The following is a 55,836-nucleotide window of genomic DNA, read 5'->3' on the forward strand; positions in this document are numbered from 1 at the left end:
TTCTCGGCGGTGTGCTCGCCATTCGGGGAACGATCAACGTCGGCGAGATCCAGTCGTTTATCCAGTATGTCAGAAGCTTCAACCAGCCCATCTCCCAGGGGGCGCAGGTGGTCAACATGCTGCAGTCTACAGCGGCGGCGGCCGAGCGCGTGTTCGAGTTTCTCGACGAGCCCGAGGAGGACCAGACCGTGCCGAATCCGGTGTCCATCGAGGGGCTCTCCGGGCGCGTGAGCTTTGAGCATGTTCGCTTCGGCTACAACCCCGACAAGATCATCGTCAAGGATTTCTCCTGCGAGGTTGAGCCCGGCCAGAAAGTGGCCATTGTCGGCCCGACCGGCGCCGGAAAGACCACCATGGTAAAACTGCTGATGCGCTTTTACGATGTGACCAGCGGCACCATCCGCGTGGACGGCCACGACATCCGCGACTTCAACCGCAGTGAGCTGCGCGAGCTGTTCGGCATGGTGCTGCAGGACACGTGGCTCTTCAACGGCACCATCATGGAGAACATCCGCTACGGCAGACTTGACGCTACTGACGAGCAGGTCATGGCAGCCGCCAAGGCCGCCCACGCCGACCGCTTCATCCGCACGCTGCCCGACGGCTATCAGATGGTGCTCAACGAGGAGGCGAGCAACGTCTCCCAGGGACAAAAGCAGCTTCTGACCATCGCGCGCGCCATTCTCGCCGACCCGAAGATTCTCATTCTCGACGAGGCGACAAGCTCGGTCGACACCAGAACCGAGCTGCGCATTCAGCGGGCCATGGACAATCTCATGCGCGGCAGAACGAGCTTTGTCATCGCCCACCGGCTCTCGACCATTCGCGACGCCGACCTGATTCTGGTCATGCGCGACGGCGACATCGTCGAACAGGGCCGACACGAGGAACTCCTCGAGAGAGGCGGCTTCTACGCCGAACTCTACAACTCGCAGTTTGACAGCTGAAAAGTTTGAATACAAGGCAGGGGCCCCACTGTTACGGGGCCCCTGCTTCTTTCTTGCCGGGTGATAGTTGAAACCGGCTCCTCATTGTTTTTTTCGCGTATTCCACCAATCTTCTGGTCACCGGCGAAGCATCTCTCAGTGAGGGAACCGCAATGCCAAGAGTGATATACTGAGGTGGAGAAAACGGTATTTCGGCCACATTTCCCACCCAATTTTCAGAGATTAACCTCTGATTAAAGCTGACGCCCAATCCGGCAGCAACCATATTATAAGTGGTAAAGGCGTCCTTTGTCGTAAAGCTGACAGTCGGGTTTAACTGCAGCGCGGCGAGAAGACGATCCTGATCCGTGTCACTGTCTGGCGATGTCTGAATGAAGGGCTCATGTTCCAGATCGCGCACCGGGAAAAAGTCGGCTGAAGCCAGCGGATGCTGCTGCGGCAGCCAGGCGACGATTTCATCCTGAAAGACAGGGATCCAGTCACAGTTGGCAGTGCCGGGCTTCGCGCAAAAACAGCAATCCACAGATTTTTCACACAACCATGCTGTCATTTCCCTGTTGCTGCCCTCTTTCATGTGAATCAGAATGCCGGGGTGGAGTGTGCGAAACTCTTTGAGAATGGGCGGCAGCAACATGGACGACACGCTGAAGTAGCTTCCAATTGTCAACACGCCGCAGACGGCGCCGCGTATGTCGGAACTCAACTGCGCCGCATGGTTATGGGCCCGAACAATGTCGCGAAATACGGGCAGCATGATTCTTCCGTTTTCGGTGAGAACAACCCCCTTTTTGCTGCGAATAAACAGGGAAAAGCCGATTTCTTCTTCCAATGAGTTGATGATGCGGGTAATACCTGACTGTGTGTACCCAAGATCTTCCGCTGCGGCAGTAAGGCTGCCATGGTCAACCGCTGATAAAAAGGCTCTGCACTTTACTTCTTCCATCTCTGCACCTTCATGATTAATATTCATGTTTGATATGAGAAATTGAATGTTGTCTCATGGATAAATGTATTTTACAATACAGGAAAAGGGCTGTCAAATAACGGCAAACAGAGGGGAGAGTCAGAGTTGGAAGCAAGAAAAGTACATTTTGACAACGATTATATGGAAGGGGCCCATCCCCTTATTTTAAAAAAAATTGTTGAAACCAATGAAATGAAAACAGAGGGCTATGGCATTGACCGGTTTTCGGAGCAGGCCAGAGAAAAAATACGCATAGCCTGCCAGGCCCCGCATGCGGAAGTACACTTTCTCTGCGGAGGAACACAGACAAACAGTATTGTAATTGGGGCGCTGCTGAGACCCTGTCAGGGTGTTATCGCTGCGCTCAGCGGACACATCAATGTTCACGAAGCAGGTGCCATTGAGGCTGGGGGGCACAAGATCCTGGCGATACCCCACCGTGACGGTAAAATAGACGCTGATCAGATTCAAAAGACAGTAAACAGCTATCAACACGATCTCAATCGAGAGCACATGGTAATGCCTGGGATGGTATACCTTTCTCAGCCCACCGAGTACGGAACGCTGTATTCGCTGAAAGAACTTCAGGAAATCAGCGCGGTATGCCGTGAAAATAACATTCCGCTTTATCTGGATGGAGCCAGACTTGCCTACGCATTGGCCTGCCCGGAAAACGATGTTTCCCTGTGCGATATTGCGCGGCTCTGTGACATTTTCTACATTGGTGCAACAAAGTGCGGCGCGCTGCTTGGTGAAGCCGTTGTCATTCCCCGGGAAGGATTGATTCCGCACTTTTTCTCCATTATCAAACAACGCGGGGCTCTATTGGCTAAGGGAAGACTATTGGGGATACAATTTCAAGAGCTGTTTACGGATGACCTCTATATGAAGATTGGGAAACCGGCTATACAGGCCGCAAAGCGGATCAGAGAAGCACTGAAACAACAGGGTTATACGCTCTTCACTGAATCACCAACCAACCAGGTCTTCTGTGTGATGAGTGACAGAGAGCAAAAAGAATTAAACCGAAAGGTTACATTTGGATACTGGGAAAAATTTGATGACACACATACGGTCATTCGATTTGCCACAAGTTGGGCCACACGGGAAGAGGACGTAGAGGAACTGATAAACATTCTAAAAGCTCTTTAAATAATCGCGATAAAATGTAAGCCGGCAGAACTCTGCCGGCTTACATTTATTTTTTCAGGAAGAGGTCGTTCGGTGTGCAGTGGAGCAGCTCGCACAGACGCTCGATGTTGTCGTATTTGATTGAGGCCGTCTCGTTGTTGAGCATTTTGCTCAGGTTCTGATAGGTCATATCCATGTTCTTGTAGAGCCAGTATTTTGTCTTCCCTTTTTTGTAGAGAAGTTCGAGGACATTGAGTGTAATCATATGGTCACCTAAATCATATTTTCTGGGTGAATTGCGCCGCAAACCGTGATATAATAGCCGCATACGCGGCTATTATATTTATTTCAGCCCGTTTTTCTCGCCCCTTGCGGGGCAACCGAAAAACATGGGCAGAATACCGTCTGTGCTGCGCACATACGGTATTGGCCGCATACGCGGCTATCATATTCATTTCAGCCCGTTTTTCTCGCCCCTTGCGGGGCAACCGAAAAACATGGGCAGAATACCGTCTGTGCTGCGCACATACGGTATTGGCCGCATACGCGGTTATCATTCATTCCGGCTCGTTTTTTCGCCCGGAACCAAAATGGATGGGTACCGTTTGTAGCGCGCAATCACTCGAATTACAGCTTTGTTACCGTCAGGAGGGGTTGGTAGTATGCTTACCGAAACAATGCGTGAAGAGCTGAAGTGCCTTGAGGCCCAGCTCGTCGATTTCCGCCGGGATCTTCACATGCACCCGGAGCTGCTCTATGAAGAGGACCGCACGAGAGAGAAGATCATCGCGTGGCTCAAGGATTGCGGCCTTGAGATTCAGACCGGCGTCGGTCAGCTCTTTCACAAGGGCGTGGTCGCGACGCTTCGCGGCGGGCGGCCCGGCAAGACGATTCTGCTGCGCGCCGACATCGATGCTCTCCCAATACAGGATATGAAGCAGGTGCCCTATCGGTCACAGGTGGCGGGCAAAATGCACGCCTGCGGCCATGATCTGCACACCACGGCGCTGCTTGGCGCGGCCCGCGTGCTCGCGGCCCACCGCGACGAGGTGCCCGGCACGGTGCGCTTCGTCTTTGAGCCATCCGAGGAAAACGGTCTGCCCGACGGCACGGGCGGCATCCGCAGCGGAGGGCTCGATCTCGTGCTCGACGGCGTCTGCGACGGGGTGGACCTCGCCTTTGCGCTGCACACCAATTCCGAGATTGACTCGGGCACCATTCTGCTCTTTGAAAAAGAGGCGCTCTCCGCCTCCTCGTCGTTCAAGGTGACTTTCCACGGCCGGGCCGGCCACAGCTCGGCCCCGCAGATCGCGCGCGACGCGGTGCTCATGGGCGCCGAGTACATCACGGCGAGCTACCTGATGATGAACCGCTGCTTTGACCCGCGTGAGAGCAATGTTCTGACCTATTGCACCATCGAGGGAGGCGACGCGATCAACGTCATCGCCGACCGCTGCCACATCACCGGCAAGTTCCGCTGCTTTGACCAGGAGCTCAGAAAAGTCATCTGGCAGAAGCTTCGGGATCTCGGGGAAAATGTGGCCCAGCGCTGGGAGGGCTCCTTTGTGATGGAGGAGCCGACCGACGGCACCCTCGCGACCATCAACACCCCCGAGGGGGTCGAGGCCGTGGCGCGAGCCGCGGCGCGCGTGCTCGGCGGGGAGAACGTCGTGCGCACCACAAAGCCTGCGATGTGCAGCGAGGATTTCTCCTACTACCTCGACCGGGTGGGCGGCGCCATGTTCATGCTGGGTACGGCCAACCGGGAAAAGGGAATCTTCCAGCCGCTGCACAGCGCCCTCTACGACGTGGATGAGGACGCCATCGTCCTCGGCTCACAGATCATGGCGGGAGTTGTCTTCGCGGCAAACGGCGACTGAGATACATCAGGGAGGGGAACCAGGATGGAAACCAACACCACTGCGGCAACGGCAAGGACTGAGGACCCGAAATACACCCAAAACCACAAATACTACTACCCCGTACTGCTGGCGCTTGTCTTCTTTCTCTACGCGCCCGACTGCATTGTCACGGCCTACTTTGTAAAGTTTCTCGAGGGTGTGCTCCACTTCTCCAAGCCCCAGATCAGCACCATTACCGCGTTTGGCCCCATCGTGGCGCTGGCGGCCCAGGCGTTCTGGACCCGGCGCGCAAACAGCGCGCGCTGCCAGAACGACGTGCTGCAGCTGACCACCGTCGGAACGATCGTGCTGACGCTGACCTATCTCTTTCACACCCGTGTGCCGCAGAGCGTGCTGTTTTTCTATGTGTTCGCCGTGACGGTGCTGATGAACTTCTTTCGCACGGCCACGACCTTTCTGTGCGACTCCATCACGCTGACCTGCCTCGACCGTGCGCAGCGCCCGTTCGGCCCGGTGCGCCTGATGGGCTCCATCGGCTGGGCCACGGCCTCGATCGTCTGCTCGCGGCTGCTCGACGGCCATTTCGGGCGCTTCCCGGTGATCGTCGCGGTGCTCTTCGGGCTTCTGCTGTGCGCCGAGGCGTTTCTGCCAAAGGTCCGCTCCGAGGCCGCGCCGAAGCAGAGGGGCAACACCTGGCGCTTCATCCGCCGCAAGTCGGTCTTCCCCTATGTGGTCTACATCATGACCTTCATGCTCGGTTGGACACTCAGCGGCACGTTTTTCTTTCTCTACTACGAGAGCCTCGGCGGCAGCGCCTCGAACTACGGCGTCTACCAGATGCTCATCACGCTTGTTGAGATCCCGGTGCTCTACAACGCCGACCGCATTTTGAACCGCTTCGGCCCGGCGAAAGTGCTCGCCTTTGCGGCGGTGGTCGTTGCGGCGCGCAACCTCTACCAGTCGCTGATCCCCTCGTGGGAGTGGGCGTTTGCGGCAGTGCTCATCAACGGCTTTACGGTGCTTCCTCTGTTTGTGCTGCCGAAGTACATGATGAGCGTGGCGGGACCGGGTGAGAAGACGACCGGCCAGATGGTCAACACCACCGCGCAGATTCTCTTCCGCTCGCTCGGCTCGCTGCTCAGCGGGTTCATCATCAAATACCTCTTTGGGGACGTCATCCGCCCGATCATGTGGGTCAGCGTCGTGTCGCTGCTCACGGGCGCGGTCTACATTCTCATCGCAGACAAAAAAGCGGCGCAGTCGCAGCAGGAGTTTTCCAAATGAATGAGACCATCCGAATTCTACTGATCGTCTGCCCGCTGATCTTTCTGTCGGGCCTGATCGACTCGGTCGCGGGCGGCGGGGGGCTGATCTCCCTGCCCGCCTATCTCGCGGCGGGGCTCCCGCCCCATCTCGCCGCCGGCACCAACAAGTGCTCGGCCACGTTTGGCACGCTTGTGAGCACGCTGCGCTTTATGAAAAACAGGCGTGTGCACTATCTCTCAGCCGTGGTCTCGGCCGCGGCGGCACTCGCGGGCTCGTCGCTCGGGGCCATGCTCAACATGGGCGCCGACGAGCGGGTGCTGCAGGTTCTGCTCGTGGCGGCGCTGCCGGTGATCGCGGTATTTCTGCTGATCAAACGGGACTTCGGCGCCGAGAGCCGCATCGAGCGCCTGTCAAAGAGGGCGCTCGTCGCGCTGTCGCTTGCCATCGGCTTTGTGCTCGGCCTCTACGACGGATTCTTCGGCCCGGGCACCGGCACCTTTCTGATTCTGGCCTACACCGGCATTGTAGGCTTCGACCTCGTCACGGCGTCCGGCAATGCCAAGATCGTCAATCTCGCCTCGAACGTGGCGGCCTTTGTCACCTATGCGCTGGGCGGAAAGATTCTCTTTCTGATCGGCATTCCGGCGGCGCTCTTCGGCATCGCGGGCAACTGGATCGGCTCGGGGCTCGCGCTGAAAAGGGGCGCGAAGATCATCCGGCCCATGTTCTTTGTGGCGCTGGGAATTCTGCTGTGCAAGGTGCTCTGGGATCTGTTTTTCTGAGTGTGAGACACCTCCCCGCCGGGCGGCGGGGAGATTTTTTTGCGGCATTGTGAAAAAAATGTTGTTTTTCGGCGGTTCTTATTGTATAATAGCCGAAAAGCGGTTTGGCTGCCGCTGCGGCAGACCGTCCGCCCGGCGTTTTGATGCGCGGGAAAAAGAGAATTTGCGGGAAAACTTGCAAATTTTTTTTGCCCATTTCCGGGTGACAGCCGTACAATACGCAAATTTTTTTTGCGCATTTATAAGAACCAACCGGGGCCCCTGGCCCCGGCGGCGCTCGGGCGCCCGCTCACCGCGGGACGCGCGAAGCCGGGGGAGGCGCTGCCTCTCCCTTGGGAAATCACCATGAATAAGGGGGAAATTTCATGCAAAACGAGGGCAACATCACCTCACTGTCCACCGGCAAAAAGGTCGTTCTTGGCGTACAGCACCTGTTTGCCATGTTCGGCGCCACCGTGCTCGTGCCGATCATCACGGGGCTGCACCCGTCGATGGCGCTCATCGGAGCGGGTCTCGGAACGCTGCTGTTCCACTTCATCACCGGCAACAAAGTGCCGGCTTTCCTCGGGTCGAGCTTCGCGTTTCTCGGCGTGCTCTCCATGATCATCGGGGGCGACACGGCCAACATTCCGCTCGCCCAGGGCGGTATCATCGCGGCGGGTCTCGTGTATGTGGTCATCGCGATCATCATCAAATTCATCGGCACCGACGCCATCATGAAGCTCTTCCCGCCGGTTGTCACCGGCCCGGTCATAGTGGTCATCGGCCTCGGCCTTGCGCCGAACGCGCTTCAGAACGCGGGTCTTCTCTCAAACGGCGCGGCTGACTTCAAGGTCGACTGGCTCTCGGTCGGCGTCGCCGCTTTCTCGCTGGCGGTCGTCATCGCGCTGACCATCTTTGCCAAGGGCTTTTTCAAACTCGTGCCGATTCTCTTCGGCTTCACGGCGGGCTATGTGCTCTGCCTGATTCTCGACGCGGTTGCCGGCACCCACTTTGTCGACTTCTCGGCCATCGCCGCCGCTCCGTGGATCAACATTCCCTATGTGACGGAGAATTTCTTCACGCTGCCGAAGTTTGATCTCAATGCCATTCTGACCATCGCTCCGGTGGCGCTCGTCACGTTCATGGAGCACATCGGCGACGTCACAGTCATCGGCTCGGTTGTCGGCAAGAATTTTCTCAAGGATCCGGGCCTGCACCGCACCATCCTCGGCGACGGCCTCGCGACCGCACTCGGCGGCCTGATCGGCGCCCCGCCGAACACCACCTACGGCGAGAACACCTCGGTGCTCGTCACGACCAAGGTGTACAGCACCTCGGTGCTCAAGATCGCGGCGGTCTTCGCCATTGCGCTCGGCTTCTTCGGCAAGTTCGGCGCGATTCTCATGACCATCCCGACCCCGGTGCTCGGCGGCATCTCGATCATGCTCTACGGCATGATCGCCTCCATCGGCATGCGCACCATGGTCGAGTCGAAGATCGACTTCTCGTTCAGCCGCAACCTGATCATCGTCGCGCTGATTCTGGTCGTGGGTCTCGGCATGTGGAACGGCATTGCCATCACCTCGACTTTCAGCCTGTCGGGTCTGTTCCTGGCCGTGGTCATCGGCGCTCTTGCAAACCAGATTCTCCCCCAAAATATCTGAGTTCGTCTCCGATTGTAAGCCGCCCCCTCTTGTGGGGGCGGCTTTTTTTCGATATAATGCAAGAGATCGGTTGTTATCAAAACATTGCCACGAGAGGGTGTGTCTTCCATGAGTAAATACCGCATTGAAACAAACTGCGTGCAGGCCGGCTACCAGCCGCAAAACGGCGAGCCGCGCGTTCTGCCCATCGCGCAGAGCACGACCTACCAGTACGATTCGATCGAGCACGTCGGCAAGCTCTTCGACCTGACGGCCGAGGGACATATGTACACGCGCATCTCAAACCCCACCGTCGCTGCGGTTGAGGCGAAGATCGCCGCACTCGAGGGAGGCGTCGGCGCGCTGTGCACCTCGTCCGGCCAGGCGGCGAATCTGATTGCGCTTCTCAACATCGTCAAGTGCGGCGACCATGTGGTCAGCGGCGCCGCCATCTACGGCGGCACGACCAATCTCTTCTCGGTGACCCTCAAGCGCTTCGGCATCGATGTGAGCTTTGTCGCCTCCGATGCGGATGAGGCCGAGATCGAGGCCGCCATGCGCCCGAACACAAAGGCCGTCTTCGGCGAGACTCTCGCAAACCCGGCGCTGCGCGTGTTCGACATTGAGCGCTTTGCCGCGGTCGCTCACCGCCACGGCGTGCCGCTGATTGTGGACAACACCTTTCCCACCCCGATTCTCTGCCGCCCGTTCGAGTTCGGGGCCGACATCGTCACCCACTCGACCACCAAGTACATGGATGGCCACGCGGTGCAGGTCGGCGGTGTGATCGTCGACAGCGGAAAATTCGACTTTACAAACGGAAACTTCCCCGAGTTTACCGAGCCGGACGAGAGCTACCACGGCGTGGTCTACACCCGCGACTTCGGCAGCGCGGCCTACATCACCAAGGCCCGCGTACAGCTCATGCGCGACCTCGGCAGCACCCCGTCGCCCCAGAATGCGTTCTATCTGAATCTGGGACTTGAGACGCTGCACCTGCGCATGGCGCGCCACAGTGAGAATGCCCTCGCCGTGGCGCAGTTTCTCGAGGCCGACGCGCGCGTCGCGTCGGTGAGCTACCCGGGGCTCGCCTCGTCGCCGGACCATGCGCTCGCAAAGAAGTACTTCCCCGCGGGTGCGAGCGGCGTCGTGTCGTTCTGCCTCAAGGGCGGGCGGGAGGCCGCCGTCAGGTTCATGGATCACCTCAAGCTCGCGAAGATTGTCGTACACGTCGCGGATGCGCGCACCTCAGTGCTCCACCCGGCGAGCACCACCCACCGCCAGCTCACGGATGAGCAGCTCGCGGCGGCCGGCGTCGACGCGGGTCTGATCCGCATGTCGGTCGGCATTGAGAACGTCGAGGATATTCTCGAGGACATCCGCTCGGCGCTCGCCGCGGTCTGAGAAAAACGACTATTGCCCGCAAAAAAGGCATATACTGGGTAAGAGACAAGAAGTTGAGAGGGCTGCCATTTGTTCTGTGAAATCGACCAAATCAAACTGCACTATGAGACCGAGGGCGAGGGGCCGGACGTTCTGATCCTGCACGGGTGGGGGACGAATATTCGCGTCATGGCGTCCGTCATTGCCATGCTCCGGGATCACTTCCGGGTGACGGCGATCGACTTTCCCGGCTTCGGCGAGAGCGCCGAGCCGCCCGTGGCCTGGGGCGTGCCCGAATACGCGGCGCTGACGAAGAAGTTCATCGAGGCCCAGGGGCTTGTGCGGCCCATTCTGCTCGGCCACTCGTTCGGCGGGCGTGTCATCCTCTACATGACCGGCGCGCTCGGCGTCGAGGCCGATAAGATCGTGCTCACCGACAGCGCCGGGGTCAAGCCGAAGCGCAAGCTCAAGGGGCGGCTCAAAGTGATGGCCTTTAAGACCATGAAGTGGGTGCTGCTCGCGCTGCCCTTTGCCCGGGAGAAAAACCGCGCGCGCGTCGAAGCGGCGCGAAAGAAATTCGGCTCGGCCGACTACAACAGCGCCTCCGGCGTGATGCGTGAGACGCTCATCCGCGTGGTCAACCAGGATCTGACCGAATACATGCCCGCGATCAAGGCGCCGACGCTTCTCATGTGGGGAGAGGACGACAGGGACACCCCGCTCGCCGACGCAAAGCTCATGGAGCGGCTCATCCCCGACGCGGGACTGGTAACGTTCAAGGGCGCGGGCCACTACTCCTTTCTCGACAAGCCCGGCGAGTTCCGGGTGGTTCTCAACACCTTTTTAAGGGGGCAGCGCTCATGACGCTTCTTTTGACTTTCAATCTCTCCATGGCGGTCTACATCGCCTATGTGTTCGCGCTCTCCCACCGGTACTACCACATGCTTCAGCTCAACTCCTACTACAACGACCGCTATTACAAATGGTTTCGCGACAGCTTCAAAAAAGAGGTCTCGGCGTTCTCCATGTTCCCCATCATGGCGCCCTGCTTCATTCTGCTGCACCGGCTGCCGCAGTACTTCATCTTCTGGGTGGTCGCCATTGCCGCGAGCCTCTACGTCAACCTCTCCAACACCCGCCGGGGGGCTGAGAAGAAGAAGTTTGTCTACACCGGGCGGGTCATCCGCATGTACATCACACAGGGTGTGCTGCTGCTGGCGTTCACGGGGCTCGGCAATCTGCTGGTGCTCTACACCCATGAGATCTTCCCCATTCTGCTGCTGACGGCGCTCGCCGCCATGGCGGAGTTCAAAATCTGCTGGCCGATCGTCACGAACACCTTAAACGCCCCCATTGAGCGTGCGGCGCGCAACCACTACATCCGCGACGCGCAGCGCATTCTCAGCGGGGCGGACGGGCTCAAGGTCATCGGCATCACCGGCAGCTACGGCAAGACGAGCTGCAAGTACATTTTGACAAAACTCCTCTCGGAGCAGTACAACGTGCTCATGACGCCTGAGAGCTACAATACCCCCATGGGCGTGGTGCGCACCGTGCGCGAGCAGTGGAAGCCCGGCACGCGCTACTTCGTCTGTGAGATGGGGGCCAAGCGCCCCGGCGACATCAGAGAGATCTGCGACATTGTGCGCCCGAACATCGGGTGGATCACCGCGGTCGGCGCCGCCCACCTCGAGAGCTTCGGCAGCATCGAGAACACCGCGCGAACCAAGTATGAGCTTGTCGACGCGCTGCCCTCCGACGGCCTTGCGGTGCTCAACTACGACAATGAGATCATCGCGGCGCGCGGAGCCGACCGGCCCCGCCTGCGCTACGGCATCGAGAATTCCTCGCTCGACTTCTGGGCGCAGGACCTCGCCTATGGCCGCGAGGGGGCGAGCTTCACGCTCTGTTCCAACAAGGGGCTGCGCCTGCCGCTTCGCACGAAGCTGCTCGGGCGCCACAACATACTCAACATCGTGGGCGCGGCGGCGCTGGCGCTGCACGAGGGCGTCGGCGAGCAGCAGATCGCCTATGCCCTTGAGCGCCTCAAGCCGGTGCCCCACCGGCTCGAGATCCACGACCGGGGCAGCGAGATTCTCGTCATCGACGATGCGTTCAACTCGAATCCCGAGGGCGCGGCCGAGGCGCTTCGTGTGCTCGGCAGCTTTGACAGCCCCATGAAAATTCTCATCTCGCCCGGCATGATTGAACTCGGCGACCGCGAGCAGGAGGAGAACCGCCTGTTCGGCGAGCGGGCCGCGGCCGTGTGCGACTATGTCATACCGGTCGGCACGCGCCGCTCAAAGCCCATTGTCGAGGGGCTGCGCGCCGCGGGCTTTGACGAGGAGCGCCTCTTTGTGGCGAAGAACCTCAAGCAGGCCCTCACACAGTTGACGAAGATCGCCGTTCCCGGCAGCGTGGTGCTGCTCGAGAACGATCTGCCCGACGATCTGGAAGAGTAAATACTATCTGAACAAAGGAGCCTTTTTCTATGAGTATCCATGTCGGCGTATTTTTCGGCGGCGCCACGGTCGAGCACGAGATCTCGGTCATCAGCGCCGTACAGGCCATGCACTCGTTTGCCGGTGACAAGTACCATCTGGTGCCGGTCTACATCGCCAAGGACGGCAACATGTACACAGGCGACGCCCTGTTTGAAATCGACAACTACCGGGATACCGCGAAGCTCACGGCCCAGTGCACCCACGTCTACCCGGTGAAAAAGGGCGGCGAGGTGGTGCTCACGCGCTGTGAGCCCAAGCTCTTCGGCAAGCCCGACGTCGAGCGCATCGACATCGCCTTTCCCATCATGCACGGCACCAACGGCGAGGACGGCACGGTCTCCGGCTTCTTTGAGCTGCTGGGACTGCCCTATGTGGGCTGCGATGTGCTCTCGGCCGCCATCGGCATGGATAAGGCGGTGCAGAAGGATGTGCTGCGCGCCGCGGGTGTGCCGGTACTGCCGGCGGTGAGCTTTTACGCGCGCGACTTTGCGGCCGGCCGCGAGGAGCACATCGAGCGCATCGAGGCCGCGCTCGAGTACCCTCTGATCGTCAAGCCCGCAAATCTCGGCTCGAGTGTGGGCATCAAAAAGGCAAAGGATCGCGCCGAGCTGCTCGCGGCGGTCGATCTCGCGTCGAGCTTCGCGGTGAAGATCGTCGTGGAGCACGCCATCGAGAATCTCAAGGAGATCAACTGCTCCTGCCTTGGCGACTACGCTTCGGCGCAGGCGTCGGCTCTCGAGGAGCCGGTCGCGGCCGACGAGATTTTAAGCTATGCCGACAAGTACATGGCGGGCGGCTCCAAGGGAATGAGCGCCGCCACGAGAAAGCTGCCGGCCGAGCTGTCCGGCGAGCTCACCGAGAGCATCCGGGAGATTGCCGTGCAAACTTTCCGCGCGCTCGGCTGCAACGGCGTGGTGCGCATCGACTTTCTGCTCGACCGGGACGACGGCGACCGCGTCTACGTCAACGAGGTCAACACCATTCCCGGGTCGCTCGCGTTCTACCTGTGGGAGGCCGCGGGCAAGCCGTACGCGCAGCTGCTCGACGAGATGATTGAGCTCGGCTTCAAGCGCAGCCGCGAGCGCGCGGCGCTGACCTTTACCTACGATGAGAACATCTTCGCCATGAAAGGCACGAGCGGCATTCTCGGCATCAAGAAATAAAAAAGCGCAGGCGCCCCGTTTGGGGCGCCTGCTGTACTGTGAGAGCGCGTGAGGCAATCCCCCCGCGCTCTTAGATACGCATTACGGCTGCGCTGCGTGAAAAGTCAGCGTGTAATCGGGCGTATTGATAAGAAATGTCGGGCTCTCGCTCCCGTCCGCATAGGTCGTCATGCCGGTCACGGCCGTATAGACTTCGCCGCCGACGGTGATCTCGTACAGGGCATCTCTCGGTGAGCTCTGTGTCAGGCGATAGACGCCGGTGCAGGTCTGGCTCTCCCCGGCGATGTGCAGAGAGCCATCCGCAGCCTCGCAGGTCAGGGAAAGGATTTCCGCGCCCTCGTGGATGTCGGCGGACTCGCCCGGGCAGAACACGACAGCCCCGCTGCTGTCCTGAATGGTTGTCATGGTCCAGAGATGCTCCTCGAGCTTCGGCGCCCCGCCGGTGGCCGCACACCCCGCGAACCAGAGCAGAGCCAGAACGGATGTCAGGAGAAGACACGGCCCGTGCCGTGCCGGATTGCGTCTCATTGTATCACCTCGCCTGGTATCATCATAAGACAGCGCTGCTGTGCTGTCAACCGGAGCGGCTCAAATCTGCGGGTGGCTCTTGTCAAAGCGTCTCAATTGCAGTACACTTGATACAAAAGAAACACAATTTCGCACGGAATTTGCAAGGAGGCACCCCCATGAAGCCAAGACAGGTCATCTTCATCATGACGGATTCCCAGCGGTGGGACATGGTCGGCTGCTACGGCCAAAACGGCCTCAAGACGCCGAATCTCGACGATCTCGCCCGCGAGGGCGTGCGCTATGAGCAGGCCTACACCACCCAGCCGGTGTGCGAGCCTGCCCGCGCGGGTATCTTTGTCGGAAACTACCCCCATGAGTGCGGCGCGTGGGCCAACTGCGCCGCGCTTGCCGACAACGCCAAGACCCTCGGCCAGCGCCTGCGCGACAACCACGCCTGCGAGACTGCCTACATTGGCAAGTGGCACCTCGACGGAGGCGACTACTTCGGCCTGGGCCGCGCGCCCGACGGCTGGGATCCTGAGTGGTGGTACGATATGAGAAACTACCTTGAGGAGCTCACGCCGGAGCAGCGTGTCAAATCGAGAAAGCCCGAGACGGCCCGCGAGGGCATCCCGGAGGACTTTACGTTCGGCCACCGCGTGACCGACCGCGCGGTCGACTACATTGAGAAAAAGCGCGGGGAGGACTATTTTCTCGTCGTGTCCTACGACGAGCCCCACCACCCGTTTCTCTGCCCCGAGCCCTATGCGTCGATGTACGACGACTACGATTTCCCCAAGAACCCGGCGCACTTCGACAACCTAGAGGGCAAGCCCGTCCACCAGCAGGTCTGGGCGGGCGACAAGCGCCTGCGCGACCCTGAGGCGCTGCGGGTGCACCGGCCCGACATCTTCGGCTGCAACACCTACATCGACTATGAGATCGGCCGGGTGCTCAAGGCCGCGCGGGAGAATGCGCCCGACGCGATGATCATCTATACCTCCGACCACGGTGACTTTCTCGAGGAGCACTGCCTGCTCAAAAAGGGCGCGGCGGCCTACGATTCCATCACCCATATTCCGCTGATCATCAAGCGCCCCGGCGGTCTGCAAAACGCCGTCTACCGCGAGCCGGTCTCCCACATCGACCTGTCCCCGACGATCATGGAGTACTTCGGCCTGCCCATTCCGAAGCTCTTCTCGGGCCGGAGCATGCTCAAAACGACCGAGGATCTCAGCCACCACCAGCGCGACTATGTCTTCATGGAATTTGGCCGCTTCGAGGTCGACCACGACACCCACGGCGGCTTTCAGCCCATGCGCTGCGTCTACGACGGGCACTATAAGCTGGTGGTCAATCTGCTGAGCACCGACGAGCTCTACGACATGAGAGAGGACCCGTATGAGACGAAAAACCTCATCGACTGCCCTGAGACCGCGGCCATCCGCGACCGGCTGCACGACGTGCTGCTCGACTGGATGAACGAGACCCGCGACCCCTTCCGCGGCTATGTGTGGGAGACGCGCCCCTGGCGGCGCGACGCGCGCAAGCCCACCTGGAAGTACACCGGCTGGACCCGCCAGCGCGAGAACGAGGAGTATGAGCCGCGCCAGCTCGACTACGTCAACGGCCTCGAGATGGTCGAAAAATCGAGGCCGAAATAGTGGGCCGGGCGCTCTCGCTGCTCATCAAGCCCGCGTCGTCGCTGTGCAACATGCGGTGCAGCTACTGCTTCTACCGGGACGAGAGCGAGCACCGCGAGACTGCGAGCCACGGCATCATGACGCGGGATACGGCCGCGCGCCTGATTGACCGCGCGGCGCAGTACGCCGGCGGCGAGAGCGTGCATTTTGCCTTTCAGGGCGGCGAACCGACGCTGGCGGGCCTCGACTTCTTTGCGGAATTTTGCGCCGAGGCGGTGCAAAAATGCGGCTCACAGACCCATTTTTCCATTCAGACCAACGGTCTGCTGCTCGATGAGAGCTGGTGCGCGCTGCTCAGGCAGTACCGGTTTCTCGTGGGGCTCTCGCTCGACGGCGCACCCGGGCAGCACGACCGCCACCGCCGCCTTTTGGATGGCGGCGCGAGCGCCGGGGCGGTGCTCGGGGCAAAGCGGCTGCTCGAGGAGCACCGCATCGACTACAACATTCTCACAGTCGTCACCGAGGCCCTCTCAGGGCAGGCGCGCGACTACTTTTCCTTTCTGCTCGAAAACCGGGTGAGCCATGTGCAGTGTATCCCGTGCCTCGCGCCCCTCGGCGGCGGGGGAGTGGACGCCCTCACGCCCCGCGGGTACGGCCGCTTTCTCAGAGAGCTGTTCGGCGAGTGGTTTGCGGCTCTGCGCGCGGGGAACTATGTCAGCGTGCGCCTGTTCGACAATGTGCTCATGATGCTGCGGGGCTTCGCACCCGAGCAGTGCGGGCTCTACGGCGCATGCCGAATCCAGTTTGTCGTGGAGGCGGACGGCAGCGTCTACCCCTGCGACTTCTACGCGCTCGACGAGTACCGCATGGGATCGCTCGACGAGCCGCTCGAGGCGCTCGAGCAGTCTGCGGCGGCTGCGCGCTTTCTCGGCGGCCGGGTGGAGAATCCGGCGATCTGCGCCGGGTGCAAGGCCTTTGGCATCTGCCGCGGCGGCTGCCGGCGCGAGCGGGAGCTGCTCCACGGTGAGCGGGGCTACTGCCCCTATCAGGAGTTTCTCTACAGCGCCTACCCCGCGCTTCGGCGAATTGCCGATTTTGCGCGGATGCCCGGCGAGCAGTCGGGAACAGAACGCGAAAGCCCGCGCGAAACAGAAACAAAATAAGACCGCCCGGCCATTCGGCCGGGCGGTCTTATTTTGCTTCATCGGTCAGGACAGCCCGAGCCAGAGCGCCATGGCGGCGCAGAGCACCGCGACGAGGGCAAACAGAGAGAGAAACAGCCGCCGGGTGGCGACATCCTCCTCGAGCTGGCGCGGGGTGCAGTTGGACTGTGGGTTTTGAGGATCGTAATACACGGTGACACTGTCGCCGCGGCCGTACATCGACTTGCGCTTCTGCGCAAAGTCGCCGGTGTATGTGCGGCCGTCGGCGGCCACAAAGGAGTAGACTGCGTGCGGGCTCTCGATGGTGTATGAGGGGGTATTCTCGTCGCCCCGCATGCGGTGCCGCCTGGTGTAGAGGTCCGTCACGGTGCCGCCGGCGGTGTGTCCCTCCCGCTCGAGCCGAAGATGCTCGCGGCGCTGCCGCTGAAAGAAGAAAAACGGAATGCCGATGATCGCGCAGACAATGGCGCCGCAGAGCAGCGGCGCCAGAACCGTCAGAATATCGACCAGATAGAGGTCGATGAAATTTTTGTAGCCGTCGATGAGAGACACCCCCTGCCCGAAGTATTACTTCTATCATATCACAGACCGCGCGCCCCGGCCACGGAAAAATGAATTGACACGTTGGTCTGCGAAAGGCTGCGCCCTGGAGCGAACGCCCGCCGATAAAAATTGTTTTTCGGCAGACGGTGTGATATCATTACCCTCGTAAACAAGTCCGGAATGGGAGATGAGGCGGGGTGCAGCAAAAGAAAAAGCGAGACAGCTCAGGTCATGGACCGGACTGGCCCGCTTTTTTATATTGGAAATGCTGAGGGACAAGCGGTGAGAGAAATAGGATTTTCAAAACCAGCTGGATTGCTCTGTCCAATCAAGGTTTGACCGTACCGCAGACGGCAGATAAAATACAGTTGACAAATTGGTTTAATGAGTGTAGACTAGCAGCAGGTCTACAATCATTAAACCAAATGAGGTGATGGAATGGAAACGTATCGGCTCGGCGCGATGGAGATGAGATTTGCACAGCTGATTTGGAACAGCGCGCCGGTCTCCTCGGGGGAACTGGTCAAGCTCTGCCAGCGGGAGCTCGGGTGGAAGAAGTCTACCACCTACACCATGCTGCGCCGGTTGTGTGAGCGCGGACTTTTTCAAAATATCGGCGGCGTGGTCTCGCCGCTTCTGACAAGGGAGGAATTTGCAGCACGTCAGAGCGAGGAGTTTATCGAGCAGACCTTTCACGGCTCGCTGCCGCAGTTCCTGGCGGCCTTTTCCACCAGAAAGAAGCTCTCTGAGCAGGAGATTGACGAGATCCGCCGCCTGATTGACGGGCAGAGGGGGTGAGCGTATGCTGTACAGGCTCTTTTTTGAAGTGCTGCGCATGAGTCTGACTGCGAGCTTTGTCATCGCCGCAGTGCTGGCGGCACGTCTGCTTCTGCGGCGCGCGCCGAGACTCTGCTGCTATGTGCTGTGGAGCGTGGTGCTCTTTCGGCTGCTCTGTCCGGTCTCCTTTACGAGCGGCCTGAGTGTTCTGCCGGCCGGGATGACAGCCCGGCTCGAGACCCTGTCGTCCCCGCCGCAGATACAGACTTCGCCGCAGGCACAGAACCTGCCGCAGGCGGAGGCTCCGCCGCAGACGGCTGAGACGGCGGACGCCGTGAGTGAGCCCGGAGACACCGATGGACACCGGGGCTGGAATGCGTTCGCGTTTGTCTGGGCCTTTGGGGCCGCCGCGGTGGTGCTGCGGGGAATGATTTCCCTGCTGCGGCTGCGGCGCAGGCTTGTCGGCGCGGTGCTTGCGCACGATCATGTCTATCTCGCGGATCACATCGATACCCCCTTTGTGCTGGGGGTCTTGCGCCCCAAAATCTATCTGCCGTCGCAGCTCACCGGGCGCGAGCGGGAGTATGTCACGCTCCATGAGCAAACCCACATTCGCCGCGGGGATCACATCGTCAAGCTCATGGCCTTTGCGGCCCTGGCTGTACACTGGTTCAATCCGCTGGTGTGGGCGGCGTCTGCCCTGCTGACGGCGGATATGGAGCGCTCCTGCGACGAGAGCGTGCTGCGGCGCATGGGGCCGCAGATCGCGCCGGAATATGCCGGTTCCCTGCTGCGCTTTGCCACAGGAAAACGCGTCGCTGCGGGTGCGCCGCTCGCCTTTGGCGAGGGTGACACCACCGGGCGTATCCGGGCCGTGCTGGGCTATCGAAAGCGGACGCTCTGGGTGACGGCAGCGCTTCTCGCCGCAGCGGCGGCTCTGTGCTTCTGCCTTGCGGCAAACCCCATGAAAAAGGCAGGCTCTCTGCCGCCGGGGAGCTATCTGTGCGCCGAGGGGGATCGGGCTTTCCCCGCATCGGTCACCCTGTTTGAGGGCAACCGGTTTCAATTCACCCACTCCGTCCTCTCCGGCCGCATCTACGGGGGGACATATCGGCTTGATGGACAGAAGCTCACGCTCAGCACGCAGGATGGCGGCGATTGCTTTGTCTTTACCGCTCTCGACGATCGCCTCGTCTTTGAGAAGGAGGAGTCCTCGGCGCTGCCCGTCTACCGGGGAGAGAGTGCCCTCGCCGATGGGGCCGTCTTTCTTCTGGAGCGGGTTGACAGGGGCGTCTCGAGCGAGCGGCGGGCAGAGCTGCTGCCGGGGCGCGTCTATCACGATCTGACGGCCGTCGGCGCGCTGGAGACCACGGCCGGGGAACTGTCCGGCTATCAGCTCTACACAAACAGTACGGATATTACCGTCCGCGTGCCGGCGGGATCACCGGTGGCTGAAGTCTACCTCTACGATGCGGGTGCCGCCGACTGGATTCAGTGCGGGACGATTGGCAAGGGGAAAACGGAAGTGATCTTTTCCGGTCTCACCGCCGCGCGAAATTACTACCTTGAGCTGTCCGCTGACGGGACGCAGCGTGTCACGGTTACTGACTAGGTTTTGCTTTCGGTGTGGTTGACCGACCAATGGTGGTTACCATGCAAATACGAAACATGCGATCTGATGACTATGGCGACGTATATGATCTTTGAATCAGTTGCCCCGGTATGGGGTTAAATAACCTGGACGACTCGCGAGAGGGCATTACAAAGTATCTTGCCCGAAATCTAAGGGAGCGAACGCCCGCCGGAAAAATTGTTTTTCGGCGGGCGGTGTGATATCATTACCCTCGTAAACAAATCCGGAGTGGGAGATGAGGCGGGGTGCAGCAGATATTTTTACACGGCTTGGGGCAAACGGGCAGAAGCTGGAGTGAGACGGTTGAGAAGCTGCAGGCTGCCGAAGATTGTCTGTGCCCTGATTTGGCCGAAATTCTTCGGGGCAACTGCGCGACGTATCAAAATCTCTATGAAGCCGTTTCAGAGATCTGCGATCAGAGTATGGAGTCAATAGATTTATGCGGTCTGTCCCTCGGTGGTGTTCTGGCGCTGCATTATGCCATTGAGCACCCCCGAAAGATACATTCATTGGTCCTGATTGCCCCACAGTACAAAATGCCGAAAACGTTATTGAGGATTCAAAATATGTTCTTTCAATTAATGCCCAAAGCGGTGTTTCAGCCGATGGGATTTGAAAAGAAAGAATTCATTCGGCTTTGCAAAACCATGATGAAATTGGATTTCAGCGATTCTCTCTCCAAGATAACCTGTCCCACCCTGGTGATCTGTGGGGAAAAGGATTTCGCCAACAGAAAGGCGGCTGGTAAGCTGGCGGACATTCTGACAAACGCAGAAATGCGGGAGATTGCCGGGGCTGGGCATGAGGTAAATGTGGATGCACCAGAAGCATTGTCTGAGGTTCTGTACAGCTTTTACCGCCGAACAGAATGACTTCGGACTTTATCGCTCTTCTCCACCGGCGCTTTCCGTGAAAGCGCCACGGGCTACACAGTATAAAAGGGCAGGGCGGACCGTTGCGGTCCGCCCTGCCCTTAATTTTTATAACGCCTTGCCTGTCGGCGCACACTCTTTACTGCTCTTCCACAATGACCGAGATGCCGTTTGGAATGACCGTCACTCCATCGTAGCGCTCCCCGAGGGAGTTCTTCGCCCAGGCGAAAGCGCTGTCGAGGTCCGCAAACCATTTCAGCCCCATGCTCTCGACCATCTCGCGGTTTTTCGGCTCGCAGATGAGCGCGACGCTCGCGCGGGTCATGACGCGCGCGAGAATCTGCGCCTGCCACTGGTCGGCGATGGTGTCGTCCGCGCCGATGCGCTCAATCTTGTCGAGCACGTCGCGGGGGCCGTTGGACTGGGAGAACCAGCGCACGAATTCCTCGCCGCCGCTGCCGTCCTCGCAGGCGGCCGCGCAGAGAATGACGCCGCCCTCGTTGACGCAGCTCTCGGCCGCCGTCATGGACTTGACGGTCTGGTAGACGTTCTGATCGAGCGGGTAGCCGCCGTTTGACGTGACCACCACGCTCGCGCACGCAGCCCGGCAGGAGTAGAGCTCCCGCGCCCGCCGGCAGCCCGCCTCGTGGGCTGCCGCGGCGTCGCCGGCAAAGGCGGCGACAATGTGTTTGTCGTCGTCGAGCAGGACGTTGACGACAAAGCGCAGCCCCGCGAGCCGCGCTGCGGCGCACATGTCCTCGTGAATGGGGTTGCCCTCGAGAATGCCGGTGCGCGCCCGCGCGGAGCCGATGAGCGCCGAGCAGTGGTTCGTCATCACACTTTTGGCGCTTGCAATGCCGGGCAGAATGCTCTTGCGTCCGCCGGAGAAACCCGCGAAGAAGTGGGGCTCAATAAACCCGTCCGCGACGATCAGATCGGCCCAGCCCACAAGGGGGTTTACCGACAGCTTGCAGCCCGAGGGCAGCGTGCCGAGCGGGAGCATCCCGGGGGCGGCCGCATCGTGCACGAGAAACTCCTCGCGGTCGACGAGCTCCTGCGTGAATTTTTCGGTGAGCTCCCGGCGCGTGGTGCCGCGGTGGACGCCGGTCGCCACGAGAATTTTGATCTCGGCGGCAGGGTTTCCGGCGCGGATCTCGTCGAGCATCGGCGGCAGCGTGATGTGGGAGGGAACCGGGCGTGTGTGGTCGCTTGTGATGACAAGGACTCTCTGCGCGCCGCGCGCGAGCTCGCGCAGCCGCTCGCAGCCGACGGGGTTTGCGAGAGCCTGCGCCACAAGGGAGCGCCCGTCGCCGTCCGCCTGCGGCGGGTCGCAGCGCACAACGCCGCGCAGCTCGCTCTCCTCACAGGAGAAAGGCAGGCTCGCCGCGGCATAGGGAATGGCAAACGTCTTCATGATAAAACTCCTTTCGAAGCGCGGTCTGTCGGTGTGAGACAATCGGTCAGAGTCATTGTACCACAGAAGCGCGGCGCTGAACAGAATGAGAGCGCCGCCCATATGGACGGCGCTCCCGCGCATCTGTTATTCCAGAATATACGCCCGGACCTTTCTCACGCCGAACGCCTTGCACTCGGCCGAGGTCTCCATAAACAGGTCGATCCGGTTGCCCTTGATGCCGCCGCCTGTGTCCTCCGCCACCGCGTACCCGTAGGCGACCTTGCCGTTCGGGTAGGTGATGTACATGCGGGTTCCATAGGGGATGACTTTCGGGTCTACGGCGACATAGCCGACCTGAACCGGTTTGCCGGTTGAGGTGATGTCGCCCCACTTGCCGCTCTCGCCATAGGTGTAGGCGGTTGCCTTGAGGTCAATGTAGTGCGAGTAGCGAAGCGCCTCGCCGCGGCTGGTACTGAACTCGCCGCCGACACCGTACTCGACGACGCCCTGGACGGGAGCCTTTGTGATCTCCTCAGAGACCACCTTGCTGCTGAGCAGCTGTCCATCCACAACCATGTTCTGAACGACCACGGTTGCAAGACCATTTTCACCTTTGACCTTTTCAACGGTTTTTCCTTTCGGGATTGTCTGGACGCCAAGCCTTTTTACGTCAAAGGGAATTTCGGTCTCTTCTGTTACGGTAACATAGTTTACCCGGTTGATGGTTACGTCAATTCCACTGTAGAGAAGATCGTTCGGGTTGTGGGTCATGATGTCGTACACGCCGAGCTCGATATCGGATTTGCTGAGCAGGTCGCGCACAGAGCCGCCGGTCATGTAGTAGACGGTTCTCGATCCGTCGCAGGTGAGGTAGACCGGGAAAGCCCGCTCTACCGACAGGTCGGCATAGAGCCCCTGATCGGCGTTTACCTTGACCGCATCGTAGGCAGAGAGCGTGAGGCCCGCCTCCTCGATGATGTCGTTCGGATCGTCCTTCATGGTTCTCACCACAATGGTGTTGTCCCCGTCGCGGATGGTGACGAACCGCGTCTGACTCACGGCGGCCGCTGTCACGGCGAGACTCACCGACAGCAGCAGGGTCAGCGCAACGGTCCGGCGGCACACAAACGCACCGAGGGTGCCTGCAGAGCGCCGAAAGAATTTCCGCGCCATGCGGAACAGGCGGCCAAAGGCCCCTCTGATCCGGCCTGCAAGCGTCTTGACAAATTGCATAGAATGCCTCCATTTCGTAAGACCGTGAAACGGGTCTGCCGTGTCTCACGGCCCTCGTTTTTGCGTATGAACCTAGTATTGCCAAAAAGACGGTTTCATACACTTTGGTGGAAGGCCAGCGTCATTTGCAAAATGAATTTGCCCCTCTATTATACTATAAAGTTTTGGAATAACAAACGTAAAATTGCACCAAATCAACTAAAAAATAGTGTGTAATTTGTACAAGAACACAAAATTTGGGCCAAATTCGAGCATTTTCTCCCACTTTTTCAAAAAATGTCCATGAAAACAATGTCTCTAAACAGAGGACAAATGAGAAAAAGATACCGCCTTCAGAGAACGGTGTCAAACGCGCTGACACGACCAAAATGGAAAGTCCTGTTTTACACTATGCCGGTTTTGAGAAAAAAGAGACCTCCAATTGTGCCCGTTGGGATACGGGGACTGTCGAACAGCGGGACTGAGGAAAGAAAAAGCGGATGCCTCTGGCGTCCGCTTTTTGTCGTATGAAATTTAGCGCTTGCTGAACTGCGGAGCGCGACGGGCTGCTTTGAGACCGTATTTCTTTCTCTCTTTCATTCTCGGGTCGCGGGTGAGGAAACCGGCCTTTTTGAGAATCGGGCGGTAGGCCTCTTCATCGACCTGGAGCAGAGCTCTCGACAGACCGTGGCGGATGGCGCCGGCCTGGCCGGAGACGCCGCCGCCGACCACTTTGGCGATCACGTCGAACTTGCCGGCGGTCTTGGTCGCCTCAAAGGGCTGGTTGACGATCAGCTTGAGCGTGTCGAGACCGAAGTAGTCGTCGATGTCTCTGCCGTTGATGGTGATGACGCCGGTGCCGGGGAGAATGCGCACTCTCGCAACCGAGCTCTTTCTTCTGCCGGTGCCGTAGAAATAGTTCTTGTCGTTATACATGTTCTCGCTCCTCCCTTATTTACCGATGTTCAGCGCTTCGGGCTTCTGGGCGTCATGGCCGTGAACGGCATCGTTGTAGACGCGCAGACGCTTGAGGCTGTGCCGGCCGATCGAATTTTTCGGGAGCATGCCTTTGACGGCGAGCTTGATCGCGAAGCCGGGGTTGTTCTGCATGATCTTGCTGTACTTGGTCTCTTTGAGACCGCCGACATAGCCGGAGTGGGTGTAGTAGATCTTCTGATCGAGCTTTTTGCCGGTCAGAACCACCTCGGCGGCGTTGATGACAATGACATTGTCACCGCAGTCGACGTGAGGGGTGTAGTCGGTCTTGTGTTTGCCGTTGAGAATGTGTGCGCACTCGGCGGCAAGGCGGCCCATGGACTTGCCCTTGGCGTCGATGATGTACCACTTGCGCTCAACAGTCTGGTTGTTTGCCATGAAAGTTGACATAGTAGTTCCCTCCTGAATCTATCTTGCAGTTTTATTAAAAACTCATAAAACAAGCCGATGGGCACATCGGCAAGTGCTATTATAACCAAGCTGCCCCAGGTTGTCAACACAAAAGTTCCAAATTTTTAATTTATGAGAGAAAAGGTCTCAAAATCTCTTAAATACGCCTGATATCGCCCGTTATCTCACACGTCATTTTTGTCATTTCGGTTGCGTGTCCCACACCGCCCTCTTATAATAAGGAGAGAATTTGGGGGTGGAACCGTGCAGAAGATGCTCAGCGTCATGCGAAAGGCCATTGACGACTACCAGATGATTGAAGACGGCGACCGCATCGCGGTCGGCGTCTCGGGCGGCAAGGACTCGCTTTGCGCCCTGAGCGTGCTCGCTGAGATGCGCCGCTTCTACCCGAGGCGCTATGAGCTGCGGGCGATCATGCTCGACATGGGCCTTGACAGAGAGGCCGACTTCAGCGCGATTGAGGCGTACTGCGCCGCCATCGATGTGCCGCTGACCATCGTGCGCACCGAGATCGGCCCTGTGATCTTCGATGTGCGAAAGGAGTCGAATCCCTGCGCGCTCTGCGCGAAGATGCGCCGCGGCGCGCTGCACGATGCGGCTCTGCGCGAGGGGTGCAAAAAAGTCGTGCTCGGCCACCACTTTGACGACGTGGTGGAGACTTTTGTGCTGAGTCTCTTCTTCGAGGGCAGGCTCTCCTGCTTTTCGCCGGTGACCTGGCTCGACCGCACCGGCATCACGCTTTTGCGCCCGATGATCTACATCCCCGAGCGCGAGATCAAGAGCTTTGTCCGGCGCATGGCGCTGCCGGTCTACCACAATCCCTGTCCCGCCAACGGCAACACCAAGCGCCAGTATGTCAAGGAGCTGCTGGCCACCCTGTCGGCCGACAACCGGGACCTGCGCGAGAAGATCTTCGGCGCGCTGTGCCGCTCGGGCATCGCCGGGTGGAAAGAACCGGTGGTGGGCCGCCGTACCCGGGCGGTTTTTCACAGAGAGAACGACGAAAAAGCGGAGCCGTAGGCTTCGCTTTTTTCATGCGCGTTGGCGCCGGCCGTGCCGGGATGAGACCGCTTGCCGGCGCCACGGCTTCAAATAATGTCGCCCGGGGAAAACGTCCCCCACACAGACGCAGACGGGCCCGCACCCCGCCTCTTTTGCAAAAAGACGCACCCGGGCGGCAAAGACTGCGTTCGGCCCCCTTTGTCGCGCCGCGCGCGCAGACATAAGATACCAGTGTGTCAGATAATCCTGACAAAAACACAACTGCTTTGCTTTCCGCGCTGCGGCGCGGTGGAAGGAGATTGAATATGGCTTGTATCAACAGCAACTGTGACTGCGGCACAAGCGCCTGCGACTGCTGCGGCTGCGCGGGAAACGCCTCGTCAAACTGCGGCTGCAACTGTGGCTGCAACAGAGGGCTCAACTGCAACACGAGCGCCTGTCGGCTTCTGGCCCAGCTGCTCGCCGCCGAAAACGACAACTCGTGCGGGTGCAACTGCGGCTGCAGCTGGGATTGCGGCTGCGGCTGTACAAACACCGCATCAACGGGCTGTGTCAGCACTGCCTCGACGGGTTGCGGCTGCACAAACTGCGGCTGCACCAGCGCCTTTTGACCCGCTGCGGGCGGCGGCCGCCCCGCCGCCCGCGCCCTGTTGAAGAATCCGCGGCGGTGTGTTAAACTTAAGACCGTTACCACTGCAATGAAACAGGGGGGAGACGGCCATGCCCGGTCTGGGTACGATAGTCAACACACTCGCCATACTCGCAGGCGCCCTTGTGGGCCTGCTCATTCGAAGAGGGCTGCCGGAGCATATCTCGGACAGCCTGACAAATGCCCTGGGCATCTCCACGCTGATGATCGGCATCTCGGGGACGCTCACGGGGCTCTTCCGGGTGAAGCCGGACGGTCTGCTCGACCGGGTGGACCTGCTGCTTCTGATCGTGTCGCTCGTGGTGGGTACGCTGATCGGCGAGCTATTGAACATCGACCGGGGCTTTGAGCGGGTCGGACAGTTCGCCGAGCGCCGGCTCGGGCGAAACGACGGACGCACGGGCCGCGCCTTTGTTGAGAGCTCGCTTTTGTTCTGCGTGGGCGCCATGGCCATTGTCGGCGCGATTGAGGATGGCCTCGCGGCCAATCCCACCACGCTCTACGCGAAATCGCTGCTCGACGGGGTCGCGTCCATCATCTATGCGTCGACGCTCGGCGCGGGCGTGCTGCTCTCGGCGGGTGCGGTGCTGCTCTACCAGGGAACCATCACCGTCGCCTCTTTCTTCATCAGCCAGTACATCAGCGATGCGCTCATGCTCCAGATCTCCATGATCGGCTCGGCCATCATCATCTGCATCGGGCTGAATCTGCTCGGGCTCAAGCGCATCAAAGTGGCCAATATGATCCCCGCCGTGCTCGTGCCGGTGGCATGGGCTCTCATCGGCGGCCTGTTTGGATAGAGCGGGCCCCCGCCGCAAGGCGGGGGCCTTTGTCTGCCTGTGACCGAACAGCCGGCTGCGGCATATACTGCGAGTGTAGGCCCAGGGCGGACCAACCGCCCATGAGAGGAGGCAAAACCATGTCCTACTGTTCCTGTCCCTGTATGGGGGAGCTGGAGCTGACGGTGCGAAACACCTGCGGCAGCCGCCCGTTTGACGGGGTGCCCTTTGAAGTGGTCAACTGTGACAACCCGAGTCTGCGCCGCGTACAGTGCACCGACGCCGGAGGCTGCGCGGTCTTTGAGGGACTTCCCTGCGGAAATTACTTTGTGCGTCCCGTCACGCGGGACAACTGCTTTAACAGCATCGCAAAAAAACAGTTTTTCCACATCGGAGAGTGCTGCCCGTCCGCCTGTGTGGTGTTCTATCTGGACAGCGTCATCCGCGAGGGTACGCTCGCGGTCAGTGTGGTCAGAGGAAAGAGCAACATCTACATAAGCGGTGTGACGGTCAATCTGCTCGACGAGTGCGGCCGCTGTCTTCGCAGCATGCAGACCGACTGCATGGGCAAGGCCGTGTTCTGCAATGTCCCCGTGGGAGACTATGTGGTCGAGAGCTGCAGCGTGCAGAGAAACGTCATGGTCTGCAGCAGCGACACCCGCCGGGTGCAGATCTCGGTGCCCGTCTGCGCGCCGCTGCGCGAGCACCGCTGCGACAAGTGCTGGGATAGCACACCGCCGCGTCCGCCGCAGTGCGACTGTCAGACGCCCTGTCTTCCGCCGCCCTGCTCCCCGCCGTGCACCTGGCCGCCGCGGGACACCGGCCGCTCGCCGGGCAGCTGCCCGCCGCCCGGCTACTGCGGGACCATGCGCTAGAGAAGACCGGAGAGAGCGGTTGCTCTCTCCGGTCTCTTGTTTTCGGCGGCGGATTATAGTATGATTTTCTACGGTATGTGGAAAATAACAGAGATTGAGCTGTGAGCGGAGGTGTGAGATGCAGATTCTGGTCGATGCGGACGCCTGCCCTGTCAAAGAGCAGATTGTGGCCGCCGCAAAGCGCTATGCCGTACCGGTGACGATGTTCGTCGACACCAGCCACATTCTCCGCGGCGACTTTCAGGTGGTCACGGTCGACCGCGCGCGTGACAGTGCCGACATCGCGCTTGCAAACGCCGTGCGCCCCGGGGACATCGTGGTCAGCCAGGACTATGGCGTGGCGGCGATGGCGCTGGCAAAGGGCGCCTGCGCGCTCAACCAGAACGGGCTTATCTACACCGATGAGAACATCGACTCTCTGCTTGCCGAGCGGCACTTTTCCGCCAGGGCCCGCGCAGCGGGACGGCGCGCCGGCGGACCGCCGAAGCGCACCGCCCGGCAGGACCGGCTCTTTGCCGAGGCGCTCGAGAGACTGCTGCAAAATAAAACAGATTGAGAGAAGACAGGATGAATTGTCCCAAGTGCAAAAGACCGATTGACGATTTTTACGGAATCTGCCAATACTGTGAGGCCGACAGGCCGGCAGGACCCGCCGATGAGCGGGACGAACACGCCGAGCGCCAGATGCGAAAGGCCAGAAGAAACGTCGCGATTGTCGCGGGAATCGTGCTTCTCTTCGCCGCGGCGGTCGTGGCCGCGGCTGTGTTTCTGTTCGGCGGCCGGGGCGCGGGCGACGGCGTATCAAAGGACATGCGCGCGCTCGGCCGCGAAATTCTCGCGGCCTGCGCAGACGCCGGTCTGCGCGAGCAGCTGGGGCTTGCCATGAGCGCCGACAGTCTCGATGGGGATGAGGACTACCTCTCCCTCAAGCAGAGCGCCGCCCGGCTGCGTGAGATGATGGGCACGCCCGACGAGGAGCTCTATGCCTACACGGTGGGCCGACTCGTGGTGGCGCTGCCCGCAGTGGGGCTCGCCGAGGTCTACCTCGGTGAGAACGGCGGCGCGGACGAGGAGTTCGACCAACTTCTCCTCACGACGGTCGAGCAGTTTGACGCGGCGCGGCGCGCGGTGGAAAAGGCCGCAGACAGCGAAGCGCTCGCCGATGCGGCGGCGCTGGTTGAAAAACTGGGGTGACAGAATGAGGAAGAGGGGTAAGAATATGTGGGTATTCTATGCGCTGCTCTCGGCGGTGTTCGCGAGCATCACAGCCATTCTCGCCAAGATCGGCATTGCGGGCGTCAGCTCCAATCTCGCGACCGCCGTGCGCACGGTGGTCATACTCATCATGGCGTGGGGCATTGTATTTCTGACCGGCGAGTACCGGGGCGTTGCGGAGATCACGCAGAAGAGCCTGATTTTTCTGGTGCTCTCGGGCGCCGCGACCGGCCTGTCGTGGCTGTTCTACTTCAAGGCCATCCAGCTCGGCGAGGTGTCGAAAGTGGTGCCCATTGACAAGTTCAGCGTGGTCATCACCATGGTGCTCGCCTTTGTGGTGCTCGGGGAAAAGCCCGATCTCAAGACCATCCTCGGCGGTCTGCTGATTGCGGGCGGAACCTTTGTGATGATCCTTTAGGGCAGAAGAAAGCGCGCAGCCTGTTGGCTGCGCGCTTTTTTATCCGGGGAATTTCTGTGCCTCCACGCGCGAGGCGATGAAGTCGGGCACCTGCTCCTCGGGGATGCCGAGCACTGCCGAGAGCTCGCCGAAGAGCAGCTCCTGCGCACGCTTCATATAGCGCTCATCTACTGCGCCGAACTTGCGCTTGCGCTCGATCATGCCCTGCTTTTTTGCATACAGGGACATGGTCATGGCGATGAGTTCCCCGCAGTCATGCTTGCCGAGCGCCGCCTCGTAGTGCTCGGTGAGCTGGCGCAGAACCGGATTGTGATAGGCCTCGGCGTCCATGGTGGGAATCAGGTCAATCAGATCCAGGGCCTCCTGCCTCGAGATGACGGGCCGCATGAAGATTGTGCCGTCGACAGGCGCGTAGATCATGCAGTCCTGCTGCAGGGGCTCAAGGGTGTAGTAGAGCTGTTTGTCGTCGAAGCCGGGACGGGTCCGGTGAGAAATCTCCCGAATTCTGCACACGCCGGTGTTTCCGTAGACGACAAGGTCGCCAACCTGATACATGCATTCACCTCCCGTCGGCAGCCGCCCACGGCCGCCCGCCGCGCCGCAGTAAGATGGACCCCGGCCGAGCGCCAGGGCAGAGCGAAGAAACCCCAAAGCAGCGCGTGAGCGCCATGAAAACCACCTCGTCTTATGAAAAGTAAGAGCGTGTCGTCCCGGCAACTGGAATTACGTTTTGCCAGAACAACACGCTGCACGATTATTTTATCACTTTTTCAGGGCGAATGGTAGCGAAATTTGCGGCCGGCAGCGCATTACGGCACAGGACCCGGCTCAAAGCCCTCAAAGATCACGAAGTCAAATTCCTGCGCGGCTTTTGCAAACTCCTGCGGGGTGCGGATGGTCCACGCGGCCGTTGCCGCATGATAGAGCCGCCGGCAGGTTTGAAGACTGCGGTTGGAGCGGTCGGAGAAGCGGTAGGAGAGAAACTGAGGCCCCGCGAACCAGTTTAAGAGCAGATTGCTCAGCGCACCCTTGAAGACGCGGTTCATGCGCTGGTCCGACTTGCGGTAGTCCATGGAGAGCAGCCCGCGGTAGACCTCGGGCGCGCGGCGGCGGTACCAGTGGAGCACCAGCGGGTTGAAAGACTCGATGCAGTACTCGCCCCGGTAGCGCTGCAAACGGGCGTTGACCAGCTCGCACAGGCCAAAGGCGTTGGCGGTGGCCTTGAGCTCGATGACGAGCGGCACTTTTCCCCCCACGAGCTCGAGCACCTCGTCAAAGAGGGGGATTTTTTCCCCCGAGCCGAGCAGCTCATACCGGCGGAGCGCATCAGCCGTGAGATTTTCCACCCGCAGATCAATGCCGCACATGCGCGAGAGCAGAAAGTCGTGAAAGACCACGAGCTTCGCGTCGGCCGTGAGATGGACGTCGAGCTCGATGCCATAGCCCGCGTCGACCGCGCGGCGGAAAGCGGCGAGGGAGTTCTCGGGCACGCGGCCGTCGCCGGTGTGAAGTCCCCGGTGGGCGTAGTGAAAGCCGCGAAAGACCGCGGTACGGCCCCTGTCGTGACAGGGGCGGATGAGAAGAAGCCAGATCGCAGCGAGGGCGAGCGCCGCGCCCGGAAGAAGCAAAAGCCAAAGCATGTCTAGTTCCGCCTTTGTGTTCATAGTCTTATACAGTATACACCAAATCGGCGGGAATCACCACAGGGGGGACTGACATGGACATCGCCTTTCTCAATCTGGAGGACACGGCGCAGGCAGACGCCTATCGTGCGCTCACGCGCGAGGTGTTTGGCCTCGACTTGTCGGCGTGGCTCACCGGCGGCTTCTGGCGCGGCGGCCCGCGCATCCTGGGCCTTATGGAGGGCGGCAGGCTCGCGGCATCGCTGACCATTGCGGATATGACGCTTGTGCTGCGCGGCAGAGCGCGGCCGGCGGCCCAAATCGGCACCGTTCAGGTCGCGCCCGCGTTTCGCGGGCGCGGACTTGGCACCAAACTTCTCGCCCGGGCGATGGATCTCTGCCCGCCCGATGTGTTCCTCTTTGCCCGGGCGCCGCTCGCCGCGTTCTACGGCCGTCTCGGCTTTCAGGGCGCGGTGCAGAGCGTGATGAGAGCGCCGCTGCCGCCGCCGGCGGGCAAGCCTGTGCCGATCACTGCACCGCAGCTCTACGGAAAGCTCGACCCGGCGCGCTGCGTCGAGTCGGGTGTTTTAGACGTGCGCCGCGAGGGCTCTTTCTATGGGGCGAATCTCGTGCTCGGCCGGCGGCATGACCTGTACTGGCTGCCCGCCGGGTGCGCGGCGGTGGCGCGCGAAGAGGGCGGTGAGCTGCACGTCTTCGACCTCCTCGCGCAGAGCCCCGTGCCATGGGAGACGGTGGGGGCCCAGCTCGCCGCGCTCGGCGGGCGAGAGGCGGTGTTCCACTTCACGCCGGACCGGTGGCTCTCGGAGTATGCGGTGGCCGATCTCTGGCGCGGGGAGAGACTCTTCACCCGCGGCGGCTTTCTGCGCGGGCTTCCCGAATTCTGCTATCCCGCGCTCGGCCGCGTGTGAAGCGCCCGGGCGGCAAAAAGAGGGGGTCTCCCCCCTCTGAATCATCCCGCGAGCAGCTTTGAGAAAAACTTCTCGGTGCTGTACTTATTGGGCCGGTTGAACCGGTGCAGCAGATAGAGTCCCTCCGGGTCGTCGGTGATGTAGTTGAGCTTTTCGTAGACGCCGAACGAGACCTTGTACCCCATCTCCCGCAGAACGGTGATCGACTCCTTGGAGAAGTCGCCGAACGGGTAGGTGTAGGCTGTCGGCTTGTGGCCGAGCATCTGCTCGCTGCGGCTCTCAAAGAGCTCAGCGTCCGCGCGGAAAGCCTCGATGTACTGCGCCACCGACTCGCCTTGACAGCGCAGAGTGCCCGTGCGGCCCTTGTCGTGCGAGTGCATGTTGTAGGAGTGGCTCTGAATTTCCATCACGCCGCTGCGCTCCATCTCGGCGAGCTGGTCCCAGGTGCAGTGGGCGTAGTTGACGTTGTGATCGGGTTCATCGGTGTATTTGTCGGCGTAGAGGCCGATGACCGACAGCACGCCTTTCATGCCGTACTCCTTGAGCAGAGGGTAGGCGTAGACATAGTTGCTCTCGTAGCCGTCGTCAAACGTGAGCATGATCGGCTTCTCGGGCAGGGGAACACCGTCGTAGACATAGGCGATCAGATCCGCCACGGTAACGGTGGTAAAGCCGTTGTCGCGGATGTATTTGAGATCACTCTCGAATTTGTCCACTGAGAGCACATAATCGCCAAGCCTGCTCTTGTTTTCGCTGAAGTGATGATACATAATAATAGGGAGTTCAATGCCGTCCGCGTGAACCTGGGCGCCGGTCGACAGCGCCGGGGGCGAAAAGATCTCCTCGCGGATCATCTGCCAGACGCTCGAGACGAGGCAGCAGCACAGAATCAAGACAAGCCCGATCACAAGCGGCCGTCGACTGTTTCGCATTCTCATTGCAGCATACTCCTTACAAGCTTTTGGCTCCATGCCGTTACCATACCAGAGTATGAGTGAGCGCGGAAAAATAGTAGTCGCGCGTGGAAAATACTCAGAGTTATCAACAAAAACAGAGAAAATATGATATACTAATTGTATTGCAAAGCATTTAAAATACAAATAGAAATAAAAAATGATGATAAGTTTGTTGAAATTGTTTAAAGATACCGAATTTATTTGTGAAAAGAGGAAAACTTTCTCTGACGCAAGAGGAAATGTATGGAAATAAAAACTTGACAAAATCAGAGAAAACAGAACCTGTGAGGCGCTGATTACTCCGCGTAACGGGACCTTCACAGTTTTACAGGAGGAGAGTTATGAAGACAGAAATCATCCGCGCCCGCACCGCCGTGGACATGGCCGCCGTGCGCCAGATTCGCTCGCAGGTGTTCATTTTGGAGCAGCAGGTGCCCCCTGAGCTCGAGTGGGACGAGCTCGAAGAGCGCGCCGTGCATGTGCTCTGCCGCCGCGACGGTGCGCCGGCGGCGGCAGGACGGCTCGTTGTCACCGACGGCCGCGCCAAGATCGGGCGTGTCGCAGTGCTCAAGCGCTACCGCGGCCAGGGGCTCGGCGCCGCCGTCTGCCGGAAGCTGATTGAAATCGCACATGACGAGGGTGCGCGGGAGATCTATCTCAACGCGCAGCTCCACGCCCGGGGCTTCTACGAGAAGCTCGGGTTCACCGCCCGGGGCGAGATCTTTGAAGAGGCGGGGATCGACCACGTGCGCATGGTCTATGATGAGCCCTGCGGCTGATGCCGTGAGAGCGCATCCGCCGGGCACTTTGCATATTGCCCGGCGGGCCAAACGCTGATATAATAAAATCCTCGGAAAATACGGCGCGTACAGCCGATGAGGAGGACGGATATGTACATCAGACAGAGAAAAGTCAGCCCTGCGGAGGTGGGCAAGCTCACCCGCAGAATCCGCGTGGCACAGAAGCTCGAGCAGGCGGATCTGCTCATCAAAAACGCGAGGGTGGTCAATGTGTTCACCCGCGAGGTACTCGAGCGCGAGGTGGCCGTGGCCGACGGCATCATCTGCGGGCTGTATGCGCCGGGTCAGGGCCCTGACGCGGCGTCGATTGTCGACGCGGACGGGCGCTATCTGCTGCCCGGCCTCATCGACGCGCACACCCACGTCGAGATGGCCTATGTGACGGCCACGCGCTTCGCCGAGGCGATTCTGCCCTGGGGCACCACGACCGTCATGATCGACCCCCACGACACGAGCAACGTCATGGGCAATGAGGGCATCGGCATCATGGCCCATGAGATGGCGGGTCTGCCGATCAAGACATTCTACAACACGCCGCCCTGCGTGCCCTCGGCTCCGACGCTCGAGGACGCGGGCTTCTCGGTGACGCTCGACTCCCTGTCGGAGTCGGCCGATCTGCCGCTCGTCGCGGGCGTGGCGGAGACGATGGACTTCGGGCGCGTGCTCTCCTGCGAGGATGAGATGATGCGCATGCTCACCTTTGCCCGCCAGAACGAGCTGCTCATTGACGGGCACGCGCCGGGCGTGCTCGGCGACGCGGCGAACGCCTACTTCGGCGCGGGCCCCATCCGCACCGACCACGAGTCGGTGACGGTGGAGGAGATGCTCGAGAAATACGAGCTCGGCGTCCACGTCATCATCCGCCGCGGGTCCCTGTCGGAGCCGGCGTCGGCGGGCGAGTTCGTCTCAAAGCTCAGAGACACCTCCCGCGTGCTGCTGGCGACCGACGGGTGCATCAGCCCGAGCGACATCGTGGCGCGCGGCCATATGAACTTTGCCATGGCGCAGGTCGTTGCCGAGGGCGTCGACCCCATGGTCGCCGTCCAGATGGGCACGATCAACGTGGCGCGCGCCTACCGCATCGACCACCGCGTGGGCGCGGTGGCGCCGGGTTACGAGGCCGACATGGTGCTCGTGGATGACCTGAAGGACTTCCGCGCTCACACTGTCTTTGTAAACGGCAAAAAGATCAGCCGCGGGCTGTCGCTCGCCTCGTACCAGTACCCGGCGAATGCGCTCAAGACCATCCGGCTTGAGCCGATCACACCGGAAGATCTCGCGATTCCGGCTGAAGACGGGGCCCACACGGTCAACGTCATCGGTATGATCGACGGCACGGTCGCGACCACCCTTGAGACCGAGACCATGCAGGCGGCAGGCGGCGCCATTGCGGCTGACGCCTCGCGCGATCTGCTCAAGACTGCCGTGTTCGAGCGCTACGGCCGCGGCAAGGGCCACAGCGTCGGCATTGTACGCGGCTTTGGCATGAAGCGAGGCGCGATTGCCGGCTCCATCGGGCAGGACACCCAGAACATGGCCGCCGTCGGCGCGTCGGATGCGGATATGGCCGCGGCCGTCAACGCCGTCATCGAGATGCAGGGCGGCGTCGCCCTCGTGGCGGACGGCGAGCTGCTCGCCCGGGTCAGCATGCCGGTCTTCGGCATCATGAGCGACAAGCCCATCCCTGAGGTGGCGCGTGAGCTCGAGGAATTTCAGAGGGCCTATGAGTCGCTCGGCGGCACTCTGTCGGACGCGGTGTTCACACTGAGCCTGCAGCTGACTCTCGCCGTCATTCCGGACGGCGGCATCAGCAACCGCGGCCTCGTGCGCGTGGCGGACTCGCAGTTTATTCCGGTTGTTGCGGATTGATCCGCCCTCGGGCGTGTCATAGATGAAACAAAACAGGGGGTAACACAATGATAGTATTTCAGGACATCGTCGCGGCGGTAGGCGTCGTTTTCGATGCGGTCACCCAGGCGATCATGGCCATGTCTTTCGGCTTTGCCATGGTTCCCACGGCGATCGCCTACGCCATCGGCATCGTCGGCTGCCTCGCCTACGGCTCGGTGCTTCCCATCTCCATGCAGGCCGAGACCATCGCCCTCGCGGGCACCATGGGCAAGGACATCCGCGAGCGCCTGTCCATGGTCATGTACGCGGGTTTCAGCATGGCGATTCTCGGCGGCTTCGGCATTCTGCAGAAGATCACGGACTTCGCCGGCAACAGCGTTGTCAGCGGCATGATGGCGGGCGTCGGCATCATTCTGACCAAGGTCTCCATCGACATGGTCAAAGAGAGCAAGCTCACCGGCGTTGTAAGCATGGTCGTGGGCATTCTCATCTATGTCTTCACACAGGATCTCGTCTACACGATCGTCGGCTGCGTCGTGGTGGCGAGCGCCGTCTCCTACTTCAAAAACGGCAAGGTTGAGGTTCCGGCCTCGGCCTCAGAGCGCAAACTGCGCATCCACAAGCCCATTGTCAACTTCAATGTGGTGCGCGGCACGCTCGCGCTGATCTGCCTGACGGTGGGCGCGAATATCGCCTTTGGCGGCATCACCGCCGAGATGGCGGGCGCCACCGCAAATGTGGACGGGCTGTCGGTCTACTCGGGTCTTGCCGATGCGTTCTCGTCGCTGTTCGGCGGCGCGCCGGTTGAGGCGATCATCTCGCCCACGGCGGCTGCGCCCAATCCCATGTGGTCGGGCATCATCCTCATGGGGCTGATGGTCATCATCCTCGCAACGGGGCTGCTGCCGAAGGTCGCAAAGTTCATCCCCGCCCAGTCGATCGCGGGCTTTCTGTTTGTGCTCGGCGCGGTTGTGACCGTACCCGGAAACGCCTTTTCGGCTTTCAACGGGGCTGACACGACAGGCGTGCTCTCGGGCGGCGTGGCCATGGCGGTCACAGCGGTGTCCGATCCGTTTCTCGGCATGCTCGCGGGCATCATCGTCAAACTCATCACCGTGCCGCTGGGGCTTGCGTTCTAAAGACAGAGACAAAAAACCCTCCGATGTCAATCGGAGGGTTTTTCTCTGATCGGGTCGGCGTAGGCCCGAAAGGCCGAGGGGAGCGCATAGCGGTCGGTGAGCTCCTGCGGGGTGACGAAGACAAGCGTGGGGTCGTCGGGTCTCGCGGCGAGCTCCGCGCGGATGCCGGCCATATGCCACTCCACATGGGAGAAGACATGCTTTGCCTGCGGCAGGGACGAGAGTACGGCGCCCGCAAGCAGGGGCAGTCGCTCGGCGGCCTGCTGCGGCGTGAGCCGGCCCGGCAGGGAGGGCAGCTCCCAGAGGCCGGCGAGAAGTCCCCGGTCAGGCCGCCGGCGGATGGCCACACGCCCACGGTGGAACAGCACGAGGATGGTTCTCTCCTCCACCCGGCGGGCGGCCTTTTTGATCTTTTGGGGGAAGTCCTCCTCGCGTCCGAGCGCGTGGGCGCGGCAGAGCGCCGAAAGCGGGCATTCGCCGCACTTCGGCGCGCCGTTTGGCAGGCAGACCAGCGCCCCGAGCTCCATGAGTGCCTGGTTGAAAGAGCCGCTGTCAGGCGGCATGACGGCGCAGAGCTCGGCCGTCACCCTGCGCCGCGTCGCGGGCAGCAGGATGTCCTCCGGGTCGGCGCGCAGGCGCGACAGCACGCGAAGCACATTGCCGTCCACCGCGGCGACTGGCAGAGAGAACGCGATGGAGCCGATTGCCCCGGCCGTGTAGGGGCCGATTCCGGGGAGCTTTAAGAGTTCGTCATAGTCGGCGGGCAGCTCGCCGCCGAAGCGCTCCACAACGATTTTGGCGCACTTTTGCAGGTTTCGGGCGCGGCTGTAGTAGCCGAGTCCCTCCCAGAGCTTGAAGAGGGTCTGTTCATCCGCCGCCGCGAGATCGGCAATGGTGGGCAGAACTTCGAGAAAACGCCGGTAGTAGGGCAGCGCCGCCTCGACGCGGGTCTGCTGGAGCATGATCTCGGACAGCCACACGTGGTAGGGCGTGGGATCGCTGCGAAAAGGCAGCGTGCGCGAGCGCACGGCATACCAGTCGAGAAGCGGGCGCACAATTTCGCCCAGACCGACCTTTTGGTCCATGGGAGCGCCTCCTTTGCATGTCCGCGCATGGCGCGGCATAGAATGTCAAAAACGGACTTGAGGGGGTGTTTCGGTGAGACGGGTTTTCCGCGGGCGGCTGCCGGGGCTTCTGCTGGCTCTGTGTATGACGGCGGCGCTTGCCTTTACGGTCTATGTCTGTGTCGAGAGCCTCGCCGCGGTGGACGCGGGGCTTGTCATCGACCGTGAGGGCACGGCCAAAAATGAACTGCTGTGCGCGCTCTTTCTCGGCCGTGCGCGTGAGGCCTGCGCCGCGTACTACGCGAATTCGCTCACGACCACCCCCACGCTCACCGCGGATGACATGGCTCTGACGCATGCCGCCTGCCTCGACGACGGCGGCCATGAGGCGGCCTTTGCCCTCTCGGCGCATGTGGGAGAGCTCGCCCTCGGGGAGGACGAGGCCGTGTTCACCGTCACAGCCGACGGCGACGTTGTTCTGGAGAGTTACCGGACAGTCCGACGTGAGACGATCGCCCCGGGAAATGAGGCGCTTTTCAAAGCGCCTCTGCCCGCCGCCGAATAGCAGACGGATTCCATGATACCATAGCCGGCAAGCTTCACGGTGCCGTGCGGGCATGCTTCAGCTGTCCCGCAAGGGGCAGGAGCAGAGCTGGAGTTTCCTTATTATAACATGAAAAGAGCGCCCCGCAAAGTGGGGCGCTCTGCGCACTTTTGCGCCGGTTGGTTAAAAAAGGAGTTTGCTCTTTCGCTCAAACAGAGCTTCGAGGCGGCTTTTCGGCCGTCCGGCAGCCATGGCTTAGCTGCAGAAGACGTGTCTGCCGATGACCTTGATGATGGGCCGCGAGCGAATCCACTCGTTGGTGGCGGTTACGGGGTTGTAGTAGTAGATGGCGCCGCCGGTGGGATCCCAGCCGTTGACGGCGTCCTGCGCGGCGCGGTAGGCGCTGTCAGCCACGGGCTCGTTGAACTGGCCGTCCACAATGGCAGTAAAAGCACCGGGCTGATAGATGACCCCCGCGAGCGTGTTCGGGAAAGAGGAGTGCTCCACGCGGTTCAGAATGACTGCGCCCACGGCGACCTGCCCCTGATAGGGCTCTCCACGCGCCTCGGCGGAGATGATGCGCGCGAGCAGGCGCATCTCGGAGGAGAGCCCTGCCCCTGCATCGGAGCTGCCGGAGCTGCCCGTAATGCCGAGTGCCGAGAGCGTGGCGGGACCTGCGATGCCGTCAACCGAAAGGCCGCGCTGCTGCTGAAACTTGCGCACCGCGGCCTCGGTGCCGCTGCCGTAGATGCCGTCGATGGAGCCGGCGTAGAGCCCGAGAGCCTGCAGTTTCTGCTGCACGGCAGTGACTTCGCTGCCGGTCGAGCCGTAGCGTGAGAGCGCGGCGACGCTGCGCTCATCCATGACGTTTCGGACCACGCCGATGACAAGCAGATTCACCAGAATCAAAATGAGCAGCTGCAGGAGAAAGCGATAGCGTTTTGCTGATAACATAAAAAAATCCCCCAACGTTCCTTTTTGCTAGTTTGAACGTCGGGGGACCTGTTTATGCGGCGCTTAGAGCGCTTTTGTGCGAATCTCTTCGGCGGTTTTTGCGAGAAATGCGTCGGCCGTCATGGTGCCGAGGTCGCCGTCGCTGCGGCTGCGCACTGAGACAACGCCCTTTTCCAGCTCCTTGTCGCCGATGACCAGCATGTAGGGAATTTTCTGGAGCTGGGCCTCGCGGATCTTGAAGCCCATCTTTTCGCTGCGCTCGTCGACTTCCACGCGCAGCCCCGCCGCGGCGAGATCACCCGCGATCTTCTGGGAGGCCTCGAGCTGGCGGTCGGTCAGCGGAATCACCTTGACCTGCACCGGGGCGAGCCACAGAGGGTAGGCGCCGGCGAAGTGTTCGGTGAGAATGGCGATGAAGCGCTCGATGGAGCCGAAGACCACGCGGTGAATCATGACCGGGCGGTGCTTCTCGCCGTCGGCGCCGACGTAGGTCAGATCAAAGCGCTCGGGCATCTGGAAGTCAAGCTGAATCGTACCGCACTGCCAGGTGCGGCCGATGGAATCCTCGAGGTGGAAGTCGATCTTCGGCCCGTAGAACGCGCCGTCGCCCTCGTTGACGACAAAGTCCATACCCTTGTCCTCCATGGCGCGGCGCAGGGCGTTCGTGGCGATCTCCCACTGCTCGTCAGAGCCCATGGAGTCCTCCGGCCGGGTGGAGAGCTCGACGTGATACTTGAAGCCGAAGACCTTGTAGAAGCCGTCGATCAGGTCGATGACACCCACGATCTCCTGCTCAATCTGCTCGGGGGTCATGAAGATGTGCGCATCGTCCTGCGTAAAGCAGCGCACACGCATGAGGCCGTGCAGCGCGCCGGAGAGCTCGTGCCGGTGAACGAGGCCGAGCTCGGCCATGCGCTGGGGCAGATCGCGGTAGGAGTGGAGCCGGCGCTTGTAGACGAGCATGCCGCCCGGGCAGTTCATGGGCTTGATGGCGAAGTCGGCGTCGTCAATTTTGGTGAAGTACATGTTCTCCTTGTAGTGGTCCCAGTGGCCCGAGCGGTGCCAGAGCTCCTCGCTGAGGATCATCGGCGTGCGGATCTCCTGGTAGCCGTGCTTGCGGTGCTCCTCGCGCCAGAAGTCCTCGAGAAGATTTCGCAGTACCATGCCCTTGGGCAGGAAGAACGGGAAGCCCGGGCCCTCCTCGTAGATGTCGAACAGATCGAGCTCACGGCCGAGCTTGCGGTGGTCGCGGCGCTTGGCCTCCTCGAGGCGTGCGAGGTACTCGTCGAGCTCTTTCGCCTTTGGGAAAGCGATGCCGTAGACGCGCTGGAGCATCTTATTTTTGGCGTCGCCGCGCCAGTAGGCGCCGGTGGACTGGATGAGCTTAAAGGCCTTGATTTTGCCCGTGTCGGGCAGATGGGGGCCAGCGCAGAGATCGGTGAATTCGCCCTGCTCGTAGAAAGAGATGTGCTCCTCGGGCGGCAGCTCCTCGATGAGGGTCACCTTGTAGGGCTCATCTTTCTCTTTCATCAGTGCGATTGCCTCGTCGCGCGGCAGCTCAAAGCGGCGCACCGGCAGCTTTGCGTCGACAATCTTTTTCATCTCTTTTTCAAGCTTTTCGAGATCCTCGGGTGTGAACGGGGTCTCGGTGTCAAAGTCGTAGTAGAAGCCGTTGTCAATGGCCGGGCCGATGGTCAGCTTGACCGCCGGATACAGGCGCTTGACCGCCTGCGCGAGGACGTGTGAGGCGGTGTGCCAGAACGTCTTTTTGCCGCCCTCGTCGTCAAACGTGAGCAGCGCGAGCTTCGCGTCGTGGTCGATGGGGGTCAGCAGATCGCAGACCTTGCCGTCGAGTTCGGCGGCGAGCACATTGCGCGCAAGCCCCGCGCTGAGTGACTCGGCAATGGCAAGCGGCGTCACGCCGCTCTCAAAGGCTTTGACCGAGCCGTCTTTTAATGTGATGTTGATCATGGCTATCGTTCCTTTCTTTGTCCCGCCTGTGGCGGGGATGAGCCGCTGGCTCTATTGTTTGCGCCGGGGCGCAAAAAAACCGCACCCCTCCGAAAGGGGTGCGGGCAATCCGCACGGTTCCACCCTTGTTGCGGCCAGAGGCCGCCACTCGTTATGATGATAACGGAATCACCGGTCGGACTTACTGTCGGTTCAGCCCGACGCTCCGGGGTGGTACTCTGCCCTTGTGAGACGCTTTCAGCCGGCGGCGTCTCTCTCTGGGGCGGGCTTCGCGTGTCCCCGTCATCGCTGTAGATTCAATATAACACGCACCCTGCCAAAAGTCAAGAAGCGGGGCGCGTCTGCAAAGACGCGCCCCGGGGGTACGTTTATTCAAGATTTTGGCTGATCTGCGCCGCCGTGGTAAAGATGTTCTCCACATCCTTGCGCAGCACATACTCCCGCCCGACGCCGTTGACGCTCACAAAGAGCCGCCGTTCGTCGAGCTCATAGTACTCGATGGTGTCGACCGAGCCCGAAGCGCGGTTTTGAAAGCGGATGGACGCATAGAGCGCGGCGCCCTCAGGCAGCTCGACATAGTCTTTCTTCGTGGTGTCCATAAAGGCGCCGTAGAGGGTCTGAAAGTCGGCCATTTCGACCGCTTTTCCGCCGATTGTGACATCGAGTGCGTCGTCGGCGCGCTTGACGTCAAAGCGGTAGTTCTCACTGCCGCGTGTAAGCTCCATCCAGTTAAAGGAGTCAACCGCCCGCAGATAGACAAGCTCGGTCTCAATGTCGCTCATCGTGGTGTCGAGAAGCGTCACCATCGTGGGAGAGATGCGGTAGACAATATTGCGCCCCTCTCGCATGCAGGTGATGTAGTAGTCATCATCGGAGTGATCGCCGAACAGGATGGTATACTTGCGGTTGTGATACTCAAAGTAAAGTGTGTAGGAGGGGTTGTCAAGCCCGTAATCCGCATAGTCCTCCGGTGTCACATCAATGGCAATCGCCGAATTCGCCTGCAGATTATCGAGTTCACCGACAATGGTATCCACAAAGTAATCCATGTCAATTTCTGCTTCGTAGGGAACCGTGACCTTGTGATAGGAGTATCCGGCGGTAGCTTCCACTTCGGCGTCCGTCTTGGGTGCAAGGTTGAGCTCAAAACCGGTGGTGTGATTTTTGATGTTGATGGTGCCGAGATTCGGATAACTGTCAGCGCTGAATGACTCGGCCAGATCGGTGTAAATGAGCCCGAGCAGATCGACATGCAGAAACTCCTCAGCGGGATAGCTGCCCAGATAGACCGCATCGCTTCCCTCAACCATGAGATAGACGCTGTTCTGCTGTTCAGAATAGTCGCCGAGGTAGAAAATCTGACTGCTGCCGTCAATCAGTGTCACCGTGACGGTGCAGGCCGGATCATCGAGGCCGTACAGCGACAGATCCACCGCCTCGTCAGTCACCCGGCGGCGCCCCCACACCTGGGAACCCCAGCCGATGAGGCTGCTCGACTTTCCGGCGGAGAGGGGGAGATCCGTCCGCTCGGCAAGCTGATAGCTGCCATTGGATTGATTCAAGGTGAAAGTACCATTCTGGTTTTCGACTGCAACCTGTGCGACCTGCGACTCTTCCACGTTGAACAGCAGTTCCCGGTCGCCCCAGTCGCGTGTGTCGGGGGGCTCCATCTTCGCGAGCATCGCAACGGTCACGCAGAGCGCGACCAGCACCAGCGCGCAGACTGCGATGATGATCCATTTCTTCTTCGTCATTACAGATGTCTCCTCCTGTGATAGACCACAAAGGCAATCAGCATAAACACCGCGGGAATGGCGATGACAAAGGCAATAAAGTAGGTCTGAACCTGCGACTGGTTGAGCGAGAGCAGGGTGTCCTCATAGTACTTCGGCGCGACATAGATCAGGTCGGCCTGCCCCTTGAGGGAGTTGAGCATGATGGCGAGCGCGTCGATGTTTGCAAGGTTGCTCGCGTCGATCATATCCGCCCCGCAGAAGCCCGAGGAACCGATGACATAGATGGCGCTGTTGATGGACTGGCCCTGATCGTTTGTCAGATATTTGATCGAGCGCACGCCGAGGTTGAACGGTCCCGTCGGATCGCCTGCGACCTTGCCGGGGTTGGTGGTCACATCGCCCTCGGCGGATTTGGAGTAGGAGTCGCGCGACGAGCTGAGAATGGTCTCGGTGCGGTGGGTGTCGTTCTTCTCAAAGAGGCGCTCAATCGAACGGGACGACGGCACCATGACGGTGCTGTTTGCAAGCGAGTCGAAGAGCTTGGAGTCGCCGAAAGAGGCCACGACGTTGGTCTGGCTCATGATAAACTGCCGCGGCTCGAGCACGACGTCGTCATTGACGGCGATGCCCCACTCGCGCAGATAGGCCTCAAGATTCGGCAGATCGGGCACCGCCGGGCTCAAAAAGACCATCGCGCCGCTCTCGCCCTTGTCAAAGTAGCGGTCGAGCTTATCGAGTTCGGCGGGCGTAAAGTCCTTTTTGGGGTTGACGATGACGACCATTGTGTAGTCGTCGGTGAGCTCGTCCTTGGTCAGGTCGACCTGCTCGACGATGAAGCTGTTGTACTCGGCGAGCGACTCGAGGCGCGCCGCCTCGTCCTCCTGGTGGCCGGAGATGACCGCCAGCTTCGGAATGGTGTCGCTCGCGACGTACATGATCGACGAGGTGAGCTTCTGCTCGGCTTTCAGGGCGTTTTTGCCGCTGGTATTCGTCTCGTCGGTGATGTACAAAAACAGATCGTACTCATTGAGAATTTTGCTGCGCTTGTCGCTTTCAATGATGATGGAATTCGAGTAGATGGTCTCATCCTTGAACTTCTCAGCAAACTGCGGGTTGAGCGCGATGTCGAGCGAGCGGAACGTCACATGGTCCGAGAGACTGTCGTACTTTTTCATGATCTCGACAAGGGTGTCGTTGAATTTGTTCTCCGGCGTCACGATGGTGATGGTGACGTCGGTGTCGAGCGTCTTGAGATACTCTTTGGTCTCGTCGGAGATCTCATAGAGCTTGTTGCTGGTCATGTCGTAGGTCATGGGCCATACAGTGTCGAGAAACACCAGAACGACGTTGAGCACAATCACAATCACCACGATGATGGCCGTGAGCACGATAGCAGGGGTTCCGTATTTGAGCTTGTTGCTCTTTAAGAGCTTCTTGAGTTTATTCACAGCTGTTTCCCTCCCATCAGGCCCATCTCTTCTGTTCGAGAACCCGCGTGGTCAGGAACAGAAAGATGCCGGTGATCGAGATGTAGTAGACAATCGAGACGACCGAGAACAGCCCGCCCGAGAAAGGCGTGTATCTCGCATAGAAAGAGAGCCAGTTGATGACGACCGAGAGGGTCACGTTGTCAGTCGTGGCGGCGAGATTGTTGAGCAGAATCAGCGCAATGACCACGCCGAAGCTCGCAAAGGCCGCAATGACCTGGTTCTCCGTCAGCGACGAGATGAGCATGCCGATGGAGATGAAAGCGCAGGCGACGAGAACCGTCGCGATGTAGTGGCCGATGATGATGCCGGGCACCACGTTGCCGTTTCCGGCGCAGATTACCACATAGGGCAGTGTGAAGACCATTGCAAAACCGAAGAAGGTCACACAGGAGAGAAACTTGCCCATGACGATGGCCGACAGACTGACAGGCGACGTCAGCAGCAGCTGCTCGGTCTTGAGCTTTTTCTCCTCGCTGAACGTCTTCATGGTCAGCGACGGAATGAAGACCAGCAGCACCCACTGGATGATGAACAGAAACAGCCCCGTCAGATCGCTCTCGAGCGCCTGCAGATTGAGCTGGTTGAACGCAAGGCCGGTCATGATGCAGAAGATGGCGAGCAGGATGTAGCCGATCGGCGATGTGAAGTAGCTTCTCAGCTCGCGTTTGTAGATGGCTGTCATACCGCTTTTTCCTCCTCATGTGCGTTGTCCGAGCGCAGCTCGTTCGAGTCGGAGACGAGCTGCATGAAGATGTCCTCGAGCGAGAGCTCCATGGGCTTGAGACCGAGCAGATAGTAGCCGTGACCGGCGAGCGCCTCAAAGAGCGGCCGGCGCACGTCGCTGCCGAGCTCCGACTCGATGACGAAGTCGGCGGCGTCCGCCTCTTTCTGGCCGAGCAGATCGGCAAATTTGACATGGGGAATCGCGCGCAGCACGGGCAGCGCGCTCTTGAAGTCGCCGCCGATGCGCGCGAGAAACTTGTTGGAGCCAGACAGGTTGTGCGAGAGGTTGTCGGGCGTGTCGTTGGCGACGATGTTGCCCTTGGAGATGACGATGATCTTCTCGCAGACCGCCTGCACCTCGGGCAGGATGTGCGACGAGAGAATCAGGGTGTGGCTCTTGCCGAGCGTCTGAATGAGATTGCGAATCTCAATGATCTGCCGCGGGTCGAGACCGACGGTGGGCTCGTCGAGGATGAGAACTTTCGGATTCCCCACGAGCGCCTGGGCGACGCCCACTCTCTGGCGGTAGCCCTTTGAGAGGTTTTTGATCAGCCGCCCGTAGTGGTCCTGAATTTTGACCAGCTCGCAGATCTCGGCGAGATGTTCGCGCCGGGGCAGCTTGCAGCCCTTGAGGTCGTAGACGAAGTTGAGATACTCCTTGACCGTCATGTCGAGATACAGCGGCGGCAGCTCGGGCAGATAGCCGATGAGCTTTTTCGCCTCTTTGGGGTTCTCCATGATGTCGATGCCGTCGATCTTGATGGTGCCGCTCGTCAGCGAGAGATAGCCCGTGATCATGTTCATGGTCGTCGACTTGCCCGCGCCGTTCGGCCCGAGAAAGCCGAGCACTTCGCCGTCTTTGACATCAAACGAGATGTCGTTGACCGCGCGCTTGTGACCGTACATCTTGGTCAGATTGCGGATTTCAATCATGTTCTGCGTTTCCTCCCCTTGCCCGCCGAACGCCCGGTCGGGCAGGATTTTAGCTTTTTCAGGATACCATATGGAATCCCTGACAGGTGTAAATAAAATGTAAACTTTCTCAGACCCGCAAATGCAGTCTGCGCGCCGCAAAGCGGCGTTTGCAGACTGCATGAAATGCGAACAGTTACGGCTCGCCGCCCTCCGGCACGACGCCGGGGCGCAGCATGATGCCAAGTTCCTCGAGCTGCTGCTCGCTCACGTCGGAGGGACAGCTGGTCATCAGTTCCGCCGCATTTTGCACCTTCGGGAACGGGATGACGTCGCGGATGCTGTCCTTACCGGTGAGAAGCATCATCAGCCGGTCAAAGCCGTAGGCCATGCCGCCGTGGGGCGGCGTGCCGTACTGAAAGGCGTTTAAGAGATGCCCGAACTGGTGGTAGGCCTGCTCCCTTGTGAAGCCAAGGGCCTTGAACATGCGCTCCTGCAAGTCGGTCTGGAAGATGCGGATGGAGCCGCCGCCGAGCTCGGTGCCGTTCAAGACAATGTCATAGGCCTTGGCGCGCACTTTCTCGGGCGCGCTCTCGAGCATGTCGATGTCCTCCTCCATGGGGGAGGTAAAGGGGTGGTGCATGGCGACAAAGCGGTCTTCCTCCTCGCTGTACTCAAACAGCGGGAACTCCGTGACCCACAGGAATTTGAAGTCGTCCTTTTTGAGCAGATCGAGCCGCCGCGCACACTCGCAGCGCAGCGCGCCGAGCGCGTCGAAGACCACGCGGTCACGGTCGGCGACGACGAAGATCACGTCGCCCTGCTCGGCCTCCATGGCCCTGAGAATGGCCGCGGTCTCCTCCTCGGTGAGAAATTTCGTGAAGCTCGAGGTCATCTCGTCGCCCCACTTGATCCAGGCGAGACCCTTTGCCCGGTAGGTCTTGACGTACTCGCCGAGCGAATCGATCTCCTTGCGCGAGAACTTTGCAGCCGCGCCCTTGACGTTGATCGCGCGCACGCTGCCGCCCGCCTCGACGGCGCCCGAGAAGACCTTGAAGCCCGAGTTTTTCACAATGTCGGAGAGATTGCGAAGCTCGAAGCCGAAGCGCAGGTCGGGCTTGTCCGACCCGAAGCGGTCCATGGCCTCGCGGTAGGGAAGCCGCAGGAAAGGCGTCTCGAGCTCAATGCCGAGAAGCTCGCGCCATACGGTCTTGAGAAAGCCCTCGTTGACCGAGATGACGTCGTCGATGTCCACAAAGGACATCTCGAGGTCGATCTGGGTGAATTCCGGCTGGCGGTCGGCGCGCAGGTCCTCATCGCGGAAGCACCGCACGAGCTGCATGTAGCGGTCAAAGCCCGCGAGCATGAGAAGCTGCTTGTACTGCTGGGGCGACTGGGGCAGCGCATAGAACGAGCCCTTGTGCACGCGGGAGGGCACGAGGTAGTCGCGCGCGCCCTCGGGCGTGCTCTTGGTGAGCATGGGAGTCTCGATCTCGAGAAAGCCCTGGCTGTAGAAGTAGTCGCGCGTGAGTTTCGCGGCCAGGCTGCGCAGGACGATGCCCTGCTGCATGACCGGGCGGCGCAGATCGAGGTAGCGGTACTTCAGACGCAGCTCCTCGTTGGTGTTGCAGTGGTCCACAATCTCAAAGGGCGTGGTCTTCGCCTCGGAGAGAATGCGTACGTCCGACGCGATGATCTCGATTTCGCCGGTCTTCATTTTGGGGTTGACGGCCTCCGCCGAGCGGCGGCAGACCTCGCCCGTCACCGCGAGCACATACTCGCCGTGCACGCCGCTGCACTTCTCGTAGAGCGCGGGGTGCTGCGACTGCTCGACGGTGCACTGCACGACGCCCGTTCGATCGCGCAGGCTGATGAAGAGAAGCCCGCCGAGATTTCTCAAATTGTCCACAAAGCCGCAGGCCGTGACGGTCTGGCCGAGGTTGTCCACGCCGAATTCGGCGCAGTATCTGGTGCGGTGCAAGCCGTGAAAGGATTCCGCCATCTTTGTCATCTCCTGTTTGTCATCTCGGTTACGATCTGGTCGAGATCGATCTCGACACTCTCGCCGGTCGCCATGTCCTTGAGTTTGGCGCGCCGCGATTCCAGCTCGCTGTCGCCGAGGATGAGGGTGTATTTTGCGCCGATTTTGTCGGCGTATTTCATCTGGGCCTTGAGCGAGCGCCCGACGATGTCCTTCTCGGCCGCGATGCCCGCCTGGCGAAGCTGTGTGACAAGCTCCAGCGCGCAGACGCCCGCCGGCTCGCCGATATTGCCGATGTAGACCGCGGGCCCCTCGGGAGAGGGAAATGCGTAACCTGCCGCCTCAAGCGTGAGCAGAAGCCGCTCGAGCCCCATGCCGAAGCCGATGCCGGGCAGAGGGTCGCCGCCGAGAATGGGAATCAGCCCGTCGTAGCGCCCGCCGCCGCAGACCGTGCCCTGGGCGCCGATCTCGTTTGAGACGAACTCAAACACGGTCTTCGAGTAGTAGTCGAGCCCGCGCACGATGGTGGGGTCGACCCGGTAGGGGATGCCGAGCGCGTCGAGGTTTCTCTTGACTGCGTCAAAGTGCTCGCGGCACTCGTCACACAGGTAGTCGAGAATGACCGGCGCGCCCTTTGCGATCTCATGGCAGACCGGCGACTTGCAGTCGAGAATGCGCATGGGATTTCTCTCGAGCCGGTCGCGGCAGGTCTCGCAGAGCTCCTCCACATGGCCTGCAAAATAGGCCTTGAGCGCCGCGTGGTACTCCTTTCGGCAGGTGGGGCAGCCGATGGAGTTGAGCGTGAGAGTCAGATTGCGGATGCCGAAGCGCTTGAAGACCGCGTCCGCCACCAGAATGACCTCGGTGTCGGCGTCGGCCGTGGCCGTGCCGAACATCTCAATGCCGAACTGGTGGAATTCCCGAAGCCGACCGGCCTGGGGCTTCTCATAGCGAAAGCAGCTGAGAAAGTAGGCCGTGCGCAGAGGCAGCGCCCCCTTGTCGAGGCCGTTTTCGAGCACGGCGCGCACCACGGGGGAAGTGCCCTCGGGGCGCAGCGTAATGGAGCGCCCGCCCTTGTCCTCAAAGGTGTACATCTCCTTTTGTACGACGTCGGTGGTGTCGCCGACGCCGCGCTCAAAGAGCTCGGTGTGCTCAAAGGTGGGCAGACGGATCTCGCGGTAGCCGAATGTCGAGAAGACCTCCGAGATGACCTGCTCGACATGCTGCCATTTGTGGATCTCGCCGGGCAGGATGTCGTGGGTGCCCCGGGGGGCCTTGGTGATGAGTGCCATATGGGTTCCTCCATTCACATGGGCGGGCACACGGCCCGCCCATGACAGATATACAAAGTATTGCCGGTCTCAGCGGATTTTGGGATTGACGATGTCGCGCCAGGCGAAGTCGCCGCGCGCAAGGCCCTGAATGAGAACCTCCGCCGTTGCGACGTTGGTGCCGATCGGGATGTTGTGCACGTCGCACAGCCGCATCAGCGCCTGCACATCGGGCTCGTGGGGCTGCGCGGTGAGCGGGTCGCGGAAGAAGAGAACAAGGTCGATTTCGTTGTAGGCAATGCGCGCGCCGATCTGCTGGTCACCGCCCTGGGGGCCGCTGAGAAAGCGGGTGACCTCAAGGCCGGTCGCCTCGGCGACGAGCCGCCCGGTTGTACCGGTCGCGCAAAGGGAGTGCTTGCTCAACACGCCGCAATAGGCGATGCAGAACTGGACCATCAGTTCCTTTTTCTTGTCGTGGGCGATGAGTGCGATGTTCATTCTATTCTTCCTCCCGTAAAATAAATATATCAGCCTACCAGAATTTTTTCAGAGCTACCTGCTCCCCCTCGAGCCGCCGGACAAGATCTTCTATCTGGGGGGCGACGGGAGAGCCGGTGCCGAGAATGCGGCGCACATTGTTCTGCAGCAGCGGCACATTCATATCGAGCGGCAGCAGCGCGATCAGCGGCAGACCGACCGTATCCATGATGGTGTCGATGTCGGGGGCGAGCCCCTGCTCGATGGCGCGCGGCTCCACCTTGTTGACAATGAGGTAGCCGTCGGCAAGCGGATTGTACTGGGTGAAAAAGCGGGCGATCTTTTCACAGTCGCGAATCGCCAGCAGATCGGGCGCCGTGAGAAGCAGCGCCGTATCACAGACCGTGAGCGCCACCCGTGTCAGCGCGGACGCACCCGCGGCGCAGTCGACGAGCACGGTGTCGTAGTCGCGCGCGAGCGCGGCGAGCGCGATTTTGAAGTTGTTTTCGCTCAGCGTCGGCGCGCCGAAGTCGGACCCCGATACGGCCAGATAGCTCAGTTCCCCGCCGGGGGTGCAGGCGACCGGCACGTCCTCGAAAGCGCACGTGCCGCTGACCGCGTCATAGAGGTTGTAGACCACGCGGTCCTGCACGCCGAGCAGCATGTCCAGATTCCGCAGAGCCGAGTCGGTGTCGACTGCGATCACGCGGCGGCCGCCGCGGCTCAGCGCCGTCGCGAGCTCGGCGGCGAGGGTGGTCTTTCCCATGCCGCCCTTGCCGGAGGCGATGGTGACGATCTTGCCCATGGGACCCCCTCTCCGGCCGCGGAGCAACTTTACCGGGCCTTGTATTTCACGCAAAATTAGACACAATGGTACAGTTTCTATATTAACACAGCGCCCCTTGTGAAGTCAAAAGAAAAGTGGCCGAAAAAGGGCGGGGGGACGGCCTTTTTGCCGTCCCCCCCTCGGGTCACTTTTTGTTTTCGATGGAAAAGTCGCGCAGCTCCTCGACGTTGTAGAGCGCCGGAATGGGCGCCCGGCTGTCGGCGTGGCGTTTGTTCGCCTGCGTCATGGGCCCTGTCAGATAGGCGCGCAGCGTGGGCTCCTCGCGCAGAGGCCTCTCGCTCTTTTTGCGTCCGGCCAAAGTTACCCCTCCTTTTTCGGATGAAAAAATCACCCGCTTTTAGTCTTCCCGAAAAAAGCGGATGATTGTAAAAAAACAAATATTGTCATTTTTGAAGTTTCAGCGGATGAAGCCGCCGCCGACGACGGTGTCGCCGTCGTAGAGCACGCAGCTCTGGCCGGGCGCCGGGGCGCGCTGGGGCTCGTCGAAGTCAACGCGCACCGCGCCGCCGCCGAGGGGCGTTGCGAGCGCGGCGGCCTCGCGGGCCGCAAAGCGGATTTTCGCCGTGACCCGCATCGGCGCGTCAAGGCGCTCAAACGGGTGGAAGACGCAGTCGGTCAGCGTGACGCCGCCGTGAAACAGCTCGCGCTCGTCGGCGGTCAGCGTGACGGTGTTCGCCCCGGCGTCAATGGCCGAGACAAAGGCCTGGTAGCCGAGCGACACGCCGAGCCCCTTGCGCTGGCCGACCGTGTAGCGGATGACGCCCCGGTGGCGGCCGAGAACACAGCCCTGCCCGTCGACAAAATCGCCCGCGGGCGACGCGCCCGTGTGCCGCTCGAGAAAGGCCGCGTGGTCGCCGTCCGGCACAAAGCAGATCTCCTGGCTGTCGGGCTTGTCCGCCGTGACGAGGCCCTGCTCGCCGGCGAGAGCGCGCACCGCCTGCTTGTCGAGTTCGGCGAGCGGCAGCAGCAGCCGGGCGAGCACATCCTGCCCGAGGCGGTAGAGCATGTAGCTCTGGTCCTTTTGACGGTTTGCGGCGCGCAGAAGAAGATGCCGCCCACCGGTCTGTGCGCGGGCGACGCGGGCGTAGTGGCCGGTGGCCACATACTCCGCGCCCAGGTCGTCCGCGATGGACAGCAGCGTGTGAAACTTGACGGACGGATTGCAGACCACGCAGGGATTCGGCGTGCGCCCGGCGCGGTATTCGGCGGCAAAGGGGGCGATGACATACTTCTCAAAGCGCTCGGCGACATCCGCCGTAATCAGCGGGATGTCGAGCGCCGCCGCCACGCGCCGCGCGTCGTCGACGGGGCTTGCCGCGTGGGGAATCTGGAGCATGACGCCCACGACGTCAAAGCCGGCCTGCTGCAGCAGGCCGGCGGCGACGGAGCTGTCCACCCCGCCGGAGAGGCCGAGTACCACGGTCTGATTCATGGCGGTGTCTCCTTATGTCACTCGTGGGCGCAGCAGGCACAGTTGCCGTCGCAGCCGACGATGGGTGTCGGATCGACGCCCTTTCTCTTATAGTAGTCGATGATGGCCGACTTGATGGCCTCCTCGGCGAGCACCGAGCAGTGCATCTTGACGGGCGGCAGACCGTCGAGCGCCTCGGCGACCGCCTTGTTGGTGAGTTTGAGCGCCTCGGCGACGGTTTTGCCCTTGACCATCTCGGTGGCCATGGAGCTCGTCGCCACGGCGGCGCCGCAGCCGAACGTCTTGAATTTGATGTCGGTGATGACCTCGCTGTCGTCGATCTTCATGTAGATTTTCATGATGTCGCCGCACTTGGCGTTGCCGACCTCGCTGACGGCGTTCGCGTCGGGGATCTCGCCGACGTTTCGGGGATTGCTGAAATGATCCATTACCTTTGCGCTGTACATGGGGCGTTGTCTCTCCTTTCTATTTTGCGGCCTTTTCGTAGAGCGGCGACATGGCGCGCAGCTTTTCGATGACGGGGGGAATGACCTCGAGCAGATAGTCGATGTCCTCCTCGGTGTTGTCCTCACTCAGCGACAGGCGCAGCGAGCCGTGCGCGAGCTCGTGGGGCAGACCGATGGACAGCAGCACATGCGACGGGTCGAGCGAGCCCGAGGCACAGGCAGAGCCTGTCGAGGCGCAGATGCCGTTCATGTCGAGCATCAGAAGAATCGACTCGCCCTCGACATAGGGGAAGCCGATGTTGACGTTGCCGGGCAGGCGGCGATCACGGTCACCGTTCAAAAAGGCCTCCGGCACCTTGAGAAGCCCGTCGATGAGCCGCTCGCGCATGGCGAGCACCCGGCGGTTGTTCTCGGCCATGTTGCCGACGGCGAGCGTGAGGGCCTTTGCGAGCCCCACGATGCCGGCGACGTTCTCCGTGCCGGCGCGCCGGCCGCGCTCCTGTCCGCCGCCCGCGATCAGATTGTCAATCAGGATGCCGTTTTTGATGGTCAGCACGCCCACGCCTTTCGGCCCGTGGAACTTGTGCGCCGAGAGCGAGAGCATGTCAATGCCCATTTTCGCGATGTCGATCGGCACATGGCCGACCGCCTGCACCGCGTCGGTGTGAAAGAGGATCCCGTGCGCATGGGCTGCGGCCGCGAGCTCTTCGATGGGCTGAATGGTGCCGATTTCATTGTTGGCGAACATGATGCTCACGAGGGTGGTGTCGGGCCGGATGGCCGCCTTGAGATCTTCGACGCGCACGATGCCGTCGCTGTGGACGTCGAGATAGGTGACCTCAAAGCCCTCTTTCTCGAGCTGGGCCATGGTGTGAAGCACGGCGTGGTGTTCAAATTTGGTGGTGATGAGGTGCCGGCCCTTCTGGGCGAAGCGGTGCGCGGCGCCCTTGAGCGCCCAGTTGTCCGCCTCGCTGCCGCAGGCGGTGAAGTAGACCTCGCTCGGCTTGCAGCCGAGCGCCTGCGCAACATCGGCGCGGGCTGCGTCAACGGCGGCCTTGGCCTGCGCGCCGATGGAGTAGAGGCTCGACGGATTGCCGAATTCGTTTTGGTAGTAGGTGCTCATGGCCTCAAAGACCTCGGGATGTACTTTTGTGGTCGCCGCATTGTCGGCGTATACAAAGCGTTTCATGGCAGTTCACTCCTTTGCCGGATGGCATCGAGCCATCCGCATATCACAGGTGGTTTATTGGGGCAGGCTGTTCTCCTGCTCAAAGGCTTCGTCCACAGCCGTCGGGGCACGGCTCGCCGCCACCGCCAGCTCGTCGCAGCGGTTGTTGCCCGCGTTCGACTCGTGGCCCTTGACCCAGACAAAGCGCACTTTGTGGCGCTCGAGAAGCGCCAGAAGCCGCTGCCAGAGATCGCGGTTGAGAGCGGGCTTGTTGTCCGCCTTGCGCCAGCCGCGCCTCTGCCACGAGTCAACCCAGCCCTTTTCAATGGCGTCGACAAGGTACTTCGAGTCGCTGTAGAGAGTGACGGCGCAGGGCTCCTGGAGCAGTTCGAGCGCCCGGATGGCGCCGAGCAGCTCCATGCGGTTGTTTGTGGTGCGGCGGTAGCCCTCGCTGAGCTCGCGCCGGTGCGGGCCGTACTGCAGGATGGCGCCGTAGCCGCCAGGGCCGGGGTTCCCGCTGCAGGCGCCGTCGGTGTAGATGGTCACTTCTTTCATGATGGAAGTCCCTTCGTCCTAAAGTATACTACTTTGGTAGATAATTCGCAAGAGGGTTTACCATCTCATTTTATCCGCTGCGGCAGCGCCGGTCAAGAGCGGCGGTGGTCCCGGATGAAATCGCGGTACCAGAGCGCGCTGTCCTTGGGCGTGCGCTCGCCCGTGTCAAAGTTCACATGGGTGATGCCGAAGCGCCGGGTGTAGCCGTGGGCCCATTCGAAATTGTCAAGCAGACTCCACACATAGTAGCCGCGCACATCGACCCAGTCGAGCAGCAGCTGTTCGACCGCCTCGATGTGACGGCGCAGATAGTCGGTGCGCTTCTCGTCGTGGACGGCGCCGCCGGTGAGCTCGTCGTCAAAGGCGGCGCCGTTTTCGGTGATGTAGAGCGGCTTTCTCAGAGTGCGGTAGACCCGTTTGCAGACGTCGCGCAGGCCGTCCGGATCGATAGTCCAGCCCATGTCGGTGGCCTCGTCGCCGGGGTCGTCGGCGAGCACACAGTTCATCTGACTGGGGCAGTGCGCGGCGCGCACGCGGGCGCGCGTGTAGTAGTTGACGCCCACAAAGTCCACGGGCTGCGCGATGATCTCCATATCGCCATGGTGCACATCAGGGTGGCATTTGGCGCGCCGCAGAAAGCCCGCGGGAAGCGGCGGATAGCGCCCCTCGCCGAGCGCGCTTAAAAACCACTCGTTGTAGAAGAGGTCGAGCTTGAAGCGCGCGAAGCGGTCGCGCGGCCTGGGGGAATCCGGGACATATTTGACCAGGTTGAGTACGATGCCGATCTTGGAGCGCAGCCCCGCCTCACGAAAGCGCTGCACCGCGAGTCCGTGGGCGAGCAGAAGATGGTGGGCCGCGGCCATGGCCTTTGCCATGTCGCGCTCGCCCGGTGCGTGCTCGCCGGTGATGTAGCCGAGGCTTGCGATGACCGACGGCTCGTTGATGGTGACCCAGTAGTCGACGTCGTCGCCGAACAGCGAGAAGAGCCGTGTGGCAAAGTCGGCGAAGACCTGCGCCGTCTCACGGCTGGCAAAGCCGCCGCGCCGCGCAAGCCAGACAGGCAGATCCCAGTGGTAGAGGGTCGCCATAACGGAGATGCCCGCGTCGTGAAGCGCGGCGAAGAGCTCGCGGTAAAAGCGCACGCCCTGCTCATTCGGCTCGGGGGAATCGGTGGGAAACAGGCGCGGCCAGGAGAAGCTCATCCGGTAGGACGTCACGCCGAGCTCGCGCATGAGCGCCACATCCTC

55 protein-coding genes (2 of these 55 only partly in view) are annotated in these 55,836 nt (G+C 60.8%); 27 read left to right on the plus strand and 28 right to left on the minus strand.

Features of this window, described 5'->3' with window-relative positions; translation table 11 throughout:
* Positions 1-947, plus strand: the 3' portion of a protein-coding gene (locus H8695_RS07570) for an ABC transporter ATP-binding protein (RefSeq protein WP_249300385.1). It extends 841 nt beyond the left edge of the window; 947 of the gene's 1,788 nt are visible here — the last part of the coding sequence; its start codon lies off the left edge, out of view; its stop codon occupies positions 945-947.
* A 31-nt stretch (positions 948-978) separates the two neighbouring features.
* Here the strand turns inward: H8695_RS07570 and H8695_RS07575 are convergent, their stop codons facing one another.
* Positions 979-1,890: a LysR family transcriptional regulator gene (locus H8695_RS07575; RefSeq protein WP_249300386.1), complete on the minus strand. Its 912-nt coding sequence runs from the start codon at positions 1,888-1,890 to the stop codon at positions 979-981.
* 162 nt (positions 1,891-2,052) lie between these two features.
* Here H8695_RS07575 and H8695_RS07580 point away from each other — a divergent pair, with 162 nt between their 5' ends.
* Complete coding sequence (locus H8695_RS07580; protein ID WP_249300789.1) at positions 2,053-3,063, plus strand: threonine aldolase family protein; 1,011 nt, start codon at positions 2,053-2,055, stop codon at positions 3,061-3,063.
* Positions 3,064-3,109: 46 nt separating this feature from the next.
* Here the strand turns inward: H8695_RS07580 and H8695_RS07585 are convergent, their stop codons facing one another.
* Positions 3,110-3,307 carry a helix-turn-helix domain-containing protein gene (locus tag H8695_RS07585; protein WP_249300387.1) on the minus strand — a complete coding sequence of 66 codons (198 nt, stop codon included), beginning with the start codon at positions 3,305-3,307 and terminating at the stop codon, positions 3,110-3,112.
* Between the two features lie 397 nt (positions 3,308-3,704).
* Between H8695_RS07585 and H8695_RS07590 the strand changes: the two genes are divergently transcribed.
* The 8 genes from H8695_RS07590 (at position 3,705) to H8695_RS07625 (ending at position 13,627) form a co-directional block, all read left to right on the plus strand.
* Positions 3,705-4,922: a M20 metallopeptidase family protein gene (locus H8695_RS07590; protein ID WP_249300388.1), complete on the plus strand. Its 1,218-nt coding sequence runs from the start codon at positions 3,705-3,707 to the stop codon at positions 4,920-4,922.
* A 24-nt stretch (positions 4,923-4,946) separates the two neighbouring features.
* The gene (locus H8695_RS07595) at positions 4,947-6,188 is read left to right on the plus strand and encodes an MFS transporter (RefSeq protein WP_249300389.1); all 1,242 of its coding nucleotides are present in this window, start codon (positions 4,947-4,949) and stop codon (positions 6,186-6,188) included.
* On the plus strand, positions 6,185-6,952 hold the full coding sequence (locus H8695_RS07600; protein WP_249300390.1) for a TSUP family transporter: 768 nt from the start codon (positions 6,185-6,187) through the stop codon (positions 6,950-6,952). The genes H8695_RS07595 and H8695_RS07600 overlap by 4 nt, the downstream gene beginning before the upstream one ends.
* A gap of 365 nt (positions 6,953-7,317) precedes the next feature.
* Complete coding sequence (locus H8695_RS07605; RefSeq protein WP_249300391.1) at positions 7,318-8,598, plus strand: uracil-xanthine permease family protein; 1,281 nt, start codon at positions 7,318-7,320, stop codon at positions 8,596-8,598.
* Positions 8,599-8,706: 108 nt separating this feature from the next.
* On the plus strand, positions 8,707-9,981 hold the full coding sequence (locus tag H8695_RS07610) for an O-acetylhomoserine aminocarboxypropyltransferase/cysteine synthase family protein (RefSeq protein WP_249300392.1): 1,275 nt from the start codon (positions 8,707-8,709) through the stop codon (positions 9,979-9,981).
* Between the two features lie 69 nt (positions 9,982-10,050).
* A complete protein-coding gene (locus H8695_RS07615; RefSeq protein ID WP_249300393.1) occupies positions 10,051-10,824 on the plus strand; it encodes an alpha/beta fold hydrolase in 774 nt (257 codons plus the stop codon).
* Positions 10,821-12,422 carry a UDP-N-acetylmuramoyl-tripeptide--D-alanyl-D-alanine ligase gene (locus H8695_RS07620; protein WP_249300394.1) on the plus strand — a complete coding sequence of 534 codons (1,602 nt, stop codon included), beginning with the start codon at positions 10,821-10,823 and terminating at the stop codon, positions 12,420-12,422. Before H8695_RS07615 ends, H8695_RS07620 begins: the two co-directional genes overlap by 4 nt.
* 29 nt (positions 12,423-12,451) lie before the next feature.
* Positions 12,452-13,627: a D-alanine--D-alanine ligase family protein gene (locus tag H8695_RS07625; protein WP_249300395.1), complete on the plus strand. Its 1,176-nt coding sequence runs from the start codon at positions 12,452-12,454 to the stop codon at positions 13,625-13,627.
* A gap of 81 nt (positions 13,628-13,708) precedes the next feature.
* Here the strand turns inward: H8695_RS07625 and H8695_RS07630 are convergent, their stop codons facing one another.
* Positions 13,709-14,155 (minus strand): hypothetical protein, encoded by a 447-nt coding sequence (locus tag H8695_RS07630; protein ID WP_249300396.1) that lies wholly within the window; start codon positions 14,153-14,155, stop codon positions 13,709-13,711.
* 158 nt (positions 14,156-14,313) lie between these two features.
* Between H8695_RS07630 and H8695_RS07635 the strand changes: the two genes are divergently transcribed.
* Together H8695_RS07635 and H8695_RS07640 are read left to right on the plus strand one after the other, a co-directional pair.
* Entirely contained in the window at positions 14,314-15,801 is a 1,488-nt protein-coding gene (locus H8695_RS07635) for a sulfatase-like hydrolase/transferase (protein WP_249300397.1), read from the plus strand.
* The gene (locus H8695_RS07640; protein ID WP_249300398.1) at positions 15,801-16,943 is read left to right on the plus strand and encodes a radical SAM/SPASM domain-containing protein; all 1,143 of its coding nucleotides are present in this window, start codon (positions 15,801-15,803) and stop codon (positions 16,941-16,943) included. The genes H8695_RS07635 and H8695_RS07640 overlap by 1 nt, the downstream gene beginning before the upstream one ends.
* A 45-nt stretch (positions 16,944-16,988) precedes the next feature.
* Here the strand turns inward: H8695_RS07640 and H8695_RS07645 are convergent, their stop codons facing one another.
* Positions 16,989-17,495 carry a DUF3592 domain-containing protein gene (locus tag H8695_RS07645; protein ID WP_249300399.1) on the minus strand — a complete coding sequence of 169 codons (507 nt, stop codon included), beginning with the start codon at positions 17,493-17,495 and terminating at the stop codon, positions 16,989-16,991.
* A gap of 429 nt (positions 17,496-17,924) precedes the next feature.
* Between H8695_RS07645 and H8695_RS07650 the strand changes: the two genes are divergently transcribed.
* The 3 genes from H8695_RS07650 to H8695_RS07660 all read left to right on the plus strand — a co-directional run bounded on the left by H8695_RS07650 (position 17,925) and on the right by H8695_RS07660 (position 20,768).
* Positions 17,925-18,284, plus strand: a complete 360-nt coding sequence (locus tag H8695_RS07650; protein ID WP_249300400.1) for a BlaI/MecI/CopY family transcriptional regulator — start codon at positions 17,925-17,927, stop codon at positions 18,282-18,284.
* A gap of 4 nt (positions 18,285-18,288) precedes the next feature.
* Complete coding sequence (locus H8695_RS07655) at positions 18,289-19,875, plus strand: M56 family metallopeptidase (protein ID WP_249300401.1); 1,587 nt, start codon at positions 18,289-18,291, stop codon at positions 19,873-19,875.
* A 266-nt stretch (positions 19,876-20,141) separates the two neighbouring features.
* Positions 20,142-20,768: an alpha/beta fold hydrolase gene (locus H8695_RS07660; protein WP_249300402.1), complete on the plus strand. Its 627-nt coding sequence runs from the start codon at positions 20,142-20,144 to the stop codon at positions 20,766-20,768.
* A 139-nt stretch (positions 20,769-20,907) separates the two neighbouring features.
* Here the strand turns inward: H8695_RS07660 and larA are convergent, their stop codons facing one another.
* The 4 genes from larA to rplM all read right to left on the minus strand — a co-directional run bounded on the left by larA (position 20,908) and on the right by rplM (position 24,762).
* Complete coding sequence (larA, locus tag H8695_RS07665) at positions 20,908-22,182, minus strand: nickel-dependent lactate racemase (protein ID WP_249300403.1); 1,275 nt, start codon at positions 22,180-22,182, stop codon at positions 20,908-20,910.
* Between the two features lie 126 nt (positions 22,183-22,308).
* A complete protein-coding gene (locus H8695_RS07670) occupies positions 22,309-23,397 on the minus strand; it encodes a resuscitation-promoting factor (RefSeq protein WP_249300404.1) in 1,089 nt (362 codons plus the stop codon).
* A 513-nt stretch (positions 23,398-23,910) separates the two neighbouring features.
* Positions 23,911-24,312, minus strand: a complete 402-nt coding sequence (gene rpsI, locus H8695_RS07675; RefSeq protein ID WP_249300405.1) for a 30S ribosomal protein S9 — start codon at positions 24,310-24,312, stop codon at positions 23,911-23,913.
* Positions 24,313-24,327: 15 nt separating this feature from the next.
* Positions 24,328-24,762 carry a 50S ribosomal protein L13 gene (gene rplM, locus H8695_RS07680; protein WP_249300406.1) on the minus strand — a complete coding sequence of 145 codons (435 nt, stop codon included), beginning with the start codon at positions 24,760-24,762 and terminating at the stop codon, positions 24,328-24,330.
* 273 nt (positions 24,763-25,035) lie between these two features.
* Here rplM and H8695_RS07685 point away from each other — a divergent pair, with 273 nt between their 5' ends.
* From H8695_RS07685 to H8695_RS07715, 7 genes are all read left to right on the plus strand, one after another.
* Positions 25,036-25,803, plus strand: a complete 768-nt coding sequence (locus tag H8695_RS07685; protein WP_249300791.1) for a tRNA 2-thiocytidine biosynthesis TtcA family protein — start codon at positions 25,036-25,038, stop codon at positions 25,801-25,803.
* Positions 25,804-26,090: 287 nt separating this feature from the next.
* Complete coding sequence (locus H8695_RS07690) at positions 26,091-26,396, plus strand: hypothetical protein (RefSeq protein ID WP_249300407.1); 306 nt, start codon at positions 26,091-26,093, stop codon at positions 26,394-26,396.
* Between the two features lie 109 nt (positions 26,397-26,505).
* The gene (locus H8695_RS07695; protein ID WP_249300408.1) at positions 26,506-27,234 is read left to right on the plus strand and encodes a DUF554 domain-containing protein; all 729 of its coding nucleotides are present in this window, start codon (positions 26,506-26,508) and stop codon (positions 27,232-27,234) included.
* 119 nt (positions 27,235-27,353) lie between these two features.
* Positions 27,354-28,088: an MSCRAMM family protein gene (locus H8695_RS07700; RefSeq protein ID WP_249300409.1), complete on the plus strand. Its 735-nt coding sequence runs from the start codon at positions 27,354-27,356 to the stop codon at positions 28,086-28,088.
* 118 nt (positions 28,089-28,206) lie between these two features.
* On the plus strand, positions 28,207-28,644 hold the full coding sequence (locus H8695_RS07705) for a YaiI/YqxD family protein (protein ID WP_249300410.1): 438 nt from the start codon (positions 28,207-28,209) through the stop codon (positions 28,642-28,644).
* A gap of 11 nt (positions 28,645-28,655) precedes the next feature.
* A complete protein-coding gene (locus tag H8695_RS07710; protein ID WP_249300411.1) occupies positions 28,656-29,282 on the plus strand; it encodes a hypothetical protein in 627 nt (208 codons plus the stop codon).
* Positions 29,283-29,307: 25 nt separating this feature from the next.
* Positions 29,308-29,721: an EamA family transporter gene (locus H8695_RS07715; RefSeq protein WP_249300412.1), complete on the plus strand. Its 414-nt coding sequence runs from the start codon at positions 29,308-29,310 to the stop codon at positions 29,719-29,721.
* 39 nt (positions 29,722-29,760) lie between these two features.
* Here the strand turns inward: H8695_RS07715 and H8695_RS07720 are convergent, their stop codons facing one another.
* Entirely contained in the window at positions 29,761-30,276 is a 516-nt protein-coding gene (locus H8695_RS07720; protein ID WP_249300413.1) for a CarD family transcriptional regulator, read from the minus strand.
* Positions 30,277-30,530: 254 nt separating this feature from the next.
* Positions 30,531-31,361 (minus strand): glycerophosphodiester phosphodiesterase family protein, encoded by an 831-nt coding sequence (locus H8695_RS07725; RefSeq protein ID WP_249300414.1) that lies wholly within the window; start codon positions 31,359-31,361, stop codon positions 30,531-30,533.
* Between the two features lie 77 nt (positions 31,362-31,438).
* On the opposite strand from H8695_RS07725, the gene H8695_RS07730 reads away from it, so the two are divergent.
* Positions 31,439-32,272, plus strand: a complete 834-nt coding sequence (locus H8695_RS07730; RefSeq protein WP_249300415.1) for a GNAT family N-acetyltransferase — start codon at positions 31,439-31,441, stop codon at positions 32,270-32,272.
* 41 nt (positions 32,273-32,313) lie between these two features.
* On the opposite strand, the gene H8695_RS07735 is transcribed toward H8695_RS07730, so the two are convergent.
* Entirely contained in the window at positions 32,314-33,210 is an 897-nt protein-coding gene (locus tag H8695_RS07735) for a polysaccharide deacetylase family protein (protein WP_249300416.1), read from the minus strand.
* A 359-nt stretch (positions 33,211-33,569) separates the two neighbouring features.
* Here H8695_RS07735 and H8695_RS07740 point away from each other — a divergent pair, with 359 nt between their 5' ends.
* From H8695_RS07740 to H8695_RS07750, 3 genes are all read left to right on the plus strand, one after another.
* Entirely contained in the window at positions 33,570-34,007 is a 438-nt protein-coding gene (locus H8695_RS07740; RefSeq protein ID WP_249300417.1) for a GNAT family N-acetyltransferase, read from the plus strand.
* Between the two features lie 111 nt (positions 34,008-34,118).
* Entirely contained in the window at positions 34,119-35,897 is a 1,779-nt protein-coding gene (locus tag H8695_RS07745; RefSeq protein WP_249300418.1) for an adenine deaminase, read from the plus strand.
* 47 nt (positions 35,898-35,944) lie between these two features.
* Positions 35,945-37,018 (plus strand): NCS2 family permease, encoded by a 1,074-nt coding sequence (locus H8695_RS07750; RefSeq protein ID WP_249300419.1) that lies wholly within the window; start codon positions 35,945-35,947, stop codon positions 37,016-37,018.
* A 26-nt stretch (positions 37,019-37,044) separates the two neighbouring features.
* On the opposite strand, the gene mutY is transcribed toward H8695_RS07750, so the two are convergent.
* On the minus strand, positions 37,045-38,103 hold the full coding sequence (mutY, locus tag H8695_RS07755; RefSeq protein WP_249300420.1) for an A/G-specific adenine glycosylase: 1,059 nt from the start codon (positions 38,101-38,103) through the stop codon (positions 37,045-37,047).
* Positions 38,104-38,176: 73 nt separating this feature from the next.
* Between mutY and H8695_RS07760 the strand changes: the two genes are divergently transcribed.
* Positions 38,177-38,647 carry a hypothetical protein gene (locus H8695_RS07760; protein ID WP_249300421.1) on the plus strand — a complete coding sequence of 157 codons (471 nt, stop codon included), beginning with the start codon at positions 38,177-38,179 and terminating at the stop codon, positions 38,645-38,647.
* A gap of 234 nt (positions 38,648-38,881) precedes the next feature.
* Here H8695_RS07760 and sleB read toward each other — a convergent pair whose 3' ends face one another.
* From sleB to H8695_RS07840, 16 genes are all read right to left on the minus strand, one after another.
* Positions 38,882-39,580: a spore cortex-lytic enzyme gene (sleB, locus tag H8695_RS07765; protein WP_249300422.1), complete on the minus strand. Its 699-nt coding sequence runs from the start codon at positions 39,578-39,580 to the stop codon at positions 38,882-38,884.
* A 63-nt stretch (positions 39,581-39,643) separates the two neighbouring features.
* Positions 39,644-41,551 carry a threonine--tRNA ligase gene (gene thrS, locus H8695_RS07770; protein ID WP_249300423.1) on the minus strand — a complete coding sequence of 636 codons (1,908 nt, stop codon included), beginning with the start codon at positions 41,549-41,551 and terminating at the stop codon, positions 39,644-39,646.
* 368 nt (positions 41,552-41,919) lie between these two features.
* Positions 41,920-43,305: a DUF4340 domain-containing protein gene (locus H8695_RS07775; protein ID WP_249300424.1), complete on the minus strand. Its 1,386-nt coding sequence runs from the start codon at positions 43,303-43,305 to the stop codon at positions 41,920-41,922.
* Positions 43,305-44,735: a Gldg family protein gene (locus H8695_RS07780; RefSeq protein ID WP_249300425.1), complete on the minus strand. Its 1,431-nt coding sequence runs from the start codon at positions 44,733-44,735 to the stop codon at positions 43,305-43,307. Before H8695_RS07780 ends, H8695_RS07775 begins: the two co-directional genes overlap by 1 nt.
* A 16-nt stretch (positions 44,736-44,751) precedes the next feature.
* Positions 44,752-45,459 (minus strand): ABC transporter permease, encoded by a 708-nt coding sequence (locus tag H8695_RS07785; protein WP_249300426.1) that lies wholly within the window; start codon positions 45,457-45,459, stop codon positions 44,752-44,754.
* The gene (locus H8695_RS07790) at positions 45,456-46,433 is read right to left on the minus strand and encodes an ABC transporter ATP-binding protein (protein WP_249300427.1); all 978 of its coding nucleotides are present in this window, start codon (positions 46,431-46,433) and stop codon (positions 45,456-45,458) included. Before H8695_RS07790 ends, H8695_RS07785 begins: the two co-directional genes overlap by 4 nt.
* A gap of 175 nt (positions 46,434-46,608) precedes the next feature.
* Positions 46,609-48,414, minus strand: a complete 1,806-nt coding sequence (gene aspS / locus H8695_RS07795; protein ID WP_249300428.1) for an aspartate--tRNA ligase — start codon at positions 48,412-48,414, stop codon at positions 46,609-46,611.
* Positions 48,415-48,419: 5 nt separating this feature from the next.
* Positions 48,420-49,685 (minus strand): histidine--tRNA ligase, encoded by a 1,266-nt coding sequence (hisS, locus tag H8695_RS07800; RefSeq protein WP_249300429.1) that lies wholly within the window; start codon positions 49,683-49,685, stop codon positions 48,420-48,422.
* 69 nt (positions 49,686-49,754) lie between these two features.
* A complete protein-coding gene (locus tag H8695_RS07805) occupies positions 49,755-50,162 on the minus strand; it encodes a methylglyoxal synthase (RefSeq protein ID WP_249300430.1) in 408 nt (135 codons plus the stop codon).
* Between the two features lie 34 nt (positions 50,163-50,196).
* Complete coding sequence (locus H8695_RS07810) at positions 50,197-50,946, minus strand: nucleotide-binding protein (RefSeq protein WP_249300431.1); 750 nt, start codon at positions 50,944-50,946, stop codon at positions 50,197-50,199.
* A 166-nt stretch (positions 50,947-51,112) separates the two neighbouring features.
* Positions 51,113-51,286, minus strand: a complete 174-nt coding sequence (locus H8695_RS07815) for a hypothetical protein (RefSeq protein ID WP_249300432.1) — start codon at positions 51,284-51,286, stop codon at positions 51,113-51,115.
* 99 nt (positions 51,287-51,385) lie between these two features.
* Entirely contained in the window at positions 51,386-52,420 is a 1,035-nt protein-coding gene (mnmA, locus tag H8695_RS07820; RefSeq protein ID WP_249300433.1) for a tRNA 2-thiouridine(34) synthase MnmA, read from the minus strand.
* Between the two features lie 17 nt (positions 52,421-52,437).
* Positions 52,438-52,866: a Fe-S cluster assembly scaffold protein NifU gene (gene nifU / locus H8695_RS07825; protein ID WP_249300434.1), complete on the minus strand. Its 429-nt coding sequence runs from the start codon at positions 52,864-52,866 to the stop codon at positions 52,438-52,440.
* Between the two features lie 19 nt (positions 52,867-52,885).
* On the minus strand, positions 52,886-54,055 hold the full coding sequence (gene nifS, locus H8695_RS07830; RefSeq protein ID WP_249300435.1) for a cysteine desulfurase NifS: 1,170 nt from the start codon (positions 54,053-54,055) through the stop codon (positions 52,886-52,888).
* A gap of 54 nt (positions 54,056-54,109) precedes the next feature.
* A complete protein-coding gene (gene rnhA, locus H8695_RS07835; protein WP_249300436.1) occupies positions 54,110-54,589 on the minus strand; it encodes a ribonuclease HI in 480 nt (159 codons plus the stop codon).
* Between the two features lie 92 nt (positions 54,590-54,681).
* Positions 54,682-55,836 carry the 3' portion of a GH1 family beta-glucosidase gene (locus tag H8695_RS07840; RefSeq protein WP_249300437.1) on the minus strand. It continues 183 nt past the right edge of the window, so the window shows 1,155 of its 1,338 coding nt (coding positions 184-1,338); the start codon falls outside the window, past its right edge; the stop codon is at positions 54,682-54,684.

Origin of the sequence: Feifania hominis, assembly GCF_014384765.1 — a bacterium.
Lineage (GTDB): Bacteria > Bacillota > Clostridia > Oscillospirales > Feifaniaceae > Feifania > Feifania hominis.

What these genes read in the sequence shown, in the direction of transcription:
- H8695_RS07575 (WP_249300386.1), bottom strand. Translation starts at nt 1,890, where the DNA reads ATGGAAGAAGTAAAGTGCAGAGCCTTTTTATCAGCGGTTGACCATGGC.
- H8695_RS07580 (WP_249300789.1), top strand. Translation starts at nt 2,053, where the DNA reads ATGGAAGGGGCCCATCCCCTTATTTTAAAAAAAATTGTTGAAACCAAT.
- H8695_RS07585 (WP_249300387.1), bottom strand. Translation starts at nt 3,307, where the DNA reads ATGATTACACTCAATGTCCTCGAACTTCTCTACAAAAAAGGGAAGACA.
- H8695_RS07590 (WP_249300388.1), top strand. Translation starts at nt 3,705, where the DNA reads ATGCTTACCGAAACAATGCGTGAAGAGCTGAAGTGCCTTGAGGCCCAG.
- H8695_RS07595 (WP_249300389.1), top strand. Translation starts at nt 4,947, where the DNA reads ATGGAAACCAACACCACTGCGGCAACGGCAAGGACTGAGGACCCGAAA.
- H8695_RS07600 (WP_249300390.1), top strand. Translation starts at nt 6,185, where the DNA reads ATGAATGAGACCATCCGAATTCTACTGATCGTCTGCCCGCTGATCTTT.
- H8695_RS07605 (WP_249300391.1), top strand. Translation starts at nt 7,318, where the DNA reads ATGCAAAACGAGGGCAACATCACCTCACTGTCCACCGGCAAAAAGGTC.
- H8695_RS07610 (WP_249300392.1), top strand. Translation starts at nt 8,707, where the DNA reads ATGAGTAAATACCGCATTGAAACAAACTGCGTGCAGGCCGGCTACCAG.
- H8695_RS07620 (WP_249300394.1), top strand. Translation starts at nt 10,821, where the DNA reads ATGACGCTTCTTTTGACTTTCAATCTCTCCATGGCGGTCTACATCGCC.
- H8695_RS07625 (WP_249300395.1), top strand. Translation starts at nt 12,452, where the DNA reads ATGAGTATCCATGTCGGCGTATTTTTCGGCGGCGCCACGGTCGAGCAC.
- H8695_RS07630 (WP_249300396.1), bottom strand. Translation starts at nt 14,155, where the DNA reads ATGAGACGCAATCCGGCACGGCACGGGCCGTGTCTTCTCCTGACATCC.
- H8695_RS07635 (WP_249300397.1), top strand. Translation starts at nt 14,314, where the DNA reads ATGAAGCCAAGACAGGTCATCTTCATCATGACGGATTCCCAGCGGTGG.
- H8695_RS07650 (WP_249300400.1), top strand. Translation starts at nt 17,925, where the DNA reads ATGGAAACGTATCGGCTCGGCGCGATGGAGATGAGATTTGCACAGCTG.
- H8695_RS07655 (WP_249300401.1), top strand. Translation starts at nt 18,289, where the DNA reads ATGCTGTACAGGCTCTTTTTTGAAGTGCTGCGCATGAGTCTGACTGCG.
- larA (WP_249300403.1), bottom strand. Translation starts at nt 22,182, where the DNA reads ATGAAGACGTTTGCCATTCCCTATGCCGCGGCGAGCCTGCCTTTCTCC.
- H8695_RS07670 (WP_249300404.1), bottom strand. Translation starts at nt 23,397, where the DNA reads ATGCAATTTGTCAAGACGCTTGCAGGCCGGATCAGAGGGGCCTTTGGC.
- rpsI (WP_249300405.1), bottom strand. Translation starts at nt 24,312, where the DNA reads ATGTATAACGACAAGAACTATTTCTACGGCACCGGCAGAAGAAAGAGC.
- rplM (WP_249300406.1), bottom strand. Translation starts at nt 24,762, where the DNA reads ATGTCAACTTTCATGGCAAACAACCAGACTGTTGAGCGCAAGTGGTAC.
- H8695_RS07685 (WP_249300791.1), top strand. Translation starts at nt 25,036, where the DNA reads ATGCTCAGCGTCATGCGAAAGGCCATTGACGACTACCAGATGATTGAA.
- H8695_RS07690 (WP_249300407.1), top strand. Translation starts at nt 26,091, where the DNA reads ATGGCTTGTATCAACAGCAACTGTGACTGCGGCACAAGCGCCTGCGAC.
- H8695_RS07695 (WP_249300408.1), top strand. Translation starts at nt 26,506, where the DNA reads ATGCCCGGTCTGGGTACGATAGTCAACACACTCGCCATACTCGCAGGC.
- H8695_RS07700 (WP_249300409.1), top strand. Translation starts at nt 27,354, where the DNA reads ATGTCCTACTGTTCCTGTCCCTGTATGGGGGAGCTGGAGCTGACGGTG.
- H8695_RS07705 (WP_249300410.1), top strand. Translation starts at nt 28,207, where the DNA reads ATGCAGATTCTGGTCGATGCGGACGCCTGCCCTGTCAAAGAGCAGATT.
- H8695_RS07710 (WP_249300411.1), top strand. Translation starts at nt 28,656, where the DNA reads ATGAATTGTCCCAAGTGCAAAAGACCGATTGACGATTTTTACGGAATC.
- H8695_RS07715 (WP_249300412.1), top strand. Translation starts at nt 29,308, where the DNA reads ATGTGGGTATTCTATGCGCTGCTCTCGGCGGTGTTCGCGAGCATCACA.
- H8695_RS07720 (WP_249300413.1), bottom strand. Translation starts at nt 30,276, where the DNA reads ATGTATCAGGTTGGCGACCTTGTCGTCTACGGAAACACCGGCGTGTGC.
- H8695_RS07725 (WP_249300414.1), bottom strand. Translation starts at nt 31,361, where the DNA reads ATGCTTTGGCTTTTGCTTCTTCCGGGCGCGGCGCTCGCCCTCGCTGCG.
- H8695_RS07730 (WP_249300415.1), top strand. Translation starts at nt 31,439, where the DNA reads ATGGACATCGCCTTTCTCAATCTGGAGGACACGGCGCAGGCAGACGCC.
- H8695_RS07735 (WP_249300416.1), bottom strand. Translation starts at nt 33,210, where the DNA reads ATGAGAATGCGAAACAGTCGACGGCCGCTTGTGATCGGGCTTGTCTTG.
- H8695_RS07740 (WP_249300417.1), top strand. Translation starts at nt 33,570, where the DNA reads ATGAAGACAGAAATCATCCGCGCCCGCACCGCCGTGGACATGGCCGCC.
- H8695_RS07745 (WP_249300418.1), top strand. Translation starts at nt 34,119, where the DNA reads ATGTACATCAGACAGAGAAAAGTCAGCCCTGCGGAGGTGGGCAAGCTC.
- H8695_RS07750 (WP_249300419.1), top strand. Translation starts at nt 35,945, where the DNA reads ATGATAGTATTTCAGGACATCGTCGCGGCGGTAGGCGTCGTTTTCGAT.
- mutY (WP_249300420.1), bottom strand. Translation starts at nt 38,103, where the DNA reads ATGGACCAAAAGGTCGGTCTGGGCGAAATTGTGCGCCCGCTTCTCGAC.
- sleB (WP_249300422.1), bottom strand. Translation starts at nt 39,580, where the DNA reads ATGTTATCAGCAAAACGCTATCGCTTTCTCCTGCAGCTGCTCATTTTG.
- thrS (WP_249300423.1), bottom strand. Translation starts at nt 41,551, where the DNA reads ATGATCAACATCACATTAAAAGACGGCTCGGTCAAAGCCTTTGAGAGC.
- H8695_RS07775 (WP_249300424.1), bottom strand. Translation starts at nt 43,305, where the DNA reads ATGACGAAGAAGAAATGGATCATCATCGCAGTCTGCGCGCTGGTGCTG.
- H8695_RS07785 (WP_249300426.1), bottom strand. Translation starts at nt 45,459, where the DNA reads ATGACAGCCATCTACAAACGCGAGCTGAGAAGCTACTTCACATCGCCG.
- H8695_RS07790 (WP_249300427.1), bottom strand. Translation starts at nt 46,433, where the DNA reads ATGATTGAAATCCGCAATCTGACCAAGATGTACGGTCACAAGCGCGCG.
- aspS (WP_249300428.1), bottom strand. Translation starts at nt 48,414, where the DNA reads ATGGCGGAATCCTTTCACGGCTTGCACCGCACCAGATACTGCGCCGAA.
- hisS (WP_249300429.1), bottom strand. Translation starts at nt 49,685, where the DNA reads ATGGCACTCATCACCAAGGCCCCCCGGGGCACCCACGACATCCTGCCC.
- H8695_RS07805 (WP_249300430.1), bottom strand. Translation starts at nt 50,162, where the DNA reads ATGAACATCGCACTCATCGCCCACGACAAGAAAAAGGAACTGATGGTC.
- H8695_RS07810 (WP_249300431.1), bottom strand. Translation starts at nt 50,946, where the DNA reads ATGGGCAAGATCGTCACCATCGCCTCCGGCAAGGGCGGCATGGGAAAG.
- mnmA (WP_249300433.1), bottom strand. Translation starts at nt 52,420, where the DNA reads ATGAATCAGACCGTGGTACTCGGCCTCTCCGGCGGGGTGGACAGCTCC.
- nifU (WP_249300434.1), bottom strand. Translation starts at nt 52,866, where the DNA reads ATGTACAGCGCAAAGGTAATGGATCATTTCAGCAATCCCCGAAACGTC.
- nifS (WP_249300435.1), bottom strand. Translation starts at nt 54,055, where the DNA reads ATGAAACGCTTTGTATACGCCGACAATGCGGCGACCACAAAAGTACAT.
- rnhA (WP_249300436.1), bottom strand. Translation starts at nt 54,589, where the DNA reads ATGAAAGAAGTGACCATCTACACCGACGGCGCCTGCAGCGGGAACCCC.